Source organism: Streptomyces sp. NPDC040545 (assembly GCF_055595065.1).
This window is the reverse complement of sequence record NZ_JBVIWA010000006.1, coordinates 221,762-279,432: the sequence shown is the minus strand read 5'-3', so window position 1 is coordinate 279,432 and position 57,671 is coordinate 221,762. Positions and strand designations below refer to the sequence as shown.

Below are 57,671 nucleotides of genomic sequence, written 5' to 3'. Positions count from 1 at the left end.
GCATGGGCGAGGTATGGCGCGCCCGGGACGAATCGCTGGGCCGGCAGGTCGCCGTGAAGTGCCTCAAGCCGATCGGCGCCGAGCAGGACGCCCACTTCACCCAGGTGCTCCGTGAGCGGTTCCGGCGCGAGGCGCGCGTGGCCGCGTCCCTCCAGCACCGCGGGGTCACCGTCGTCCACGACTTCGGCGACGACAGCGCCTCGGGCGGCCCGCTCTACCTCGTCATGGAACTCCTCGAAGGCCGCAACCTCAGCCAGCTCCTGGAGGACAACGACGCGCGCCCGCTCCCCGTCGACGTGGTCGTCGACATCGCCGAGCAGATGGCCGCCGCCCTCGGCTACACCCACGACCAGGGCGTCGTCCACCGCGACCTGAAGCCCGCCAACATCATGCGGCTCACCGACGGCACCGTGAAGATCTGCGACTTCGGTATCGCCCGCCTCGCCCACGACATCGGCTTCACCGCCAAGCTCACCGGCGGCGGCATGGCCATGGGCACCCCGCACTACATGTCGCCCGAGCAGATCGCGGGCGGCGAGGTCGACCACCGCAGCGACCTCTACTCCTTCGGCTGCGTCCTGTACGAGATCGCCACCGGCGCCCCGCCCTTCGACCTCGGCGACTCCTGGTCGGTGCTGGTCGGCCACCGCGACAACGCGCCCGTACCGCTGCGCGAGCACCGCCCCGAGCTGCCCGGATACTTCGACGAGGTGGTCCTGGACCTGCTCGCCAAGCGCCCCGAGGACCGGCCGGGAGACGCCCGCCACGTGCACCGCCGGCTCGTCGAGGCACGGCTGGGACCGGGCGGGCTGCCCGGCGCCCAGGCCCCGCTCCCGCCCTGGGCGCGCGGCATGACCGCAGGCCGCAAGGCCGGGATCGACGCCCGGCCGGCGAGCGGCGAATGGGCCGTGCTCACCGGAGCCTGGACGGCCGCCCGCCCCGCGGGCGGGCCGCCGGTGCCGCGCCCGCGCGGCGCGTACCCCCCGGTCCACCCCGGCACCACCACCATCGTCCGCCCCGCGCCCGCCGAGGACCCGCGGCTCACCGCCGCGTACGGATTCCCGCGTCCCGCCGGCCCGCGGGGCAGCGGCCCCGACGCGCTCGCCGCCGGCCACGCGCGCGCGTACGCCCTCAGCCGCGCGGGCCGGCCCGAGGAGGCGCTCGCCGGGTACACGGCCGTGGCCGAGGGGCGCACGCGGGTACTCGGTGCGGACCACGCCGACACCCTCGCGGCGCGCCAGGAGACCGCCTACGAGCTGGGCCGGCTCGGGCGGCACCAGGAGGCGCACGACGTCTACCGCGCGGTGCTCGTCGCCCGCGAGCGGACCATGGGCCCGCTCCACCCCGACACCCTGCGCTGCCGGCACAACCTGGCCTGTGCGCTGGGTGCGCTGGGCCGGTACGCGGACGCCCACGCCACGGCCGCCGAGGTCGCCGCCGACCGGGCGGCCGTCCTGGGCGCCGAGCACGCGGACACCCTGCTCACCCGCTACGAGGCCGCGTACGCGCTCGGCCGCCTGGAGCGCTGGACGGAAGCCCTGGTCGCCTTCCACGAGGTCGCCGTCGTACGGGAGCGGGTGCTCGGCCGCGACCACCCCGACACCCTGGCCGCCCGCTACGAGGTCGGCATCGCGCTCGGCCGCACCGGCAACAGCCAACAGGCCCTCGACCTGTTCCGGGGCCTGGTCCGCGACCGCACCCGCGCCTACGGGGTCACCGACCCCGAGACGCTGCGCGCCCGGCACGTCCTCGGGGTCAACCTGGGCCGCCTGGAGCGCTGGGCGGAAGCGGTGGCGGAGGCGCGCCAGGTGGGCGCCCTGCGCGCCGAGGTGCTCGGGCCCGAGCACCCGGACACCCTGGTCAGCCGCCGGGAACTGGCCGGAGGCCTGGGCCGGCTGGGCCGCTGGGACGAGGCGCTGCCCATCTACCGGGACCTCTCCGGCATCCGCGAACGGGCCCTCGGCGACGACCATCCCGACACGGTCCTGGCCCACGCCGACGAGGCACACTGCCTGGAGCGGCTCGGCCAGGTGTGCTACCAAGAGCCATGACGACCTTCGGGCGGGACGTGTACGACGACGTGATCGTGGGCGGTGGGCACAACGGCCTGGTGGCCGCCGCGTACCTGGCCCGGGCGGGCCGCTCGGTGCTGGTCCTGGAACGGCTGGGGAACACGGGCGGGGCGGCGATCTCCAGCCGTCCCTTCGTGGGCGTCGACGCCAGACTCTCGCGCTACTCGTACCTCGTCTCCCTGCTTCCGTCGAAGATCGTGCGCGACCTGGACCTGCGGTTCGCGGTACGCCGCCGGACCATCTCCTCGTACACGCCCACGGAGCGGGGCGGGCGCCCCGGCGGACTGCTCGTCGGCGGCGGAGAGCAGCGCACCCGGGAGTCCTTCGCGCGGCTGACCGGCTCGGAGCGGGAGTACGAGAGCTGGCGCGCCTTCTACGGGACCACCGGGCGGGTCGCCGAGAAGGTGTTCCCGACCCTGACCGAGCCCCTGCCGACGCGGGAGGAGCTGCGGGCGCGGATCGACGACGAGGACGCCTGGCGGATGCTCTTCGAGGAGCCCCTCGGACAGGCCGTGGAGCGGAACTTCGCCGACGACCTGGTCCGCGGGGTGGTCCTCACGGACGGGCTGATCGGCACCTTCGCGGACGCGCACGACCCCTCCCTCGCGCAGAACCGCTGCTTCCTCTACCACGTCATCGGCGGCGGGACCGGCGACTGGGACGTGCCCGTGGGCGGCATGGGCGCGCTGACGGACGCCCTCGCGGCGGCGGCGACCAAGGCCGGGGCGGAGATCGCCACCGGCCACGAGGTGCTGCGGATCGACACGGACGGGGTCGCCCCGGCCGAAGTGGTGTTCCGCACGGCGACCGGGGAGGGCCGGGTCGTCGGCCGCACGGTCCTGGTGAACGCCTCGCCGCAGGCCCTGGCCGAACTCCTCGGCGAGACCCCGCCAGGGGGCGCGGCCGCGGCCGCGGCACCCGAGGGCGCCCAGCTCAAGGTCAACATGCTGCTACGCCGACTGCCCAGGCTCCGGGACACCTCGGTGGACCCGAGGGAGGCCTTCGCCGGCACCTTCCACATTGCCGAGGGCTACGCCGAGCTCGCCCGGGCCTACGCGGAGGCCGCCTCCGGCGAACTGCCCTCCGTACCGCCCTCGGAGATCTACTGCCACTCGCTGACCGACCCGACGATCCTCGGCCCGGAACTGGTGGAGCAGGGCTACCAGACCCTCACCCTCTTCGGCCTGCACGCTCCGGCCCGGCTCTTCCGACACGACAACCAGCAGGCCCGCGAGGTCCTGCTGACGGCCACCCTCGCGCAGCTCGACGCACACCTGGCCGAACCGCTCACCGACTGCCTCGCCTTCGACGCGGACGGCCGCCCGTGCATCGAGGCGAAGACCCCGCTGGACCTGGAGCGCGAACTGCGGCTGCCCGGCGGCCACATCTTCCACCGGGACCTGTCCTGGCCCTACGCCGACCTGGGCGGCCGGTGGGGCGTGGAGACCGCCCACCGCAACGTCCTGCTGTGCGGGGCGGGCGCGGTCCGCGGCGGCGGCGTCAGCGGGGTCCCCGGGCACAACGCGGCGATGGCGGTACTGGGGCACCAGGCCGTGTCCGCAAAGTAGCGCCGGCCGCCCGGATCGCCGGGCAGGTAGGACGTTGCGGACACGGCTCAGGGGGTGTCCTGCAGGCGTCCGGACTCGGCCGGACGGGTGGATCGTGCGCACCCCGTCCGCCCGCCCGGCCGGGCGCGCCGGCCAGGCCACGCCCAGGAATCGGGGGCGTCCGGCGCCGCGGCGCGCGGTGCGGCACGGGGGCCGAGGAACTTGCCCGGGACGGCAGCGGTTTTGCAGGCTGTCCGGTGCCGGTCCCCTCCGAGGCCAGTCGGCCCGGGGACGGCAGTCAGCCGAGGGAAGGAACCGCCCCGTGTCCGCCGCACTCTCCGACGACCTGAAGAAACTCATCGACGACAGCCCGGTCTTCGCGACCGTGGCCACGATCCAGCCGGACGGCAGCCCGCAGCTGTCGATCACCTGGCTCACCCGGGACGGAGACGACCTGCTCGTCTCCACGACGGTCGGCCGCCGCAAGGAGAAGAACCTGCGCGCGGACCCGCGGGTCACGGTCATGATCAACCCGGCGGACGCGCCCTACACCTACGCCGAGGTCCGGGGCACCGCCGAACTGACCACGGAGGGCGGCCAAGAGCTGATCAACGAGCTGTCGCGCAAGTACACGGGCAAGGAGTACGCGGACTTCAACCCGGCCTCGAAGGAGGACGCCGAGCGCGTCGTCGTCCGCGTCACCCCGCGCAAGGTCGTCGGCTCGATCTGACGTACTCCGGACGGGCCGGCGGGAGGAAGGCTCCCGCCGGCCCGTCGTCATCAGGCGGGTTCGATGACGACGATCGGGATCTCGCGGTCCGTCTTGGTCTGGTACTCGTCGTACGCCGGCCAGTGCCCGACCATCACCGGCCAGTACGCGGCGCGTTCCTCCGGGGTGGCGGTACGGGCCGTGCCCTGCATGATCTTCGGGCCGACCTGGATGCGGACCGTGGGGTGCTCCGAGAGGTTCCGGTACCAGAGCGGGTGCGCGGGCTCTCCGCCCTTGGACGCCACGACCAGGTAGGCACCTTCCGCCTCGCCGTAGATGAGCGGGGTCCGCACGGGCTTGCCGGACACCCGGCCCAGGGTGGTCAGCAGGAGGGTCTGGGTGCCGTTCCAGTACTGGCCCTCGGAGCCGCCCGAGCCCACGTACTGCTTGACGTGGTCCAGCTGCCAGGTCCCCTCCTTGGGGTCGGTCGGGTTGTCCCAGTCGATGTCGGTCGTCATGTGACTCCGCCTGCCTTCGCGTCGAAACAGTCAGCGAAACTCACCAACGAGTGGCAACGCCCGCGGGCACGGCGTCCATTCCGTCCGGGAGCGCGAATCCGTCGAACAGCGCAGTCATCGCCCGGCTCGTGGCCCGGGCCGGGGTGGCGCGGACGGCGAGGTCGCGGACGGCCACGGCGAGGGGGTGGGTGAGGGCGGCGACCCGGCCCGCCCGGCGGGCGCGGACGCGGATGGCATCGGTGCGCGCGCAGCGGGCCGCGCTGTAGGCGGCGAGGGCGGCCGGGACGCCGCCGGTGCCGGTGGCTGCCAGCAGATGGCCGAGGACCGCGGCGTCCTCGACGGCCTGGCAGCCGCCCTGGCCCAGGTTGGGGGTCATGGCGTGGGCGGCGTCGCCGAGCCAGGCCAGGCGCCCCTGGTGGAAGCGGGGGAGCGGGGCGGCCAGGTCGTAAAGGTCGTGCTGGAGCACGGCCGCAGGGTCGATCCGCTCCAGCAGGGCCGGGATCGGGTCGTGCCAGGTGCCGTAGCGGCGCAGGAGTTCGGCGCGGACGTCGGCGGGACGGTGGCCGGCCGGGACGACGGCGGTGGCGTAGAGGTAGATCCGGCCGTCGGCGAGCGGGACCACGCCGAAGCGCTCTCCGCGGCCCCAGGTCTCGGCGGTCACCGCCCCGGCGGGGCTCGCGGCGGCGGGCAGGACCGTGCGCCAGGCGGTCTCCCCGCTGTGGTGGAGGCCGGGGTGGTCCGGGAAGTACTGGCGGCGCAGCGGGCTGTGGATGCCGTCGGCGGCGATGACGAGGTCTGCGCCTTCGAGGTCGCCGGCGTCGGTGCGGACCACCGGGGAGCCGTCGGCGTCGTCCACCGAGGTGACGGCGACGCCGTAGCGGATCGCCGTGGCGGGGAGGGCGGCGGCCAGGGCGTCGGCCAGCGCCGAGCGGTGCAGGGCGAGCGGCGGGCCGCCGAAGCGGGCGGCCAGCGCGGCGGTGTCGGCGCGGCTGAGCCAGCGGCCGTCCGGGCGGCGCAGGCCCATCGCGGCGGGGACGGCGCGGCCCGCGGCGCGGGTGACGTCGAAGCCGATGGTGTCGAAGGCGCGCAGGGCGTTGGGGGCGAGGACGATCCCGGCGCCGGCCGCGGTCGGCCCGGCCGCCCGTTCGCACACGGTGACCCGCCAGCCGTGACGGTGCAGGGCCAGGGCCGCGGTGAGCCCGCCGATCCCCGCGCCTGCCACGACCGCGTGACGCTGACCTGCCGACATGACGAGTCCCCCGCTTCCTCTTCCTCGTACTCCTCCGGCCGGATCCTCTACATGTGTAGAGTCCGATGCCGTCACTCTACAGCTGTAGAGTGGGGCGATGTCCACCCCTCGCAAGAGCCCGCCCGCGGTAGACCGCAGAACGCTGATCGCCGACACCGCGATCGACCTCGTCGCCGCCGCCGGGCTCCGGGGCCTGACCCACCGCGCGGTCGACGGCGCGGCGGAGCTGCCGGCCGGGAGCACCTCGTACTACTTCCGTACGAGGACGGCGCTGATCGGGGCCTGCTACCAGCGGCTGGCCGAGCTGGACCTGGGCGACGTCGGTGCCCTGGGTGCCCCGGGCGGCCCGGTTGCCCTCGGCGGAGTCAGCGGCGTCGGGGACGTCGGGGACGTCGGGGGTCCTCGCGCGTCCGAGGGGCCGCCCGCGCCCCCGACGGCGGACCGGGAGGCGGCCGCGGCCGCGCTGGCCGGGCTGCTGCACCGCTGGCTGACGGTGGGCCGCGCGCGCCAGCTGGCCCGCTTCGAGCTCAGCCTCGAAGCGGCCCGCAATCCCGAACTGGAGGCGGATTTCCACCGGGCGGGACTAGGGGCCCGGGCCCGCGCCTCCGGCATCCTCGCCGCCCTCGGCGCGCCGCGGCCCGAGGAGGCCGCGGAACTGCTGGTCGCCTGGACGGACGGGCTCCTCTACGACCGGCTGGCCGGCGCCCTCGCCCGCTCCCGCCCGGCGCCGGACCTCGCCGAACTGACCTCCGTCACGCGGCTGATGCTCGACGCGGTCCTCGGTCACCCGGCCTGACCCGAAGGGCGCCGGCGGTCCTCCGGGCCGCCGCACCGCCGTACGAAGCCGTGGTGGGCACCTGCGCAGTGGGGGAGGGGCAGGTGCCCACGGGGGCGGCCGCGGGCCGCTCGCCGGTTCGGCCGCCGCTTTTCAGCGTAGAACGTTCCGGGCCGGGAGGGGATGGTGAGCCCCGTGCCGCGGTCCGGCAGGGGCCGGATCCGGGTCCGGGTCCGGGGTCGGGTAGGGGTCCGGGTCAGGGGCCGGGAACCCCCCGGGGTGGTTGACCGTTCATCCATGCGTGGGTGCGGTGGAGGGGCTGATGTCCCCGCCCCTCCCGCTACGCCCCGGCCGGCCTCCCCCCGGCCTGCCGGGGCCCGCCCCGACCGGCCTTCCCCCCTGGCCGGTCGGGGCCCCGCTTCCCCCGACCGGCGCAAGGCGGGCGGCGTCCAGAGGTCCGCGCCGACAGGCCGGGACGCAAGACCGTGACCTGCCGGTTCGCGGACCGGTCGGGGACGGGCCGGGTGCCCGCCGCCGTCCGCGCCGGACGGGACGGGAGGTCGCCGCGCCGCGCCGGGGCTAAGTTCCGATGGCATGAACCGCATATCCGGTGATCGGCACCCTGACCCCACCCGTCGTGCCCTGCTCACCGCCGGGGCGGGTGCCGCCCTCCTGGCGGGCTGCACCCGCGGCGGCGCCCCCGGCGCTCCGGCGGCAGCGACCAGCAGCGGCTCCGCCCCACCCACCGCGGCAGCGGGCGGCCTCACCCCGGGCGCGATGACCCTGTTCAAGGACCCGGCGTACAACTTCAACGGCCTCCTCGCGCTCGGTGCCTCGGGCGCCGGCGCCGCCGAGGTCGGCGAGGTCCTCACGGCGGTGAACGCGATCAACGGCGCCGGTGTGACCGCGCAGACGTACGTGCGGACCTTCCGCGCACTCGGAGACCAGCTCCTGGAGGCACCCCCGGGAGCCCCGGCCGACGCCCGGACCAAGCGGTTCCGGGCGCTGCGCGCCGCCCAGTACTACGGTCAGGCGCTGTTCTTCGTCCTCGGCTCGGACGACCCCGGCAGCGAGGAACAGCTGTACAAGGCGGGGCGCGGGGCCTGGGACACCTTCTGCGGCCTGTGCGAGCCCGCCCCGGTGAAGGCGAACGTGCCCTACGGAGCCACGCCGCTGCCGGTGTGGTTCTTCCGTCCCGACACCTCCCGCACCCCGCGCCCGACGGTGATCCTGACCAACGGCAGCGACGGCCAGAACGTGGACATGTGGACCTACGGGGTCCCCGCCGCGCTGGACCGGGGCTGGAACGCGCTCGTCTACGACGGGCCGGGCCAGGGGCAGCTCCTCTTCGTGGACCAGGTGGTCTTCACGCCCACCTGGGAGAAGGTCGTCACGCCCCTCGTCGACTGGCTCTCGGCCCGCGCCGACGTGGACCCGGACAAGATCGCCCTGACGGGTCTGAGCATGGCGGGGGACCTCGCCCCGAGGGCGGCGGCGTTCGAGACCCGGATCGCCGCGCTGGTGGCCATGCCGGGCTGCGTGGAGCCGTGGCTGGGGTTCCCGCCCGAGATCCGGAAGATCCTCACCCCCGACAAGGAGGAGACGAACGACATCTGGAACAAGGAGGTCGTTCCCGAACTGCCTCCGGACGCTGCCGACGTGATGAAGAAGCGCTTCGAGCCGTTCTCCATCCCCGCCATGCTCGAAGCCCGTCAGGGAAAGCTGTTCACCGACTTCTACACCCCCGCCACCCGGATCCAGGCGTTGACCATCACCGATGTCGTCGGACGGATCAAGGCACCCACCCTGGTGCTGGACTACGAGGGCGAGCAGTTCTACCCGGGCCAGCCACGCCGTATGTACGACGCGCTCACCTCGCCCAAGGACTACCTGAAACTGACGGCGGCCCAGGGCGCACAACTGCACTGTTCCCCCATGGCCCCGCAACTGCACTGCGAGGTCGTCTTCGACTGGCTCCAGAAGACGCTCCTGGACCGCTGACGGACGGCCCCGCGCCCGACCAGAGCCAGTGGCCGGGGCCGTCCCGGCTCTGCGCGACGGGGAGGTCGCCGCCCGGCGGCCTCGATGCCGATCCCACGATGCGGAGCAGCGCTGCCATGGCGACCATCGCGGTGACGGGCCGTGCGAACCTCACCGGGGCGAGCCTTCCCCTGGTCGCAGACGCTCTGGTCCCGCTGCTCGTCCGCTACCCGGCCGCGGAGCTCACCGGAATGTCCTGTCTGGCCGCCGGCGCGGACACGGTCTTCGCGGATGCCGTCCTCGCGCCGGGCGGGCGGCCGGTGGCCGTTCTGGCACGGCCTAGGATTCGATCATGATCGCTGAACTGCAATGCGTGGTCCTGGACTGTCCTGACCCGCAGACGCTCGCCGAGTTCTACCGGTCCCTGCTGGGCGGGAACGTCAACCAGCCGGACAGGCGCTGGTCGCTCGACGGGACCTGGGCGACGCTCCACACCCCGTCCGGTCCGGTCCTCGCCTTCCAGCAGGCCCGGGACCACGTGCCGCCGAGCTGGCCCGACCCCACCCGGCCGCAGCAGGAGGCCAGCCGGAATACGCCGGAAACGTGCCGTAGGCCGTCTGCGGTGGTGATCTGAAGCTCGCTGGCCCACCGGCGGATCACCCGTTCGTGGGTTCTTCTGATGATTCGCGGCGGGGTGGCTGGGGCTTCTTCCCTGGTCATGTGCTTGTGGTGTCTGTGATCGACTCGGCTGCGTGTGCTTCGTATGAGTGAGCGGCCGGGATCATGCGGCGCATGGCTTCGGTGGAACGTACCGCGTATCCGCGGTTCAAGCGCACGATCTCCTCTCGCGAGTTGCACGAGGCGTTCACCCCCGGCACGGCCGAGGTGGCGTGGGCGCGAGGCAAGGCGCGCTCGCCGGAGCATCTGCTGGCGCTGGTAGTGCTGCTGAAGAGCTACCAGAAGCTGGGCTATTTCCCGGATCTGGGCGAGGTGCCGGAGTTGGTGGTCGGGCATGTGCGCGGTCTGCTGGAGCAGGACGAGAGCGTGTCACCGAGGCACGACTCGGTGCGTACGGCTGCGCGGCAGCGGGACTTCATCCGTGAACGGATCGGCGTGGTCTACGACGTGGAGAAGGCCCGGGAGGTCGCTGCAGTGGCGATTCGGGAGGCCGTGCAGACCAAGGACAACCCGGCCGACCTGATCAACGTGGCGCTGGAGAAGCTGGTCAAGGCGAGGATGGAGCTGCCCGGCTACAGCACGCTGGATGAGATGACCTCGGCGATCAGGACCGAGGCGAACGAGGACTTCTTCGCAGCGATCGTGTCGCGGATGGACGAGGTCTACCGCGCCCGGTTGCTGGGACTGCTGCGGGTGCCTGCGGGCGGTCGCAGCAGGTTCGACGAGCTGAAGCGCCCGGCGAAGGCGCCGACGGTCTCCCACCTGCGCGAGCACCTTGCCCACCTGGACAGGCTGGAAGCGATGGGGGCGACGGCGACATGGCTTCAGGGGGTTCCGCCGGGGAAGGTGGAGCACTTCGCTGGGCAGGCGAAGGTGCTGGACGCCGCCGAGATGTCCAAGGTCGGCATGGTGAAGCGGTGTGCGCTGCTGGCGAGTCTGCTGCACATGGCGAAGGTGCGGGCCCGGGACGAGCTGGTGACGATGCTGTGCAAGCGCATGGGGTCGATCACGAAGAAGGCAAAGGAGGATCTGGAGAAGATCCGTGAGCGGCACCGGGCGGAGTCCGAGCGGCTGATCGCGGTGCTGGGTGAGGTGCTGGAGGCGGCCAAGGACGCGGTCGGCTTCGACGGGGAGTCGGTCACCATCCCCACCAGTGCCCGCAAGCAGAACGCGGTGCACGCCGAGTGCGGCAAGGCGGTGCTGGAGCGGCTGGAAAAGGCCGGCGGGCTGGCCAAGCTCTCGGAGGACCACGAACTGGTCTCCGCCCACCACGGCGACAACTACGCGCCGCTGATGCGGCGGCACTTCCGCAGCCACCGTAAGGTTCTGCTCGACCTGACCGAGACCTTGTCGATGGTCGCCACCTCCACCGACGACACGGTGCTCCAGGCGGTGGGGTTCTGCCAGGCCATGCGGCACCGCGGCAGCCAGTGGGTGCCGGTGACCTACACAGTCGCCCAGGAGGACGGCACTGAGAAGACGAAGACGGTCTCGGCCGACTTCGCCTCGCAGATGTGGCAGCGCATTCTGTTCGACAAGCACAAGCCGGGGAAGATCAACCGGCGGCACTTCGAGGTGTGCACGCTCTTCTACCTCACCCAGGAGCTGCGGACCGGAGACGTGGCGGTCATCGGCTCGGAGTCGTACGCCAACCTGCACGACCAGCTGCTGTCCTGGCAGGCGTGCGAGCCGCTGGTTGCCGACTACTGCGAGCAGGCTGGGCTGCCCGCCACCGCCCCGGCGTTCACCGCGGCGCTGAAGCAGAAGCTCACCGCCACAGCCGCGAAGGTGGACGCCGGGTACCCAGACAACGCGGACCTGACCATCGACACCGCATCGGGGAAGATCGTGCTCACCCCGCGCAAGGGCAAAGACCGCCGTAAGTCCGCGCAGGCCCTGGAGGCGGAGATCCTGCGCCGGCTGCCGGAGTGGAGCCTGCTGGACGTGCTCGCCCGCACGGCGTACTGGATCCAGTGGTGGCGGCACTTCGGCCCGGCCTCCGGAAGCGATCCGAAGATCCGCGACAAGCTCGCCCGCTATGTCCTGACGGTCTTCTGCTACGGGACGAACGCGGGGCCCGCGCAGGTCGCCCGGCACATGCGGCAGAAGGTCTCGGTGCACGAGCTGTCACTGGCGGGCAACCAGCACATCACCGCGGAAAAGCTGAACGCCGCCTCGGCGGACGTGATCGACATGTTCATTCAGCTCGACCTGGCGCACGTGTGGGGCGATGTCGGCAAGGCCGGGATCGACGGCTCCCAGTACGACACCTGGGAGAACAACATGCTGGCCGAGTCCCACATCCGGTATGGGGGATTTGGCGGCATCTCGATGAGGCACGTGTCCGATACCTATATCGCGCTCTTCAGCCACTTCATCCCGTGTGGCGTGTGGGAGGCGGTGTATCTGTTCGAGGGCCTGTTGAAGAACCAGTCCGAGGTGACCGTGGACATCGTCCACGGAGACACGCAAGGCCAGTCGCTGCCTGTCTTCGGGCTCGCGCACATGCTCGGGGTGGAGCTGCTGCCGCGCATCCGCAACTGGAAGGACCTGACCTTCTACCGGCCCAGCGCCACGATGAAGTACCAGCACATCGACCCGCTGTTCGGCGACCCGCAGAAGGACGTCATCAACTGGCGGCTGATCGAGAACCACTGGCAGGACCTCATGCGCGTGGTGCTGTCGATCCGCGAGGGGCGGCTGTCCTCGGCCGCGCTGCTGCGCAGGCTGGGCAACGAGTCCAGGCGCAACCGCATCTACCAGGCGTACCGCGAGCTCGGCCGGGCCATGAGGACGATCGTGCTCCTCAGGTTCTTGTCGGAACCGGAGCTGCGCGAGTCGATCCAGGCGATGACGAACAAGGTCGAGGCGTTCCACAAGTTCAGCAACTGGCTGATGTTCGCCTCCGACGTGCTCCAGGACAACGACCCGGACCACCAGGAGAAGACCATCAAGTTCAACGAGCTGCTGGCGAACTGCCTCATTTTTCATACCGCGGTGGACATTACGAAGGTGGCCAATGACCTCATCGACGAGGGGTGGGAGGTGGACCCGGTGGACCTGGCCACCGTCACCCCGTACATCACCAGCAAGACCCGCCGCTTCGGTACCTGGCACCTGGACATGGAGCCGCCCGAGAACGAAGCGGTAGGGCGGCTACGGATGGCCGCGTGACGGTGTGGTCATGCCATGAACTGCGCCAGTGCAGCCGAAAGGGGCACCCGAGCTCCAATGGCGCGCTCTGCAACCACCTTGTCGAAGACGGCCCGCAGCTTCGGCTCACTGTCGGCAGCTGCTTGTCGAAGACCCTATTGCCGGCCGGGGTGAGTCCGTGGCCATGGTGAGCGGTCTTGCTGACGTCCATCCCGAGGAAGACGCACACGTCGCCGATGTCGACATCGCGCTCCCAACTGCTTCGGTGTGGTACTGGCAGGGAGCTGGAGACAGCTCTGGTGGCGAACTCCCGGCCATGGATGCACTCGGTCTTGATCAGCATGATCGCGGTCGGGACGGCCGTCCGGCCTTGGCGAAGTGCGCAGGCCGGTGATCACGCCTAGCGTGGAATGGGCGAATAGTGCAAGAGGCCCCAAACGGTGTTGGGTTGTGTGCCCTGCCGAAGGGAACCGACCTTCGCCCCCGAGGTCGGGTGCTCGCGCTTCGGCCGCGCTCACGCCGACCCGTCCGACCGACGAAGTCTCGACGGCAGGGACGTTCCGATGGACATCGAAAACATGAAAGCCGCACAGCACATCAATGCCGGCCAGGCGGTCCGCACCACAGGATCAGGCACCGTCACCCCTGCTATCGAGACGGAGAAGTTGCATACCAGTCCGTTCTTCGGGGTTGCGATGGAAACGGTGGATCCCCCACCCAATGTCAAAGTCAAAGTCAAAGTTCAAATAAGTGGTGTTTTCACCCTTCGCAGCCTGGGCCCCGAGGTAGGTTCGGTCCCTAGGTGCGGCGCGGTTGGCATCAACAGTTCGGGACAGCTCGTCCGCGCTACAAGTGACAAGTGCGTGAGCGCTCCGAACTGGATCGGCGACTGCGATGCTTCAGGCACGGTGACAATCCGCCCCCGCCGCGACACGCGCCTGAACGTGCTCGACTTCGGAGCAGTGGGAAACGGCAAAACCGACGAACACGCCGACGACACAGACGCGATCCAAAGCGCCCTGGACTGCGCGATGCGATTCGACACTACTGACGGCAGCGTCGTCTACCTCCCTCCGGGAGACTATCGTATTAAGAAGCCTCTCCGTATCTCGAACGGTTGCATTCTGGAGGGTGCCGGCCTTGCTTATCATGACGAAACCAGCCGCATACTCGCAGATGTCAAATCCGGAAATTTCAACCTCTCTGTCTCGACTAAAATCGGTGAAGTCGGCGGGGGGACAGCGCGGGAGACCGTTTATTGTGCAATTGCCCTGGTGGGCTATGGGACCGGATTGGCCATGAGGCCCCCTCGGGGGCGGGCGGACTATGCCGTGCTTCGTCAGCTCGCCCTCCATTCGATCCCCGCTCAAGGGATGCCTGCCGCCACCCTCCAGGCCCCGCAGATGGATGGCATACGAGTTATGGCGACCGGCGCATGCATCGAGAGAATGAGCGTCGTCAGTTTCAGGCGCAACGGAATAGAGATATCCTCAAGTGAGGTCGCACCGGTGGTTAACGCCAGCCTCGTGCAGATACGTGATTGCCGCCTTACCAGCAATGGCCAAAATGGGCTCGACATCGGCAGCCTGGGCAACGACAACGCCAGTACCATACTAGTTATGAACGTCGATGCCACATCAAATGGGCGTGATGGAATTTGCGACAATTCACGATTTGGCTCCACCTTCGTTTCGTGTCACACTGCAGCAAACCGACGCCGAAACTATAGCTGTGACGGCAAATCGAGGCCCTCCGTGTACGTCGGCTGCTACGCCGAAGCCGATGCACCATCGGTATTCAAGAGTAGGAATACCGCTGTCATTGGAGGCGATATAGACACTACCTCCGACTCAGTGTTTTGGGGCTTCAACTCTCTCGGCAAGGGACCTTCTGCACTCCGCGTGGTAAATGACTATTCCAAAGTGCACAAGTATTGGATCGCCGATGCGGGGGTCGATATCGAGGAAGGCGAGGAGCAGACGCCCCAGAAGGGACCCGGGAACGGATACGTATATCGAGCAATTCGCGCCGGGCATACTCGTGGAGTGAACGGCCTACCTCCCGAAAAGAAGGGCATGCCTGACTTCCCGCCGGTGGTCGGTGCAGAGCTGGAAGAGCTCGATGGTTTGGTGTGGAAATGTGTGAGAAAAAATGAGCCTCAGGTCACAACGTCCAACACCCTCGGCAGCTATGGTGAGGATCCCACGATCATTCATGATTTTCAGATCGTGACGGTGGACGGCAAGTTGCAACTCGCGGGGGACTCCCTCTTCCGCACCCAAGTCCAGACAGCGCCCGCGGCTATCAAGGGCAGGGTTGCACTGTCCCTTATTAGTGGGGTGTCTTTCCCTCCGACGTACTATCAAACCGCGTACGAAAACGGTCCGTTTCCCGGCGCGCTGATGCTTCCGGAAGCCTGGATTGGAAACTACAACTACGGCGAGCGGCGAATCTGCGTCGTGACTGGCGGAAATCCCTACAATGCCCGTGTGGGTAGCTGCAACTTCTACCGTCCGGGTGATCTGCTTGTCAACGCCGTCAGAGGTCAAACGGACCCAGACGAGATTGGGTGGACGGTAAAGGCTGCGTGTGGAAGGGGGGCAGCGGCTTCTTCCTGGGCTAGCGGGAAGCACTATCAGATTGGAGATATCGTCAAGCCGACGCCCGTCAATGGCTTCGTGTATCTGCTGCACGCGTACAAACCCGGTGACCCGTTGGACCCGCACAACAAGGTCTCCGGTCCAAGTCAGCCGCTGTCCTGGAACCGGGACGTGCCCCAGCATGTTGAAGCGTTGACTGACGACAATCACCTAGAGTGGATGACACTCTATGACTTGGATGAAAACAAATGGTGCATTGTACCGCTTCCACAGCGCGCGGAAAAACAGACGAAGTCGAATGCGACTAGCATTGACCAGCTGAAGAATGATTTCAACGCACTTCTTGACAAGATGAGAAAGGCGAACCTGTTGGAATAGGCGGAGGCGCGGACGGAACTGATATCGGGGATGCCGCATCTCATCGAATCCGACAGTGGGTCAACTGAGCGTGGTGAACGTTGACGACACAGCGGGCCGGTGGCGCTTCGAAGGCGGCGAGCGTTCCAGGATGAATCCCGTGTCGCCAACGCCACGCCAACCATTCATGCGAGCACACACACGTCGTGACGGTATGACACCGTGCCGGGAACGCATGAGCGGCGGTTCTGCTTACCGGACCTCCCGCACCTGTTGGCTCGTCAGGGTGGGGTCGCAGTAAATACCGGATTTACTGCGGCAAGGCCTCTACCGTGATCACCACGACCTGCGGCGGGGTGTTCCGGCCACCGGGGTGAGGTGTACGCATTTACTGCGGCAGCGCTGAGTGGGGCGGGGCGGGCGTGACGATCGAACCAGTGACCAAACTCGGGGCCGGGGGCGCGCTTCGGTTGCCGCGCGCCCGAGTGATGCCGCTGTCCGCCCCGGCGGCGTCGTACACCGCGGCGGTCGAGCGGTATCTCACCGGCGCGGGCATCGCGAAGTCCTCCGCGCGGATCTACCGGATCTCGCTGACGACGTGGGGGTGGATGCTCACCGGCGAACCCGCGCCGACCGGACCCGCCCGCCGGGGCGCGAAGCCGCCCGTCTTCCTCGTCGCGGCGATCGACGACCCGGCGCTGCCGGAGGTGCTGGCCGAACTGGCGGCGGCGCGGGCGGACGAGATGGACGCCGACACCGTCAACCGCGAGCTGTCCATCGCGCGCAAGGCGATCGGCTGGTGGCACCGCCAGGGCTGGATCGAAGGCGATCCCACGATCGGCATCGAGCGGCGGCCGGCGCCGCCGGACCGCACCAAGGCCCTAGCGGAGAATCAGATCGCTGCCCTGTGGCGCCTGGACGTCTCACTGCGTGAGAAGACGTTCTGGAAGATGCTCTACGAGTCCGCCGCACGGGCCGACGAGGTCCTGTGCCTGAACGTGGAAGACCTGTACCCGCAGGACAAGCGCGGCAAGATCACCGCCAAGGGCGGCGCGACCGAGTGGATCCACTGGCAGTCCGGCACCGCCCAGCTCCTGCCCCGCCTGATCGCCGGCCGCACCCGCGGGCCCCTGTTCCTGACCGGTCGCAAGGCCCCAGCCGGAACCGCGACGCTGGACGTGTGCGAGGAGACCAGCCGGGCCCGGCTCTCCTACCGCCGGGGGGAGGAGATCTTCGAGGAGTCCACCCGGCTGCTGGCGAACCCGCTTGCCCGGCCCGAGGACGTCGAGGACCTGGCGGGATGGACATTGCACCGGCTCAGGCACAGTGCGTTGACGCACGACGCGGAGAACGGCACGTCCACGCCGATGCTGCTGGCCCGCTCCCGCCACGCCTCCGTACGGTCCCTGGAACGCTACGCTCGCCCCGGCGTCGACGCGGTCGCCCGGCACGTCGCTGAGCGCGACCCCGCCGCCCGCCGTCGGGGTTGATCCCTACGGCACGTTTCTGGCGTATTCCGGCTGCCCTCCCAGCAGTTCCACCTGGACCTCGGCGTCCCGGACCTGGACCGGGCGCAGGAGGAGGTGCTGGCGGCCGGCGGGACGCTGCTCGACGGCTCCGACGGGCGCGGCTGGCGCGTCTACGCGGACCCGGCGGGGCATCCCTTCTGCCTCGTCCGGCAGTAGGTCCTGTCGTCAAAGTGGCGTCGGTAAGGCCCGCGACGCCCGGCACCGCACCTCGCTGCGTTGTCGGAGCGCCCGAGTACGTCCAGTACACGGGCGCCCCTCCGCCTTGCGACGCCCGGCACCGCACCTCGCTGCGTTGTCGGAGCGCCCGAGTACGTCCAGTACACGGGCGCCCCTCCGCCTTGCGATGCACGGCACCGGACGCCGCGGGCCTTACCGACGCCACTTTGACGACAGGACCTGGGCCGGGTGTAGCCGCGGGGGCGCTCGGCGGGGTCAGTCCGCCGACCGGGTCCAGCCGATGGCCTCGATGCGGTCGGCGTCGGCGGGGCGGTCCTCCGCGAAGAGCAGGCGGCCCGGTTCCGCCACGCGGACCACGTCCACGTAGGCCCCGCGTCCTACGTAGCGTCCGGTCGCCGTGTGGCGGAAGCGCAGCCGTACCTCGCGTCCCGCCCAGGCGGCCGTGAGGGGGGCTTCGAGACGGTGCCAGACGCGGCCCGACCAGCCGCTCACGGAGCCCCGAGGCCACTGCTCGGGTGCGCCGCCGGTGGACCGCAGCGTGCTGAAGGGCAGCGCCTCCCAGTGCTCCCCGTCGGCGGAGGCCTCCAGGTGCAGGGCACCCTCGCCGGGCACGGTGTCCCACCACACGGCGCAGCGCAGCCGGGCGGCGGCCGTGGCCGGGCGGAGCGGCGGCAGCGTGAGGGTGCCCGAGGCGCCCGCCTGGATGCCGGAGAACCAGGCCGCGCCGCCGTGCCGGGTACGGACCGGGACGGCGCGGGCGAAGCGGTTGCCGACCGCGACCCGTGGTGCGCTGCCGGCCCGCCAGGTCCGCACGGGGTGGACGGAGTTGCCGAGCAGGATCAGGAACGAGTCGGTGGAGGGGTCGAGGACCAGGGAGGTGCCGGTGAAGCCGGTGTGCCCGGCGGAGTGCGGGGTGGCCATGGCGCCCATGTACCAGTGCTGGTAGAGCTCGAAGCCGAGACCGTGGTCGTCGCCGGGGAAGGCCGTGTTGTAGTCGGTGAACAGCAGCTCGACGGAGGCGGGGCGCAGGATGCGCCTGCCCGCGTAGACCCCGCCGTCGAGGAGGGCGCGGGCGAGGACGGCCAGATCCCAGGCGGTGCCGAAGACCCCGGCGTGGCCCGCGACGCCGCCGAGCGCGCAGGCGTTCTCGTCGTGGACCTCGCCCCACACCAGCCCGCGGTCCAGGCCGGACCAGGGCGGGCGCTGCACCTCGGTGGCGGCCGTGACCCGGCGCCAGGAGAGCGGTGGGTTGTAACGAGTGCGGTGCATCCCGAGCGGAGCGGTGATCTCGTCGCGGAGCAGGACATCCAGAGTGCGACCGGTGATCCGTTCCAGGAGCAGTTGCAGCGCGATGAGATTGAGGTCGGAATAGCGGTAGACGGTCCCTGGGGTCTCCTGCGGCCGCACCGACCACAGCAGCCTCAGCTGCCCCTCCCGCGTGGACTCCTGGTAGAAGGGCGCCCAGGAGCGCAACCCCGAGGTGTGCGTGAGCAGCTGACGGACCGTGACGATCTCCTTGCCGCCGCCGGTGAACTCCGGCAGGTACCGGCACACCGGAGCCTCCAGCTCCAGGCGCCCGCGCTCCATCTGCTGCACCGCCAGGACAGAGGTGAACAGCTTGGTCAGCGAGGCCAGGTCGAAGACGGTGTCCTCGGCCATCGCGATCCGTTCGGCCGCCGGGAACTCCCGGACCCGGTCGGTCCGTCCGTCGTAGTCCGCGTACCGCACCGCGTACCCCATGGCACGGTGCAGGGCGATGGTGCGGCCCCGGCCGGCGAGGACCACCGCCCCCGCGTAGTAGGGGTGTTCGGGGGAGGGGCCCAGGAAGCGCCGGGCCTCGTCCGCCACCCCCTCCAGGTGTTTCTCCAGCAACCCGGCCTGGCGGGCGGATCCGTACCGCAGCCGCAGGCCCTGGAGCGCGCGCCGCTCGGCCGGGTCGCCCGCGGCGCCCGCAGAGCCCGGAAGTGCGGCGTGCAGGACGAGCACCCCGCCGAGCGCCAGCAGCCGCCCCCCGAGCCTTCGCCGCGTCAACGGGCCACCGGCTGTCGCGGGCCGGCCGCTCGTCTTCCCGGGCCCGACCGTTGCGGCCCGTCCGGGCCGCGCTTCTCCGCTCGTCCGGCCGAAGGCCCCCGTGCGTACCGTCATGTCCGCCCTCCTGTCCGCTGTCCACCTGCGGCCTCGTCTCCCAGGGCTCCGCCCCGGACCCCGCGCCTCGAACTCCCCCGGCTACCGCTGGGAGGTGCCCCCTGGCGGGGGCGGGACGCCCGGGGCCCGGAACCGCTGAGCGGGCCGCAGGCGAACACCGGACCGGAGCCCGTACCCGCCGAGCGCGCCGCAGGCGATCCGCACGGTAGTGGGTATCTGCCCGCCCACCGGGCACCCTCCGCACCGACCGGCCCGTAAAGAATCTGACACTGCATCAGAAAATCTCTTCCCTCGACCGCCGGGCTGCGGCATCCTGCCGCCCATGGAGACGGAGCTGAGCAAGAAACTGGGAGTCGAGCACGCCATCTTCGGCTTCACGCCCTTCCCGGCGGTCGCTGCTGCCATCACCCGCGCGGGCGGTTTCGGGGTGCTCGGCGCGGTCCGATACACGGCCCCCGACGACCTGAAACGCGACCTCGACTGGATGCAGGCGCACACCGACGGCAAGCCCTACGGCCTCGACGTCGTCATGCCCGCCAAGAAGGCCGTCGACGGCATCAGCGAGGCCGACATCGAGGCGATGATCCCGGCCGCGCACCGCGCCTTCGTCCGCGACACCCTCGCCAAGCACCACGTGCCCGAACTCGCCGAAGGCGAAGCCTCCGGCTGGCGGATCACCGGCTGGATGGAGCAGGTCGCCCGCAACCAGCTCGACGTCGCCTTCGACTACCCCATCAAACTCCTGGCGAACGCGCTCGGTTCCCCGCCCGCCGACGTCATCGCGCGCGCCCACGACCACGGCGTCCTCGTCGCCGCCCTCGCCGGCAGCGCCAAGCACGCCCGCCGCCACGCCGAAGCCGGCATCGACATCGTCGTTGCCCAGGGCTACGAGGCCGGCGGCCACACCGGCGACATCGCCACCATGGTCCTGGTCCCCGAGATCGTCGAGGCCGTCGCCCCCCTCCCGGTCCTCGCCGCCGGCGGCATCGGCAGCGGCGAGCAGATCGCCGCCGGCCTCGCCCTCGGCGCCCAGGGCGCCTGGCTCGGCTCGCTCTGGCTGACCACCACCGAGGCCGACCTCCACTCGCGCGCCCTCACCGGGAAACTGCTCGCCGCCGGCTCCGGCGACACCGTCCGCTCCCGCGCCCTCACCGGCAAACCCGCCCGCCAGCTGCGCACCGAGTGGACCGACGCCTGGGACGACCCGGCGGGCCCCGGTGCGCTCCCCATGCCGCTCCAGGGCCTGCTCGTCGCCGAAGCCGTCTCACGGATCCAGAAGTACGAGATCCAGCCGCTGCTCGGCACCCCCGTCGGCCAGATCGTCGGCCGGATGACCGAGGAACGCAGCGTCCAGGCCGTCTTCGACGACCTGACCAGCGGGTTCGAGCGGGCGATCGACCGCATCAACCGCATCGCCGGCCGAGTCCGAGAGGCGTGAGTGCCATGACCGCGACGACGTCCACCACCCCCACCGCCGACCGGCAGCCGCCCAACGGCTTCTGGGCCCAGGCCGCCGCCGACCCGGGGCGCGCCGTGCTGGTGACCCCCGAGGGCGAGGAATGGAGCGCGGGCCGGCTGCACGCCGACGTCAACCGCCTCGTCCACGGCCTGCGCGCCGCAGGCCTGGAGAAGGGCGACGTCTTCGCCGTCGTCCTCCCCAACGGCGTCGAGTTCCTCACCGCCTACCTGGCCGCCTCCCAGGCGGGCCTCTACCTCGTCCCCGTCAACCACCACCTCGTCGGCCCCGAGATCGCCTGGATCGTCTCCGACTCCGGCGCCAAGGTCCTCATCGCCCATGAGCGCTTCGCCGAGGCCGCCACGGCCGCCGCCGACGAGGCCGGCCTGCCCGCGAGCCACCGCTACGCGGTCGGAGCGGTCGCGGGCTTCCGGCCGTACGCGCAGCTCCTCGACGGGCAGCCCGCGACCGCCCCCGAGGGCCGCACGCTGGGCTGGGTCATGAACTACACCTCCGGGACCACCGGCCGCCCCCGCGGCATCCGCCGCCCGCTGCCCGGCAAGCTCCCGGAGGAGACGTACCTGGGCGGCTTCCTCGGCATCTTCGGCATCCGGCCCTTCGACGGCAACGTCCACCTGGTCTGCTCGCCGCTCTACCACACGGCCGTCCTCCAATTCGCGGGCGCCGCCCTGCACATCGGGCACCCGCTGGTCCTGATGGACAAGTGGACCCCGCAGGAGATGCTCCGCCTGATCGACGTCCACGCCTGCACGCACACCCACATGGTGCCGACCCAGTTCCACCGGCTCCTCGCCCTCCCGCAGGAGACGAAGGACGCGTACGACGTCTCCTCGATGCGGCACGCCATCCACGGCGCCGCGCCCTGCCCCGACCACGTCAAACGGGCGATGATCGACTGGTGGGGCCGCTGCGTGGAGGAGTACTACGCGGCCAGCGAGGGCGGCGGTGCCTTCGCGACGGCCGAGGACTGGCTGAAGAAGCCGGGAACCGTCGGCAAGGCCTGGCCGATCAGCGAACTCGCCATCTTCGACGACGACGGCAACCGGCTGCCCTCCGGCGAACTGGGCACCGTCTACCTCAAGATGAACACCGGCGGCTTCAGCTACCACAAGGACGAGGGCAAGACGAGGAAGAACCGGATCGGCGACTTCTTCACGGTCGGCGATCTCGGGCTGATGGACGAGGAGGGCTACCTCTTCCTCCGCGACCGCAAGATCGACATGATCATCTCGGGTGGCGTCAACATCTACCCGGCCGAGATCGAATCGGCCCTGCTCACCCACCCGGCCGTCGCGGACGCCGCCGCCTTCGGCATCCCCCACGCCGACTGGGGCGAGCAGGTCAAGGCGGTCGTCGAACCGGCCGAGGGCTTCGTCGCGGGCGACGCCCTGGCCGCGGAGATCCTGCACCACTGCGAACGGCAGCTCGCCGGCTACAAACGCCCCAAGACGGTCGATTTCATCGAGACGATGCCCCGCGACCCGAACGGCAAGCTCTACAAGCGGCGGCTGCGCGACCCGTACTGGGAGGGGCACGACCGCCCGCTGTGACGCCGGCCGCGGCGTCGCTGCGGCCGCGCGCCCCGGGCCCGCCACGTCGAGCGATGCCGTGAGAAAAGCCACGTCACGGCCCCGGAGGCGCGCCTTGCGCCGCACTGGCGGGACACTTCTGGCAACTTGGCTGATATGAGTACGACTGCGCGCAGATCTCCCCTGACCGACTGGACCGTGGTGGTCCCCGTGGTGGCGCTGGTCGCGCTCGTCTTCAGCTGGGGGCGGGACCTACCCGGCTTCGCGGTGGCGCTCGTCGCGCTCTGCCTCGCGGGCGCGGTGCTGGCGGCCGTCCACCACGCCGAGGTCGTCGCCCACCGGGTCGGGGAGCCCTTCGGCTCCCTGGTCCTCGCCGTGGCGGTCACCGTGATCGAAGTGGCGCTCATCGTCACCCTGATGGCCGACGGCGGCGACAAGACCGCCTCCCTGGCCCGGGACACGGTCTTCGCCGCCGTCATGATCACCTGCAACGGCATCGTCGGCATCTCGCTGCTGGTCGGCGCCCTGCGCAACCGGGTCGCCGTGTTCAACCCCGAGGGATCCGGTGCGGCCCTCGCCACCGTCGCGACCCTGGCCACCCTCAGCCTCGTCCTGCCGACCTTCACCACCAGCAAGCCGGGCCCGGAGTTCTCCACCGCGCAGCTCACCTTCGCCGCCGTCGCCTCGCTCGCCCTGTACGGGCTCTTCGTGGCCGTCCAGACGGTCCGTCACCGCAGCTACTTCCTGCCCGTGGACACCGGACAGGGGCCCGGCGGCGGCGAGGACCACGCGGAAGCGCCCACCGCCCGCGCCGCGCTCATCAGCCTCGCCCTGCTGCTGGTCGCGCTCGTCGCCGTGGTCGGCGACGCCAAGGCCGTCTCCCCGACCATCGAGCGGGCCGTCGCGGCCGCCGGCCTGCCCCAGGCGGTCGTCGGTGTGATCATCGCCCTGCTCGTCCTGCTCCCCGAGACCCTCGCCGCCGTCCGGGCCGCCCGCCGCGACCGTGTGCAGACCAGTCTCAACCTCGCCTACGGATCCGCCATCGCCAGCATCGGCCTGACCATCCCGGCGATCGCCCTCGCCTCGATCTGGCTCTCCGGCCCGCTCCTGCTCGGCCTCGGCCCGATCCACATGGTGCTGCTCGCCCTCACCATCGTGGTCAGCGCCCTCACCATCGTCCCGGGGCGGGCCACCCTGCTCCAGGGCGGCGTGCACATCGTGCTGCTGGCCGCGTACCTCTTCCTGGCCGTCAGCCCGTGAAGAGCTGTGGCCAGGAAGGGGCACGCAGGGCACGCAGGGCATGCAGGGCATGCAGGGCATGCAGGGGGTGATCACCGCCGTTCGCGCACCAGGACCACCTTCAGCTTCGGCGAGGTGAGGATGTCCTGCTCGCAGAAACGTGCCGTGACCCAGCGCTCCTCGGCGTACATCCGGGTCTGGTCGGCGTAGTGCGGCGAGAGCGGGTTCGAGGACTGGCTGTACGTGAGCAGGGTGCGCGCCACCGGACAGCGGCCGCCGTCCCAGCCGACCGCCTGGATGTGGCTGGACCCGTGCGTGACCTCCGGGTAGCCGCCGGCCGCCGCGTTCCACGGCGCCTCGGTCTTGTTCCAGACGCCGAGCGCTTCAGTACCGCCGCCCACCGGCAGCCTGCGGCCGCCCCGGACCACGAACTGGTGCTCACCCAGCGGGGCGTCCAGCGCGATGCCGGCCGCCTTCAGCTCCGCCACCGCGTCCGCGAACGCCCGCCCGATGCCGGGCGCCGTCCGGTTGAGCGTCCGGGGCGTGCGTACGGGGTCGGCCGCCGAGAACGGCACCAGCCACAGGTCCTTGGCCGGGGTCGAGGCCGTCAGCCTGCGCCAGAACCGGTCGAAGAGCAGCGCGCCGCGGCTGGCGCTGTCGGTCGTACGGTCCCAGCCCGCCAGCACCCCGCAGGCCGCCGAGACGTCCACCGCGCCGCCGTCGCTCGCCGTCGCCGTCCCGCCCGGCAGGGCGGCGCACGCCTTCGCCGCGTCCGCCGCCGCCAGATCACCGGCCGGCACCCGGTTCGCGAACTGCTGCTTCTGCAGGTCGGCCACGGTCAGCCGGCCCCTCGCGGCCATCGCGGCCACGTCCTCGACCGCGCCGCGGGTGCGCAGCGAGCGCGGGGTGGCGACGCTGCCCCAGATCCGCTCGTAGCCCGTCAGCGGCCGGTCGGCGTTGGCCAGCCAGGCGCTGTCGTTGGAGTTCTCGGCGTACGGGGCGTCCCGCAGCGTCGGCGCCTTCCCCGGGCCGAAGACGCCCGGCTGCACCGCGTCCGGATCCGAGCCGATCGCGCAGTCACCGCGCGAGCCGTCCAGCACCGCCAGCCCCGAGGCCGGGTACGTGGCCCGGCCCAGCGGGGTGGAGCAGCGGGCCGCCAGCTCGTCGGTGATCCGGGGGAGCACCTGGGTCTGGGTGAAGAGGGTGCCGCCCGCGGAGTCGGCGGCCACGGTGTTGACCCAGGGCAGGCCCTGGGTGCGCCCGAGGGCGTCCTGGATCCCGGCCACCGAGCGGGCCCTGCCCATCGCGAGGGCGGTGTCGGAACCGCGCAGGTTCATGGCGTTCGGGTCGTTCAGCGCGTACGCCGTCTGCGCGGTCCACGGCAGGGGAAGGCCCGGGCCGAGGTCCGAGACCACCGGTCCGTAGCGGGTCCACCACTGGGTGCGGGTGACCGGGGCGCCGCCCGCCACGGGGACGGTGACGGTCCGCCGGGTCATCCGTTCCGGCGTGCCGTCGACGAGGTAGGCGGTCGGGTCGGCCGGGTCCAGGGCGAGCTGCTGGAGGTTGACGGGGGTGCCGGTGGCGACCGTGTGGCTCCAGGCCACCTTCTCGTTGAAGCCGATGCTGACCACGGCGGTGCCGAGCAGAGAGGCGCCCGAGACGTTCAGCTCGCCCGGGACGGTCTGCTGGAACTGCCAGAAGCGGCGCCCGCCGTGCCAGGGGTAGTGCGGGTTCCCGAGGAGCAGGCCACGGCCGCTCGCCGTGGTGGATCCGGCGAAGGCCACCGCGTTGGAGCCCATGTCGTAGCGGCCGGTGTCGAAGAACTCCCGCGCGGCCTCGGCGGCGGCCGCCGGATCGGCCGCCGGGTCGGCCTGCGGGCGCGCGGTGGGGCCGGTCGGCGAGCCCGCGGTGCCCGGGGGCTGCGCGGCCGTGATGCCGTCGATGCCGCGGCCCTGGCCGCCGAGGACCGAGACCGCGAAGGCGCGGGCGGCCACATCGGCCGTGGTGACCGGGCGGACCCAGCCGGCGCCTTTGCACGCCGGGTCGGTGACCTCGTTCTGGGCCAGCCAGGCGTTGTACCCGGCGGCCCAGCCGCGCATCAGGTCTTTGAGGTTCTGGGTGGGACCGGCCGGGGCGGGGGTCGCCAGCAGCTTCTCCACGGTGCCGGACTCCCGCACCCCCTTGAAGTACAGGTCGCTGGAGAGGTTCTTCGTGGCCGAGGAGAGCGAGAAGTCGGGCGCCGCGTCCGGGCCGAACCAGCGCGAACGCTCACCGGCGACGGTCACGAACCCGTCCGCGAGGACACAGACCTGGTCGGCGGCCTGGGCCCAGCCGGTGCCGAAGCCGAGCCGCGGGTAATCGGGGGCGAGGATGTGCGGGATGCCGTTCTCGGTGTACCGGATGACGGCGGACAGACCGCCGCCGACGGCGCTCCGGCCGTCGGGCGCCGCGGCCGCCGAGGCCTGGGGCACGGCGGCCGTCGCGGCGAGCAGGGCGGCGCCGGTGAGGGCGGCGCGGCGGAGTATCGGACGAGTGCTGAGATGCAACAGTCCTCCCGAGTAGCCCGTGGATGGGCGTGGTTAGCCGTTGGACAGGCGGTACGTCCGTGCCCCCTCACTCATTCAGCCCATCCGATGATCTGTCAACATCCCGTTCGGTATCCGGTTATTGACCTTGGGCGTACGGGAGGACGAGGATCGCGCCATGACGGCAGACCGGGCGGTGCGGGCAGTGCGAGCGGTGCGGGACAACACGGTCGACGGGCTGGTGCACGACAGCGCGCGGCGGGTCCCCGACCGCCCGGCCGTGCGCTACCGCGAACGCACCTGGACGTACGCGGAACTCGACGCGGCCGTCACCACCGGCGCCGCCGTGCTGCGGGAGCGGTACGGGCTGGACGGCGGCGACCGGGTCGCCACCTTCGCCCACAACTCCGACGCCTACCTCCTGGCATTCCTCGCCTGCGCCCGCGCCGGGCTCATCCACGTCCCGGTCAACCAGAACCTCACCGGCGAGGACCTCGCGTACATCCTGGACAACTCCGCGAGCGCCTTGGTCCTCGCCGATCCCGGCCTGGCGGGGCGGATCCCCGACGGGTACCCGGTACGGGCGCTGCGCGACGCCCCCGGTTCCTTCCTGGCGGAGCTGGCCGAGCCGCTGCCCTTTGAGGCCGACCGGGATCCGGGCACGCCGGCGCAGCTCCTCTACACCTCGGGGACCACCGCCCTGCCCAAGGGCGCGATGATGACCCACCGGGCCCTCGCCCACGAGTACGAGAGTGCGATCGAGGCGCTGGACCTGGACGGGGACGACCGGCCCGTGCACTCACTGCCGCTCTACCACTCGGCGCAGATGCACGTCTTCCTGCTGCCCTACCTGGCGGTGGGGGCACGGAACACGATCGTGGACGCACCGGTCGCGGAGCGGATCTTCGACCTGGTCGAGGCCGGGGAGGCGGACAGCCTCTTCGCCCCGCCGACGGTGTGGATCGGCCTCGCCAATCACCCGGAGTTCGCGGTGCGTGAGCTGGGCGCGCTGCGGAAGGCGTACTACGGGGCCTCGATCATGCCGGTCCCGGTCCTGGAACGCCTGCGCGAGCGACTGCCGGGGCTCGGCTTCTACAACTGCTTCGGCCAGAGCGAGATCGGCCCGCTGGCCACGGTGCTCGGACCGGCGGAGCATGAGGGGCGGATGGACTCCTGCGGGCGGCCGGTGCGCCACGTCGAGGCGAAGGTCGTCGACGAGGACGGCAAGGACGTGCCGGACGGAACGGCGGGCGAGGTGGTCTACCGCTCGCCCCAGCTCTGCCTGGGGTACTGGAACGACCCGGTGGCCACGGAGAAGGCCTTCCGGGACGGCTGGTTCCGCTCGGGCGACCTCGCGGTGCGTGACGCGCAGGGGTACTTCACGGTCGTGGACCGGGTGAAGGACGTCATCAACTCCGGCGGGGTCCTGGTCGCCTCACGGCAGGTGGAGGACGTGCTCTACACCCACCCCGGCGTGGCCGAGGCGGCGGTGGTGGGGCTGCCCGACGAGCGATGGATCGAGGCCGTCACCGCGGTGGTGGTGCCGCGCGCAGAGGCGGGGGAGGTGACGGAGGCGGAGCTGATGGCCTACGCGCGGGAGAGGCTCGCCCACTTCAAGGCGCCGAAGCGGGTGGTCTTCGTGGACGCCCTTCCGCGCAACGCCAGCGGCAAGATCCTCAAGCGGGAACTGCGCGACCGCTTCGCGGAGCCCGGCCGCTGATGCCCGGCCCCTGACGCCGGACGGGGGAGCCCGGCGGGGGAGCCCGGTCAGCCGGGGCGCGGAGGGTGTGCGGCGGGGCCCTCGGGAGGGAAGAGCCCGCTGCGCCGCAGCCGCCGCAGGGTCAGGTGTTCGTGCACGAGCCGGCCGACGAGCGCGCCGCCGTAGACCACGAAGCCGACGCCGACCAGCCAGGACTGCACGACGAGCAGGGTGCCGAAGGGGCCGTAGATCACCGCGTTGGAGGCGATGAGCGGGGAGAACACCAGCTGCGAGAAGATCCGCAGCCCCAGCAGCCCGAGGCTGGTGGCGACCGCCCCCGGCACCAGGGCGCGCCAGCGGACCCGCCCGCCGAGCAGCAGGCGCTGCGAGACGATGAAGAACAGGCAGGTGCCGACGAGGTCGCCCAGAGCTCCGAGGACCGTGCCGATGGCGTCGTTCGACGGCGAGGGGATCCCCACGAGCAGGCCGAGGTAGCAGACGAGCAGGGCGAGCCAGACGACGTGCAGCCACATGGTGTGCCAGCGCGCGGTCGGCAGGTCCCACACCTTCTCGTAGCCGGTCTGTACGGCCGAACCGAAGGTCAGGCCGAACACCGCGAGCGCGGCCAGACCGAACGCGGTGGTCCGCTCCAGCGCCAGGTCCGCGGCGCCGAACAGCATCTCCACCCGCACCCGCGAGGCCTCCGTCACCCCGAGGGCCTGGCCGAGCCAGCGGCCGAAGCCCGAGCCGCTCCCGGGTGCAGCGGCCGCCACGACCACCAGCAGCGGCACCAGGGTGAGGAAGCCGAGGGCCGCGAAGCCCATCGCCCGGTGCATCAGCTCCATCTCCCGGCCACGGCTCCAGGCCAGCCCGATCTGGGAGCCCTGGAGCCGGTCGTAGAGCTGTCGGACGGTGGAGATCACACCTCATGCACTACCCCCGAGCGCCGGCCCGCTCCCGGGAGCCACCCCCAAATGGGCCCGAAGGGGTGGTTTCAGCCGCCCGGACGCGTGTCCCTCGCCTCCCCGGCTCCGCGGAGGTCGACCAGTCTCTTGATCTTCCCCACCGAACGCTCCAGCGTCTCCGGGTCGACCACCTCGACCCGGACGGAGACCCCGACCCCCTCCTTGACGGCCCGGACCACGGCGGCGGCCGCTTCCCGCCGCCGCTCGGCGTCCGTCTCCCGACGCGCCTCCACCCGTACCGTCAGGGCGTCCATCCGGCCCTCCCGGCTCAGCCGCAGCTGGAAGTGGGGAGCCAGGCCCGGTGTCCGGAGCAGGACCTCCTCGATCTGTGTCGGGTACACGTTCACCCCGCGCAGGATGATCATGTCGTCGCTGCGCCCCGTGATCTTCTCCATCCGGCGGAAGGCCGGCCGGGCCGTTCCGGGCAGCAGCCGCGTCAGGTCCCGGGTGCGGTAGCGGATGACGGGCATGGCCTCCTTGGTGAGGGAGGTGAACACCAGCTCGCCGGGCTCGCCCTCCGGCAGCACCGCGCCGGTCAGCGGATCGACCACCTCGGGATAGAAGTGGTCCTCCCAGATGTGGAGGCCGTCCTTGGTCTCCGCGAACTCCTGCGCCACGCCCGGTCCGATGACCTCGGACAGGCCGTATATGTCCACCGCGTCGATATCCAGCCGTTCCTCGATCTCCCGGCGCATCTCCTCGGTCCACGGCTCGGCACCGAAGATCCCCGTCCGCAACGAGGTGGCGCGCGGATCGATCCCCTGGCGCTCCATCTCGTCCAGCAGGGTCAGCATGTAGGACGGCGTCACCATGATGACCTCCGGCCGGAAGTCCTCGATGAGCCGGACCTGCCGGTCCGTCATCCCGCCCGACGCGGGCACGACCGTACAGCCGAGGCGCTCGGCGCCGTAGTGCGCGCCCAGGCCACCGGTGAACAGCCCGTACCCGTAGGCGATGTGGATGATCTGGCCGGGCCGTCCGCCCGCCGCCCGTATGGACCGGGCGACGACGTCCGCCCAGGTGGCGAGGTCCCCGTCGGTGTACCCGACGACGGTCGGCCGCCCTGTGGTGCCGCTCGAGGCGTGGATGCGACGCACCTGCGAGCGCGGCACGGCGAACATCCCGAAGGGGTACTGGTCGCGCAGATCGGCCTTGGTGGTCAGGGGGAACAGGGAGAGGTCGGCGAGGGAGCGGCAGTCGTCGGGATGCACACCGGCCTTGTCGAAGGCTTGGCGGTAGAACGGCACCTTCTCGTACGCGCGGTGCAGGGTCGCGCGCAGCCGGGTGAGCTGGAGGGCGGCCAGCTCGTCGCGGCCCAGCCGCTCGCCCGTGTCGTGGAGATCCGTGTACACCGCCATGCCGTCACCTCACCAGGAGAAACCGACCGATCATTCGGTAGATTGCCAGGAATCCGCAGGTTAAATCAATGACTCGAACGAGTGATCGTCTTTTATGTTGGCCGGCATGCCTACCTTCACCACCTACGACGGAACCGAACTCGCCTACCACCTCCAGGGCCACGGTGAGCCGCTGGTCTGCATCCCGGGCGGCGCCATGCGGGCCTCCGCCTACCTGGGAGACCTCGGCGGACTGGCGGAAGGCCGCCTTCTGATCCTCCTCGACCTGCGCGGCACGGGCGACTCCGCGGTACCGGCGGACGAGTCGACGTACCGCGTCGACCACCAGGTCGGCGACGTCGAGGCGCTGCGGGCGCACCTGGGCCTGGAGCGCATGGACCTCCTCGCCCACTCCGCCGGCGGCAACCTCGCCCAGCTCTACGCGGCCGCGCACCCCGAGCGGCTGCGCCGGACCGTCCTGGTCACCCCGACCGCGTGGGCGGTGGACCTCCCGGTCGCCGCGGAGGACCGGCTGGAGGGGGCCCGGCTGCGGGCGGGCGGCGAGCCGTACGACACGGCCATCGCGGCCTACGAGCGGATCCTCGCGGACACCGCCCACGGCGAGGAGGACTGGGAGCTGGCCGCGCCGGTGTTCTACGGGAAATGGGACGCGACGGCCCGGGCGCACTGGGCGGCGAACGCACGGCAGCAGAACGAGAAGGCCGCCGAGGCCTACGCGGGCCCCGGAGCCTTCGACCCGCCCGCCACGCGTGCGGCGCTCCGCCGGGTCGCGGGCGAGGTCCTGGTACTGGCCGCGGAACTGGACGGAAACCCCCGCCCCGCCCTGGCGGCCCGGCTCGCCACGCTGTTCCCGCGGGGCGCGGTCGACGTCCAGCCGCGGGCCGGCCACTTCCCGTGGCTGGACGACGCGGCCTGGTTCGCGGCCCGTGTGGAGCGGTTCCTGGCGGAAGGCGTCTGAGGGCGCGGCGCGGCGGGGGCTCGTCGGGCGGTGGTTCATCAAGATCGGCGGGATGGCAGACTGACCGGCCGTACCGCGAACCGAGAGGACCGACATCATCGTGCGACGGATAGTGGTGCTCACAGCCCTGGCGTCCCTGGCCTTGACGGCGTTGGCGGCGGCCGCCGGCGCGTTTTTGCTGCGGGACCTCGGCCCGCTGCCTCCGCGGTTCTCGGGTCCGCCGCTGCCTCGCGAAACGGTGGTGTCGGAGATGACCTCGATCCTGGCGGCGGAGGGCATCACGGTTGAGCGGGAACCCTCCGGGGTTCTGGGCAAGTGCCACGAACGGCTCTCGGGGCGTCACGCGCCGGAGACGGTGGACGCCGCCATGAAAGCGGCCCTCGCGCGGGCCCGTTCCGAGTACGGCTGGCAGAACGGCCCCGACACCGGCGGGGCGTCGGTGACCCTGACGAAGAACAACTGGACGGCCCTGGCCACCTTTGCGGGTGACCCCGCACCGGGTCTGCAGGCGCCGGTCATCGTCTCGCTGATCTGCGTGGACGGGGACGACGCCTCCACCGCCCCCGCCGCACCTTCCGCCCCGGCCCTCACACCCGCACCCGCGCCGTCCTGAGCGAACGCCGGGCGTACGACCCGTATGCCCCGACCCCGTACGACCCGTACGCCCCGACCCGTACGCCCCGACCCGTACGGCCCGCCGGCCGGTGCCCTTCCGGCGGGCCCCGGCCGCCGACGGGCGCGGACGATCAGGCCGTGTCCGCCTCCGTCGCCACCGCCTTCGCCCAGCGGTAGTCCGCCTTGCCGCTCGGGGACCGCTGGATGGCGGGTGCGATGACCAGCTGCCGCGGGATCTTGTAGCCCGCCAGCCTGGTGCGGCAATGGCTCTGGATCTGGTCCAGGGACGGCGCCTCGGCACCCTCCCGGACCTGGACCACCGCGGCCACATGGCTGCCCCAGGTCGCGTCCGGGACCCCCGCCACCAAGGCGTCGTACACGTCGGGGTGGGACTTCAGGGCCTGTTCGACCTCCTCCGGATACACCTTCTCACCACCCGTGTTGATGCACTGCGAGCCGCGCCCGAGCACCGTGACGATGCCCTGCTCGTCGACGGTCGCCATGTCTCCGAGCAGCACCCAGCGCTCCGTGCCCTTCTGGAAGAAGGTCTCGGCGGTCTTGGCCGGGTCGTTGTAGTAGCCGAGCGGGACGTGCCCGCGCTGGGCGAGGCGACCGGGCTCGCCGACCGCCACCGGCTCGTGCGTCACCGGATCCACCACCTGCGTACGGTCGTTGACCACCAGGCGGAAGCCCTTCTCCGGTCCGGAGTCGTCCGCCGCCCGGCCGTTGGACCCGGATTCGGACGACCCGAAGTTGTTCAGGAGCAGCACGTTCGGCACCAGCCGCTGGAACTCGGCCCGCACCGTCTCCGACATGATCGCCCCGGACGAGGAGACGCTGAACAGCGACGACAGGTCCGTGCCCTTGAGCGGGCCGTTCAGGGCGTCGATCAGCGGCCTCAGCATCGCGTCGCCGACCAGCGACACGCTGGAAACCTTCTCCTTCTCGATCGTACGGAGCACTTCCTCCGGCGCGTACTTCCGGTGGATGACCACCCGCTGGCCGTAGTTGAAGGCGATGAACGAGGTCAGCGTCGACGTGCCGTGCATCAGCGGGGGCGCGGGGAAGAAGGTGAGCCCGGCGCCCCGCGCCGCGACCCGCTCGGCCAGTTCCTCGGGCCGCTTCACCGGCTCGCCCGAGGGCTCGCCGCCGAAGAGTCCGGCGAAGAAGAGGTCCTCGGCCCGCCACATCACGCCCTTGGGCATGCCCGTGGTGCCGCCGGTGTAGATGATGAACAGGTCGTCGGGGCTGCGCGGCGGGAATCCGCGCCCGGGTGATCCGGCCGCCTCGGCGTCCGCGTACGGGACGGGCGCGATCGACGGTTCGGGGGCGCCCTCGGGGGCCTGGCCGACCCGGATCAGGTGCCGGAGCTTCGTCGTCTGCGGCAGCGCGGCCGCGACCCGCTCGGTGAACTCGCCCTCGAATACGAGGGCGGCGAGATCGGCGTCGTTGTAGAGGTAGACGAGTTCCTCCTCCACGTACCGGTAGTTGACGTTCACCGGCACCAGCCGCGCCTTCAAGCAGGCCAGCACCGTCTGCAGGTACTCGATCCCGTTGTAGAGGTGAAGGCCCAGGTGCTCGCCGGCCGTCAAGCCGCTGTCGAGCAGGTGGTGGGCGATCCGGTTCGCCGCCGTGTCGAGCTCCGCGTACGTCAGGCGGCGCTCGGCGCCGGTCCCGGGGTGGTCCACGTACACGAGGGCCTCACGGTCCGGGACCACGTCCACGACCGACTCGAACAGGTCGGCAAGGTTGTACTCCACCGTTCCTCCTGACCCTGGATGTTCCCGGAGTTCCCGACGACCGGCCATGTGGCCGGCCTGCTCCGGCGGTCATTAGAGCGCCGGAGCAGGCAACTGGGAAGGGCAGCATCCAAGAAATCTGACTGGGTGTCAGAAAACTATTGAACTGCACCCTCCCCTACTGCAACCTGTTCTAGGTCTTGAGACGGGAGGACGGCAATGGGTGGGACGGAACACCTGACCGTGGACCGGCACGGCGCCACGCTGGTGCTCACCATGAACAGGCCCGAGGCGAAGAACGCGCTCTCGCTGCCGCTGCTGGTGGGGCTGTACGACGGCTGGCTGGAGGCGGACGCCGACGACGGGATCCGCTCGGTGGTCCTCACCGGCGCGGGCGGGGACTTCTGCGCCGGAATGGACCTCAAGGCCCTGGCCGGGAAGGGCATGGCGGGCGACCTGTACCGGGACCGCCTGAAGGCCGACCCCGACCTGCACTGGAAGGCGATGCTGCGCCACCACCGGCCGCGCAAGCCGGTGATCGCGGCGGTGGAGGGCTACTGCGTGGCCGGCGGGACCGAGATCCTGCAGGGTACGGACATCCGGGTGGCGGCCGAGGGCGCGACCTTCGGGCTGTTCGAGGTCAAGCGCGGACTCTTCCCGATCGGTGGCTCCACGGTGCGGCTGCCGCGCCAGATCCCGCGTACGCACGCCCTGGAGATGCTGCTGACCGGCCGCCCGTACTCCGCCGCCGAGGCCGAGCGGATCGGTCTGGTCGGGCGGGTGGTGCCGGACGGTACGGCGCTGGCGGCGGCCCTGGAGATCGCGGAGCGGATCAACGCGTGCGGGCCGCTGGCGGTGGAGGCGGTCAAGGCGTCGGTCTACGAGACCGCCGAGATGACGGAGCGGGAGGGGCTGGCCTCGGAACTCCTGCGGGGGTGGCCGGTCTTCGACACCGCCGATGCGAAGGAGGGGGCGCGGGCGTTCGCCGAGAAGCGGCCCGCGGTGTATCGGCGCGAGTAGTTCGGCACGCCGTGGCCGTGGCCGTGGCCGTGGCCGTGGCCGTGGCCCTGCCCGGGTGCGGCGCCGTTGCCGGGGGCGCTGCCGCCGGACCCCCGCGCCTCAAACGCCGGCGGGGCTGAAAAGAGCGCCTCAATCGCCGGCGGGGCTGCGAAGGCGCCTCGAACGCCGGCGGGGCTGAAAGTGCCGGCGGGGCTGACAACATCGGAATCGATCGCATCGGAGAATCGCCATGACAGCTCCCTCCCCACCGGAGGTGCTCCGCGCGCCGCTCATCGTCGAGTTCCCCTTCACCCGGTCCCTCGGGCCCGTCCAGAGCGCCTTCCTCACCGGGCTGCGCGAGGGCACCGTCCTCGGGGTGAAGACCTCCGACGGCAAGGTGATGGTCCCGCCCGTCGAGTACGACCCCGTCACCGCCGAGGAGATCCGCGAGCTCGTCGAGGTCGCCGCCACCGGCACCGTCACCACCTGGGCGTGGAACGACCGGCCCCGCCCCCAACAGCCCCTGGACACCCCCTTCGCCTGGGTGCTGGTCAAGCTCGACGGCGCCGACACCGCCCTCCTGCACGCCCTCGACGCGCCCGGCCCCGACGCCGTCCGCACCGGCATGCGCGTCCGCGTCCGCTGGGCCGCCGAGCGCACCGGCGCCATCACCGACATCGCCTGCTTCGAACCGTACGACGGCCCCGCGGGCGGGGACGCCGTCCCGCACGACGGGGGCTTCGCCGACGCCGTCACCGGCATCGTCGCCGAGGCCCGCCTCGACTACGTCTACAGCCCCGGCCGCGCCCAGACCGCGTACATCAACGCCCTCTCCGAGCGGCGGACCGTCGGCGAGCGCTGCCCCTCCTGCCACAAGGTGTACGTCCCGCCGCGCGGCGCCTGCCCCACCTGCGGGGTGGCCACCACCGACCGCGTGGAGGTCGGCCCGGCCGGCACGGTCACCACCTACTGCATCGTCAACATCAAGGCGAAGAATCTCGACATCGAAGTCCCCTACGTCTACGCCCACATCGCCCTCGACGGCGCCGGCCTCGCCCTCCACGGCCGGATCGGCGGCATCCCCTACGACCAGGTCCGCATGGGCCTGCGCGTCGAGCCCGTATGGACCGAGGGCGGCCGCTACCCCGACCACTACCGGCCCACCGGCGAACCGGACGCGGACTACGACGCGTACAAGGAGCTCATCTGATGGCCCGATACGCCCGCGAGGTCGCGGTGGTCGCCTTCGCGCAGAGCGACCACCTGCGCCGCACCGACGAGCTCAGCGAAGTCGAGATGGTCATGCCGGTCCTGCACCAGGTGCTGGCCGCCACCGGCCTGAAGGCCGGCGAGATCGGCTTCACCTGCTCCGGCTCCAGCGACTACCTGGCCGGCCGGGCCTTCTCCTTCACCATGACCCTCGACGGCGTCGGCGCCTGGCCGCCGATCTCCGAGTCGCACGTCGAGATGGACGGGGCCTGGGCCCTCTACGAGGCCTGGGTCAAGATCCAGACCGGCGAGGCCGACACCGCGCTCGTCTACTCGTACGGGAAGTCCTCACCCGGTTCGGTGCGCGACGTGCTGACCCGCCAGCTCGACCCGTACTACGTCGCCCCGCTCTGGCCCGACGCGGTGGCCCTGGCCGCCCTCCAGGCCCAGGCCCTGATCGACGCCGGCGAGACCGACGAGAGCGCCCTGGCCGCCGTCGGAGCACGCAGCCGGGACGCGGCCGCCGCCAACCCGCACGCCCAGCTCCGCGGCCCCGTCCCGCAGGGCGACTACCAGGTCAGGCCGCTGCGCACCGGAGACTGCCCGCCCGTGGGCGACGGTGTGGCCGCCGTCGTCCTGGCCGCCGGCGACCTCGCGCGCCGGCTGTGCGAGCGCCCCGCCTGGATCACCGGCATCGACCACCGCATCGAGGCCCACAGCCTGGGCCTGCGCGACCTCACCGACTCCCCGTCCACCCGGCTCGCCGCCGAACACGCCGGCCTCTTCGAAGCCCCCGTGGACACGGCCGAACTGCACGCTCCGTTCTCCTCCCAGGAGGTCGTGCTCCGCAAGGCCCTCGGACTCGGCGACGACGTGACCGTCAACCCCTCCGGGGGAGCGCTCGCCGCCAATCCGATGATGGCCGCCGGCCTGATCCGCATCGGCGAGGCGGCCGCCCGGATCCACCGCGGCGCATCGCAGCGGGCCGTCGCCCACGCCACCTCCGGCCCCTGCCTCCAGCAGAACCTGGTCGCCGTCCTGGAAGGGGACGCACGGTGAGTAAAGAGCCCGTGGCCATCGTCGGGATCGGCCAGACCAAGCACGTGGCGGCCCGCCACGACGTCTCCATCGCCGGACTGGTCCGCGAGGCGGCGGCGCGCGCCCTCGCGGACGCCGAACTGACCTGGGCGGACATCGACGCGGTCGTCATCGGCAAGGCCCCCGACTTCTTCGAGGGGGTGATGATGCCCGAGCTGTACCTGGCGGACGCCCTCGGCGCGGTCGGCAAGCCCATGCTGCGCGTGCACACGGCCGGTTCGGTCGGCGGGTCCACCGCCCTGGTCGCCTCGAACCTGGTGGCGGCCCGCGTCCACCGCACCGTCCTCACCCTCGCCTTCGAGAAGCAGTCCGAATCCAACGCCATGTGGGGCCTGTCGCTCCCCGTCCCCTTCCAGCAGCCGCTGCTCGCCGGTGCGGGCGGCTTCTTCGCCCCGCACGTGCGCGCGTACATGCGGCGCACCGGTGCGCCGGACACGGTGGGCTCGCTGGTGGCGTACAAGGACCGGCGCAACGCGCTCAAGAACCCGTACGCGCACCTGCACGAGCACGACATCACCCTGGAGAAGGTCCAGGCCTCGCCGATGCTGTGGGACCCGATCCGCTACTCGGAGACCTGCCCCTCCTCGGACGGCGCGTGCGCGATGATCCTCACCGACCGGGCGGGCGCGGCCCGTTCGCCGAAGCCGGCTGCCTGGGTGCAGGGCGGGGCGATGCGCAGCGAGCCCACCCTCTTCGCCGGCAAGGACTTCGTCTCGCCGCAGGCCGGCAAGGACTGCGCGGCCGACGTCTACCGCCAGGCCGGCATCACCGACCCGCGCCGCGAGATCGACGCGGTCGAGATGTACGTACCGTTCTCCTGGTACGAGCCGATGTGGCTGGAGAACCTCGGCTTCGCGGCGGAGGGTGAGGGCTGGAAGCTCACGGAGGCCGGGGTCACCGAACTCGACGGGGACCTTCCGGTCAATCCGTCGGGCGGTGTGCTGTCCACCAACCCGATCGGCGCCTCCGGCATGATCCGCTTCGCGGAGGCGGCCCTCCAGGTCCGCGGTCAGGCCGGGGAACACCAGGTTCCGGGAGCCCGCCGGGCACTGGGGCACGCCTACGGCGGCGGCGCGCAGTTCTTCGCGATGTGGCTGGTGGGGGCACAGGAGCCGACCTCCTGAACACAGGCCCGGCCGACGACGGAGGGGCCGGCCGGGGAGCCGGACCGGCCACGGGTGACTCACCGTGGCCTGTCCGGCACCCGCTGCGGTGGTTAACCTTGCCCCCGGACGACGTACCGGGAGGAGCACGCACGTGGCCGAGAGCATGACTTCACAGCCCCTCGCTGGCTGGGGGAAGCCGGACCTCGATCTCACCGAGGCGGACTGGCAGTCGAGCAGCCGGGGAGCGGGCGACGTCCAGATCGCCTTCGTCGAGGGCTTCATCGCGATGCGCAACAGTGAGCGTCCCGAGAGCCCTTCACTGATCTTCTCGCCGGACGAGTGGCACAAGTTCGTGCTGAACGCGCGGGGCGGTGAGTTCGACCTGACCTGAGCCGACCCGACCCCGACCGGGCGGTCCTTCGCCCGGTCCGGGGGTCTGCGGCCCTCCGCGGAAACGGTGTTGCGCCCGGCGCGGGGGGCGCCGATGCTGAAGGGCCGGAGGTGGTGAAGGTGACCGGCATGGTGTTGGAGCTGTCCGTACGCGACTTGAGGCACGCGGACCTGGCGTCGTGCGGGTGGTCGGGCTCCGAGCACCACCTGGCCGGGGTCGCGCGGCAGTTGGAGCGCGCCCGGCTCGGTGAGGTCGACTACCTCGCGGTCTGTACCGCGACGGACGTTCCCGTGGCCAAGGGCGGCGTCGACTACCAGGCCGAGGAGGGCGTCGGAACGCTGTGGCAGCTGGCCGTCCACCCCGCACTGCAGTCGTGCGGCATCGGCACGTTCCTGATCGGAGCGGCTGAGGCGCGGATCAGGAACCGCGGACTGCTCCACGCCGAGCTGGGCGTGGAGGAGGACAACCCCCGGGCGCGGGCTCTGTACGAGCGGCTGGGCTACGTGGCCCGGGGCCGCCGGCCCGACGCGTGGACCGAGCAGGCCCCGGACGGGACGCTGCGCCGCCACGAGACGATGTGCACCGTGATGCGCAAGCGTCTTGCCTAGTGCTGTGACCCGGTGAACCTTTCCGGTCGCAGCACCAAGCCGTCTCTGCCGCGCGGTGGCCCGCCCCGACGGACCGCCCATAACGGGAGCGAAGCGATGGGTAGGGTGGCCGTATGAGCGGAGAGCACGATCTGCGGAAACTCCTGAGCGGCATGCGGCCCGAGCTGAACGAGGGGCGGTACGTCTTCTGCACCGTCGACGGCACCACCGTCCCCGCCGGGACCGCCCCCGTCGCCACCGTCCTCGAACCCGAGGGCCTCACCCTGGTACTGCGCCAGGAGGACGCCGACGCGGCCGGGCTCGCCTACGACTACACGGCCGGCTGGATCACCCTGCGGATCCACTCCGCCCTCGACGCCGTCGGGCTCACCGCCGCCTTCGCCACCGAACTCGGCGCACACGGCCTGAGCTGCAACGTCATCGCCGGCTACCACCACGACCACCTCTTCGTGGCCGCCGACCGGGCCGCCGAGGCCGTGGCCGTCCTGGAGGACCTCGCGGCCCGTTCCGTACACGACTGACGCCCCCCGGAAAAGAAGATCGGATTCTTTTCCGCACGGGGATCCCACGCGCTGCGCGCGGGCGTACGCTGATCCCCCGAACAGGCCTGGGGGGTACCAGCCATGACGGACCGCCGGACCCGCACACGGCGCGCGATGGTCGAACGCGATGCCGAACTCGCGATCGTCGACGAAGCCCTGGACCAGCTCACCGGCCCCGGGCCGGACGCGGGTGGCGCGCTGCTCGCCTTCTCCGGCCCCGCCGGACTCGGCAAGACCACCCTGCTCGCCGAACTGCGCCGCCGTGCCCTCGCCCGCAACTGCACCGTGCTCGCCGCGCGGGGCGGCGAACAGGAGCAGAGCCAGCCCTTCCACGTCGCCCGCCAGCTCATCCAGCCCCAGCTCGCCGGCACCTCCGAGCAGGAGCTGCGCGCCGCGCTCGGCGGCTGGTACTCCATCGTCGGCCCGGCCCTCGGACTCTGCGCCCCGGAACAGGGCGTCCCGCCCGACCCCCAAGGCCTGCGCGACGGGCTCGACTGGGTGCTCACCCACCTCGTCGTCAAGCGCGCCCCCGTCGTCCTGGTCCTCGACGACGCCCACTGGGCCGACCCCGAGTCCCTCGGCTGGCTCGCCGCCTTCGCCCCGCGCGCCGAACACCTGCCGCTGCTCCTCGTCGTCGCCTACCGCCCCGACGAACTGCCCGCCCACGCCGACGCCTTCCGTACGCTGCCCGGCCGGGCGGGACAGCGCCCGCTGCCCCTGGCCCCGCTCACCCCGGCCGCCGTCGCCACCCTGGTCCGCGAGGCCGTCGGCGCACACGCCGACGACGCCTTCTGCCAGGAGGCCTGGGCCGTCACCACCGGCAACCCCTTCGAGGCCGTCGAACTCACCGCCAAGGTCCGCGGCAAAGGCCTGCCCCCGGTCGAGTCGAACGCCCCGCAGCTGCGCGACCTCGCCGCCGCCCAGCGCGGCAGCGGCCTCGTCGCCCGCCTCGAACGCCTCGGCCCCTCCACCGTCCGCTTCGCCTGGGCCTGCGCCGTCCTCGGCACCGCCATCCCGCAGGACCTCGCCGCCCGGGTCGCCGCCCTCGGCGCCGAGGAAGCCTCGGACGCCACCCGGCGACTGCGTGACGCCCGCATCCTCTCCGCGGCCGCCGCCGAGGAACCCGAGGCCGGCGCCGGGCTGGAGTTCGTCCACCCGCTCATCGCCACCTCCATCTACCGGGCCATCCCCGACGCGCTCCGCGTCGCCCTGCACGGCAAGGCCGCGGCGGCCGTCGTCGACGCCGGACTCGGCTCCTCCGCAGCCGCCCGCCACCTGCTGGAGACCCACCCCGAGAACGACCCCTGGGTCGTACGCATCCTGCGCGAGGCCGCCGGCGAGAACCTGCGGGCCGGCGCCCCCGAAGCCGCCCGCCGCCAGCTCGCCCGCGCGCTGCTCGAACCCCCGGACTTCGACGAACGCGCCGCCGTCCTCTACGAGCTGGGCTGCGCCTCCCTGCTCACCGAGCCCGCCAACACCGTCAACCACCTGCGGGCCGCCCTCGCCGAGCCCTCCGACGACCCGGCCCTGCGCCAGGGCATCGTCATCCGGCTCGCCCAGGTCCTCGCCCACAGCGACCGGCTCGCCGAGGCCTCCGAATCACTCGCGCGGGAGATCCCGTACACCCAGGACGTACGCGCCCGGCTGCGCCTGCAGTCCGAGCAGTTCATGTGGGACGCCTTCAACGCCGCCGAGACCGACTCCCCGGCCCGCTCCCGCCGGCTCGCCCGCCTCGCCGACCGGCTGACCGGGCGCGACCTCACCGAGCGGTACATCATCGGGCTGCGCGCCTGGGACGCCTGCCTGCGGGGCGAGCCGGTCGACGTGGTGCTGCACCACGCCGGACGGGTCCTGGAGCGGCCCTTCAGCTGGGCCCACGAGGACCGCGGCTTCGAGGTCCCGGTCCTGGTCGCGATGGCCCACATGTACACCGACCGGCCCGGACGCGCCGAGGAGCTGTTCGAGGCGGGCACCGCCGAGTTCGAGCACCACGGCTGGCGCGGGGCGCACCTCTCCTTCGCCTACAGTCTGCGGGCCTACGTCCGCTACCGGCGCGGGCGGCTCGTGGAGGCCGAGGAACTGGCCCGGGCCGGGCTGCGGCTCGCCGAACGCGTGGGCCGCCGCACCCCCGTGCACTGGTACGCCATAGCCATCCTCCTCACCACCCTGCTCGCCCGGGGCCGGCCCGAGGAAGCCTGGGAGCTGGCCCGCGAGCACGAGTACGGAAGCCCCTTCCCGGCAGCCGTGGTCTTCCCCGACTCGCAGACCGTGTACGCCGAACTGCTCCTGTCCCGGGGCGAGGTGCAGGCGGCGATCGTCGAACTGGAGGCGGTCGACCGGCGGCTGACCCCGCGCGGCATCCAGAATCCGGCCTGGTGCCCGTGGCAGCTGCACCTGGCCCGGGCGGTCGCCACCGACGATCCGCAGCGGGCCCGCGCCCTCGCCGGCGACGCCGTCCGGCGGGCCCGCGCCTTCGGCGCCGCCTCGGGCATCGGCCAGGCCCTGCGGGTGGCGGCGCAGGTCGCCGCCCCCGAGGAGCGGGCCGGGCTCCTCCAGGAGGCGGTCGCCCTGCTCTCGGCCTCACCGGCGGGCTACGAACTGGGCTGCGCCCTGGCCGCGCTCGGTACCGAGCTGCGGGACGCGGACCTGCTGATGCAGGCCGTGGTGACGGCGCGCGAATGCGGCGCGGACGGGCTGGCCGCGGAGACCACCGACACCCTGCTGGGCCTGGGCGGCGCCCTGCCATGCGGGCTGGCATGGGAGGACGGGCTCACGGAGGAGGAGCGGCAGGCGGCGGACCTCGCCGTGCGCGCCGAGAAGGAGCCCGCGCCGGAGACCGTGGTGCTGCCCGCGCCGGACTGGGCACTGTCGGCGGCCTGCCGCAAGCTGGGCACCGACCGGACCGGGCTCAGGGACGCACTGGAGTCGTTCGCCCGTAGCTCAACGTGATCGGATCCGCCGCCCGGCGGGCAGGGTGGATCCCATGGATCATGACGAGAGGCTCGCCCCCTTCCGGACCGAGGCGGCAGCGTTCGAGAAGGCGGTGCGCCGGGCGTTCGACCTCGGAGAGCCGGTGCCCGCGGTGCCCGCGTGCCCCGGCTGGACGGTCACCGACCTCGTCCGGCACCTGGGCGGTGTCCACCGCTACCTCGCGCACGTGCTGCGCGAACGGCTCACGGTCCCGCCCGACCCCGCCGGCCTCACCCTCCCCGAGGTCCCCGGCGACCCGGACGCGCTGACCGACTGGTTCGCGCAGGGCGCCCGGGAGCTGGCGGAGCTCTTCCACGGGATGGGGCCGGACACGGCGGTCTGGACCTGGTCGGCGGAGCAGAGCACGGGATTCTGGCTCCGGATGCAGCTGATCGAGCTGGCCGTGCACCGCTGGGACGCCGAATCCGCGACCGGTACCCCGGGGCGCCTCGACCCGGCCGTGGCCGCGGACGCCGTGACCCAGACGATCGAGGTGATGGCCCCGGCCCGACGCGGCTGGCAGCAGGCACCGCCGGGCACGGGGGAGAGGTACCGCTTCCGGCGCACCGACGGTCCGGAATCCTGGACCGTCGTCTTCTCGGGGGACCAGGTCCTGCTGGAGCCCGGTGCCACCGCCCCGGCGGACGTCGAGGCCTCCGGGACCGCCTCCGACCTCGCCCTGTTCCTCTGGCGCCGCCTCCCGCCCACCGCCCTGCGCGTCACCGGCGACGCCGCCCTGCTCCCGCACTGGTTCACGCTCGTCCCCCCGGTCTGACGGCCGGGCCGGCGGGCCCGGCCCGGACAGGTCCCCGGATGCGGGCCCCCGGGCCGGAAAACTCGCGCGGCCACGTACCATGGCGGCATGTCCTTCCTCCGCCGCCACCGCGCCGCCACACCCGCCGGCCCGGACTTCGATGTCCTGGCCATGGACCCGGGGGACTGGCCGGGCAATCTCGGGGCCGGGCTGCTGCCCGCGCCCGACGGCAGCTGCCAGGGTGTCTTCCTCCGCTACGACCTGTTCGGCGGACGCGGCCCCGCGATGATCATCGGTAACCTCCCGGAGGGTTCCCCGGCCCGGGACCTCACCGACGGCCAGATCCCCTTCGAGGTGGCCCAGCTCCTCGACGCACTGGAGAACGACGAGGACGTCGAGGTCACCGGCGTCGAGGACTGCCCCGTCATGCAGGGCGACAACCTCCTCATCGTCCGGAAGATCAAGCTGTCGGAGTCCCGCATCTCCTGCGTCCAGTTCGACCGCAGTGACAACGTGCTGGTCACCATCGCCAGCTGGGACCGCCCGATCACCGATGACCTCTACGCCCTCCTGAAGCCGCTCCCCGCCGAGCTCTTCCAGCAGGGCTGAGCGTCCACATCCCCCGGCGCGGGCGTCACGCGTCCGCGATGGCGTTCGCCGCCACGTAGCCGAAGGTCATCGCGGGGCCGATCGTCGATCCGGCCCCCGCGTAGCTGTGGCCCATCACCGCCGCGCTCGCGTTGCCGGCCGCGTACAGTCCCGGGATCACCGAGCCGTCCGGGCGCAGGGCCCGCGCCCGGGCGTCCGTGACGATGCCGCCCTTCGTACCGAGATCCCCCGGCACGATCTTGAACGCGTAGAACGGCGGGACCCAGACGGGTGCCAGACACGAGTTCGGGTGCACGTTCGGGTCCGTGTAGTAGTGGTCGTACGCCGTGCCGCCCCGGTGGAAGTCGGCGTCGTCGCCGCTCCACGCCTGCGCGTTGAACCGCCCCAGCGTCGCGCGCAGCGCCGCCGCCGGGACCCCGATCTGACCGGCCAGCGCGTCCCAGGTCCACGCCTTCTTCGCAACCCCCGCCTGGTACCACGAGTCCGGGAAGGGGAGCGTCGGCAGGATGTCCTTGAACAGGTACCTGTTGCGGTAGTTCTGATCCACGATCAGCCACGCCGGGATGTGCGAGCCGGCCGCGCCCCGGTCCTTCTCGTACATCACGTGCACCACATCGCTGTACGGCGCCGCCTCGTTGACGAACCGCGCGCCGTTCGCGTTCACGATCAGGCCGCCCGGCAGGGTCCGTTCGGCGAGACAGAAGTACGGCTCCCCGGGCAGCGGGATCGACGGCCCCCACCACGCGTCCTCCATCAGCGCCAGCGAGGCTCCCGCCCGCTGCCCCGCCCGGATCCCGTCGCCGGTGTTCTCCTTCGCGCCCACCGACCACTGGGTGCCGATCGGCTGCTGCTGGTACCGCGCCCGCATCGCCGCGTCGTGCTCGAACCCGCCCGAACCGATGACCACCCCGCGCCGGGCCCGTACGGTGCCCCGTGCGCCGCCCTGCTCCACCACCACGCCGGTGACCGAGGTGCCCTCCACGACCAGGTCCACCAGCGGGCTGTTCAACCAGACGGGAACCCCGGCCCGCTGGAGCCCGGCGCGCAGCCCGGCCGCCAGGGCCTGGCCCATCGTCAGCGGCTTCTCGCCGCGAAGCGCCGCCTTCGTGCCGCGCGCCAGGCACTCGGTGGACACCGCGAGCCCCCTGGCGCTCACCGCTGCCAGGTTCAGCCACTTGTAGTCCTGGCTGAAGACCACCATCCCGGCCGGAACCGGCATGTACGCCGGGTTCAGGCGGGCCAGTTCGGGGCCCAGGATGTTGCCGTCGATCTGGTCCGGCTCGATGGAGCGGCCGTTCGGCAGTCCGCCCGGCAGGTCGGGGTAGTAGTCGCTGTAGCCCTCCATGAAGCGGAACCTCAGCGGGCTGCTGGCCATCACGAAGTCCAGCATCCGCGGCCCGTTGGCGAGGAATGCGGCCTGCCGGTCGGCCGGCACCTCGGGCCCGACGACGGCCGCGAGGTACGCCTGGGCCTTCTGCGGGGTGTCCGGCACCCCCGCACCCAGGATCACCGAATTGTTGGGCAGCCAGATACCGGCTCCGGACCGGGCGGCCGATCCGCCGAAGGTCGGGGCCTTCTCCACCACCAGCACACTCAGCCCCCGCTTGGCGGCGGTGAGCGCGGCGGTCATCCCGGCGGCCCCGGACCCGACCACGACGACGTCGTACTCGCCGAGCGGGGGTCCGTCCTGGGCGCCGTCGGCCCGGGCGGTGGCCGATGGCAGCACGGTGGCGGCGAGCACCCCGGCCCCCGTTCCGGCGAGGACCCCGCGTCTGGACGGGTGGGGGGCGGGGTCGGTGCGTGAAGCGCTTGCGGACATGGGCGGGCTCCAGCGGTGTGGGGAGGAGGGGAAGTGCCTCCAGCATTTCTGATGCTGAGTCAGAAAAGGTGTTCGGGGGATCATGTGATGTCAAGGCATCCGGCGCCGCCGCCTCCAGTAGGCCCCCGTCACCACGCCGAGCAGCGGACCCCACAGGAGGAGCGGGGCGTAGCAGACGTAGAACCACAGCGCGGTCCAGCCACCCGCCTCACTGGGGAAGTTCGCAGGTACCGGATCTCCCTGGATGGTGGTCCCGGCCACCTGGGTCATCGCCGCGAGGACCGTCCACAGAGCGGTCAGCGCGACGGCGCCGAGCGCCGCCGGGATGGCGGCCGCCGCCACCGGGATCCGCCGGCCGCCCAGCACCGGGATCCACCGGGGGACCACCTCGCCCCACGCGGCCACCAGCCCGACCGCCGTGAACGCCAGCAGCTCGGACACGACCGAGAGGACGACGACGTACACCTCCAGCGGCAGCCAGTCCGGCAGCTGCCCGCTGTCCGCCGCGGAATGGTCGACGAAGAGGAGGCCCAACCGCCAGATGCCGGACGGCAGAACGGTGAGCGGGACGGCGTACGCGGCGACCCGCGCCCAGCGCGGAACCCCCGCCACCGGGGCGTGCGCGGCCTTCCAGGCGGCACCGAAGCGCCCGCCCGCCGGGCGGACAGCGGGATGTACGGACACGGCTTCCTCCGGACTCGCGGGCAGCCCTTGCCCGCTCCGCTCCGAAGATCGCAGCTGCCCGGCAGCGCGCGGATCGCCCGCCGGGCGGATCCGGCTCCCCCGGACGGGGGACACCCGCCCCCTCCCCGTACCCCTGTCCGCACCCGTGAACGGCGAAGTCCCGTGGCGGTGGGGGCCACGGGACTTCGCGTATCGGGGGACGGTCAGCGCGTGCCGACCGCCGCGCGGACCGCTCGGCGCGCCATCCCTGCGTCGTCGTGCAGGCGGCGCAGCAGCAGCCGCTGCTCCTCGCCGGAGGACAGGGCGCCCACCGGCAGCGGCTGGGACGGGGCGGTCGCCAGCATCGAGCGCTGCACCGCCGTCTCGGACATCCGGATCTCCCGGGTCAGGACCAGCATCAGATTGACCAGGAAGGCGTCCCGCGCGGCCGGACCGGCCGACTGGGCGAGCCGGCTGATCTGCGCGCGGGCGGCCGGGGCGTCGCCCAGTACCGTCCACAGCGTGGCCAGGTCGTACCCCGGCAGGTACCAGCCCGCGTGCTCCCAGTCGAGCAGGACCGGACCGGCCGGCGACAGCAGCAGGTTCGACAGCAGGGCGTCACCGTGGTTGAACTGCAGCGCGGTGCCCGACATCTTCACGCCGTGCAGCAGCTTCTGCAGGTCACCGAGGTCCCGGTCGGTCAGCAGCCCCAGCTCGTAGTCGCGGGCGATCCGCCGCGCGTAGTTCATCGGGGTGCCGAACAACTCCGTCGGCGGCCGCCACTGGTTGACCCGGCACACCGCGCCCAGGGCCGCCCGGAGGTCCACCCGCGGCGGCGGCTCCACCGGGTGCCGCTGCAGCGCCGCGACCCGGCCCGCCATCCGCTCCACCACCAGCGTGCAGTTCTCGGGGTCGGCGGCGATCAGCCGCGGTACCCGGACCGGCGGGCGGTGCCGGACGAAGGCCCGGTATGCCGCTATTTCGTGCCGGTAGCGCTCACGCCACTCGGGCGAGTGATCCAGTAAAACCTTCGCGACGGCGGTCATCCGTCCGGTGGTGCCGACCAGGAGGACCGAACGGCCGCTGCGCCGCAGTACCTGCACCGGGGCGAACTCCGGACAGATCCGCTGCACCGAGGCGAGCGCGGTGCGCAGCTGCGCCCCCTGCGGCCCGGAGAGGTCGATTCTTCCGCTGACGGGGAGTGATCCGGTACCCGGCATCCGCCGCGCCCGGACGGCGCCCTGAGCCGGGGCCGACGGGCGGCCGGGTTCGAGGTAGGGGCCGCCGCCAGCCGGGAGCGTGCGGTGCGACCGGACCGGTGCGGACACGGAGGACGTTGCTGCGTACATGGTGATACGGATCCCTTCGTGCGCCGACGAGTTGCGTACGCCGCCCCGCCGGATCCCGTACTTCACCCTGGGGAGTTCCGCCGGTGAACCGGGTCGGGGAGGCGCATTCCTACCTGACACCGAGCGCAAGGTGGCGAACCATCGGGCGTGCCCTGGCGAAGCCTGGCGAATAGTCGCTGGGCATCTGACGGCGGGCTACTGTCAACTCAGCCGAGAACCTGGGGGCTTGACGTGAGCAAAGGTCCAAACACCCGCTTGAACGACCTGTTCGGCCTGGCCGGCTGGTCGAAGGGCGAACTGGCGAGGATGGTGAACAGGCAGGCGGCGGCCATGGGCCACCCCCAACTGGCCACCGACACCTCGCGGGTGCGGCGCTGGATCGACATGGGGGAGGCCCCCCGCGAACCGGTGCCCACGGTACTGGCAGCACTGTTCACCGAGCGGCTCGGTCGTGTCGTGACCATCGAGGACCTCGGGTTCGTACGGCAGCGGCGCACCTCCAGACGGCAGCCGGACGGGGCTCGTGAGAACCCCGACGGGATGCCCTGGGCGCCCGAACGCACAGCCGCGGTCCTCACCGAATTCACGGGAATGGACCTCATGCTCAACCGTCGCGGTCTGATGGGCGCGGGAGCGGTGCTCACCGCCGGCTCCGCCCTCAGCAACGCCATGTACGACTGGCTGCACACCGACCCCGCCCGGGCCGGGGAGACCCGGAACTTCGGGGAATCCTTCCAGGCCGACCCAGCGGGCTACGACCGCTACGAGGCCGCTCCGATCGGTTCCCAGGAGATCGGGGCCCTGGAGCGCTCCGTGGAGGTGTTCCGTGCCTGGGACGCCTCCAGGGGCGGTGGACTCCAGCGCAAGGCCGTCGTCGGCCAGCTCAACGAGGTCGGCGGCATGCTCGCCTACCACCACCCCGACCACCTCCAGCGGCGGCTGTGGGGGGTGGCGGCCAACCTGGCGGTCCTCGCCGGCTGGATGTCCCACGACGTCGGGCTCGAACCCACGGCGCAGAAGTACTTCGTCATCGCCGCGCACGCGGCCCGCGAGGGCGGCGACCGGCCGCGGGCGGGAGAGGCGCTGTCCCGAGCCGCCCGGCAGATGGTCCACCTGGGCAAGCCGAACGAAGCGCTGGACTTGATGAAGCTCGCCCAGTCCGGATCCGGCGAGCAGACCCTCCCGCGCACGCGCGCCATGCTGCACACCATCGAGGCCTGGGCGCAGGCGGCCATGGGCAAGGGCCAGGCCATGCGTCGCACCCTGGGCGAGGCGGAGGAGCTGTTCGTCTCCGACAAGGGCGACGTGCCGCCGCCGAGTTGGATGCAGCACTTCGACGAGGCCGACCTGCACGGCATGCAGGCCCTCGCCTACCGGACCCTCGCGGACCACGACGCCGCCGCGGCGCCGATCGCCGCGCGCCATGCCAAGGAGGCCCTGCGGCTGCGCGGTGAGGGCTACCAGCGCTCGCAGATCTTCGACTACATCTCCATGGCCTCGGCCTGCTTCATCGCCGACGAGCCGGAGCAGGCCGACCGGTACGCCCGCCTCGCCCTGGTCTCGATGAACGAGACCTCCTCGCACCGGACCTGGGACCGGCTGCGGGAGATGTACCGGCTCACCGCCCAGTACTCCGGGTACGCGCGCATCGAGGACCTGCGCCAGGAGATCAAGCTGGCCCTCCCCGACACCCCGGCGCCGCGCGGCGCGCGCGGTACGGGGGTGTAGTCCCACGCCGGCCCCCGCTCGGTTCGCCGCACGCCTTGTACGAAGCCCCGTACGGAGACGAGAAAGGCCGCGCCTTCCGGCGCGGCCCTGAAGCCCTTACAGCTTTGGCCCTGCAGCCCTGCAGCCTTGCGGTCCGGAGCCCGTTACCCGCCGACCCGGGCGACGAGCATGCAGGCGTCGTCCTCGCGCTCGCTCTCGCCGAACTCCTCGATCACGATCCGCACGCACTCCTGCGCCGACCGCGCCGCCGAGAACCGCGGCGCGAGCGCCAGCAGCCGCTCGGTCCCGTCCGCCCGGCTGAACTCGATGCTGCGCGGGGTGAGTCCGTCCGTGTGCAGGACCAGCAGGTCGCCCACTTCGAGGCGTTCCTCGGCCTGCCCGTACGAGGCTCCGGAGGTCGCGCCCAGCAGGACGCCCTCCGGCGGCAGCAGGGAGCGCCCCGACCCGCGGCGGAACAGCAGGGGTGCCGGGTGGCCGGCCTGCGCCCAGGAGAGGACCCGGCGCGCGGGATCGTAGCGGCAGCACACGGCCGATCCGAGCGCCGGCTGGACGGAGGTCTCCAGGAGCTGGTTGAGCCAGCCCATCAGCGGGCCGGGCTCGATGCCCGCCATGGCCATGCCGCGCAGGGCACCCAGCATCATCGCCATCCCGGAGGTGGCGGTCACCCCATGACCGGTGAGGTCGCCGACCGTCAGCATCGAGCAGCCGTCGGGGAGTTCGAGCGCGTCGTACCAGTCGCCGCCGATCAGCGCGCTGGTCGCGGAGGGCAGGTAGTGCGCGGCCACGTCCAGCGTGCCCGCGCTGCCGTACGGGAACCGCAGGGAGCCGCGCCACGGGGGGAGCACGGCTTCCTGCAGCTCGACCGCCAGCCGGCGCTCGGTCTGCGCGATCTCCCGCTGGCGCTGCAGCGAGTCACGTGACTCGCGCACCGCGCGCTGGCTCCGGCGCAGTTCACTCACGTCCCGCAGGACGGCCCACATCGAGGCCGTGCAGCCGTCGGAGTCGAGTACCGGCTCGCCCCTCATGTGCAAGGTCCGGACCCGGCCGTCGGCCCGGACGATGCGGAACTCGCCGTCGATCGGTTTGCCGTCCACCAGGCAGGCGGTGACCCACGCGGTGAGGAGCGGCTGGTCCTCGGAGAAGAGGGTCGAGCCCAGTTCGTCGAGGGGGAGCGCGCCGGACTCGGGCGAACGGCCGAAGATCTGGAACAGCTCGTCGGACCAACTCACCTCGTCGGTCAGCAGGTTCCACTCGGCGCTGCCGACGCGGGTCTGGGCCTCGGGGCCGGTCTCGGGCGCCGCCTGTGGCGCTCCGGCGGTCTCGGGCGCCGCATGTGGCTGTCCAGCGGTCTCGGGCGCCGGCGGCAGGCCCTCCTTGAGCTGGTCGAGGTGCTCGCGGAGGTCGTCGAGGTGGTGGACGGCGAGATCGCACAGTGCGCGCTGCCAGCGGCCCTGGGCGTCGTCGTCGTCGACGACGGTGTCGCGGCGGACCGCGTCCACTTCCCCCCGCAGCCGCCGGGTCTGCGAGATCAGCGCGTCCACCGACCCGGGCTCGGGCGGCTGCGCGGGACGGTCCGCGAACAGGTGGGACGGCATGAGAACTCCGATACAGGCGCGGCACGGCCAAGTCTGAAGGAAGGACCGGTAACGACTGTTGCACAGGGCGCGACGGTGTGTAAGGCGTTTGGCAACATCCGCTACGTTCTTGCTTCTGGTATATGCCGTAGGCCTTCCGACCTGTCCGCGGCGTGCGAACGAATCCGGTCAGGCGAACTCCGGGGCGCCGCAACGGCATCAGCCGGTGGGGGTCGTTCCGCCGCGGGAACGGCGGCCGGAATCAGGCCATCCGGTGGCCGTCGCTCGATCGTACGGCCGAGATGTACGAGTCCTGCCCGCCGCGGGAATTGCGTAAGGAACGGATCAAGGCGGGCCCCCGGGATGCCCCCGAACGAGTGATGTCGCCGTACATGACGCGGCGTGATCGGGGCTTCCCATCGCCCTGCCGGGTCGCTACCCTACGTGCCGGTAATAAACCGGGGGAGGTCTGCGCGGGCGGACCCGCGCAGCGTGGGGACTCACAACGACATGACCGGGCAGCACGACGCCACGGGGCAGAGCCGCCGTTCCTTCCTCACCTACCTCGTGGCCGCGCCGACCCTGGCCCTGGTCACCCGGGCCGGCGCCGACGCGCTGGCCCCCCAGCCCGCCCGTGCCGCGGTGCCCTCCCTGCCGGCCATCGCCGACCTGGTCGACCTGGGAGACCTGTTCATCCTGGCGGGCGCACCCACCTCGGCCCTGCTGGCGCTCGCCGTCGAGGCGGACGGCACCATCCGCTTCCGGCTGCCGCGCGAGGAGGTCGGCCAGGGCCTCACCACCGCCGTGGCCATGCTGGTCGCGGAGGAACTCGACGCGCCGCTGGCCGACGTACGCGTGGAGCTGGACGATGCCCGCCCCGAGCTCCTTTTCAACCAGCTCACCGGATCCTCCAACTCCATCCGCTCCCTCTACGGGCCGGTCCGCCAGTGCGCCGCCACCGCCCGGGCCCGCCTCGTCGCGGCCGCCGCCCGCCGCTGGAGCCTGGCCCCGGCCTCGCTGACCACCTCCGGCGGCACCGTCCGCGCCCCCGACGGCCGCACCGCCGGCTACGGCGACCTCGCCGCGGCCGCCGCCGACCCCGGACTGACCGTCCTCGGCGCCACCCCCAAGAAGCGGGCCGAGCACACCCTCGTGGGCAGGCCGACCGGCCGCGTCGACGCCCGCGCCATGGTCACCGGCACCCTGCAGTACACCCTCGACCTCGACGTGCCCGGCGCCAAACCCTGCGTCGTGCGCCGCCCGCCCACCCTCGGCGGCACCGTCCGCACCGTCACCAACCTCGCCGCCGTCCGGGCCATGCCCGGTGTCCTGCACGTGGTGACCGTCCCGACCGGGGTCGCCGTCGTCGCCGAGACCTTCGGGCAGGCCATCGACGCCAAGGCGGCCCTCCAGGTCACCTGGGGCCCCGGACCCGCCGACCAGCTGTCCGACGACGGGATCCGCGCCAAGCTGCGCGCCGCCACCCCGCCGTTGCTGGTCCCGCCGCTGCTGACCCCGTACGTCGACGCCGAGTTCGACTTCGCCTTCGTCAGCCACGCCCCGATGGAGACCAACTGCGCCATCGCCGACGTGCGCGAGGACCGGGCCGAGATCTGGTCCGGCCTCAAGTCCCCGATCGTGGCGCGCGAGACCATCGCCGCCGATCTCGGCCTGCCGCTGTCCAAGGTCACGGTGCACGTGGTCCAGGCCGGCGGCTCCTTCGGCCGGCGGCTCTTCTTCGACGCGGCCCTGGAGGCCGCCCGTATATCCAAGGCCTGCCGCCGGCCGGTCCGGCTCATGTGGACCCGCGTGGACGACACCCGGCACGGCCGGATGCGCCCCGCGACCCACCACAAGATCCGCGCCACCCACCTGCTGGGCGAGGTCCTCAGCTTCGAGCACCGCGTCGCCGCCGCCGAGACCGACTTCCGGCACGGCCTGGGCGAGATCATCACCGCCACCGCGGCCCGTCTGCCGCTGGGCATCGGCAACGCCACCCTCGCCCAGACCCTCTTCCTGACCACGGTGAAGTCCCCGTACCACTTCGGACTCACCACCCAGGCCCTCACCGAGGTGCCCACCGGGATCCCCACCGCCTCATGGCGCTCGGTCTACTCCGCCAACACGCGCGGAGCCGAGGAGATCGTGGTCGACGAACTCGCCGCCCGGACGGGCCGGGACCCGTACCGTTTCCGGCGCACCTTCCTGAAGACCGACGCCCAGCGCGCCGTACTCGACAAGGTGGCCCAGGAGGGCAACTGGGGGCGGCCGATGGAGGCCGGTCGCGCGCAGGGCATCGCCTTCCACGAGGAGTACAAGTCCCGCACCGCGTGCCTCGTCGAGATCGACACCCGGGACCCCGGCCACGTCCGCGTCACCAAGGCCGTCATCGCCGTGGACGTGGGACTGCCGGTCAATCCGCGCGGACTGGAGGCCCAGATGATCGGCGGCCTCACCGACGCGATCTCCACCACCCTGCGCGCCGGGCTGCACCTCGACAAGGGGCTTCCGCTGGAGGGCAGCTACAGCCAGTTCCACTGGGCCAGGCAGCGCGACACCCCGCTCGACGTACGGGTCTTCGTGCTGCCGGCCACCGGCGAGGAGCCGGGTGGCGCGGGCGAGCTCGGCGTGCCCGCCGCCGTCGGCGCGATCGCCAACGCCTGGGCCAGGGCCACCGGTTCCCAACCCCGCAGCTTCCCCCTCGACTTCGACGTCGACTTCACCCCCTACCCCCGGTAGTCCCGGATCCAGGAGTACGCAGTGCCCTCGCACACCTTCACCGTCAACGGGCGGAGCGTCACCGTGGACGCGCCCGACGACCTGCCCCTGCTGTGGGTGCTCCGCGACATGCTGGGCGTCCGCGGCCCCAAGTACGGCTGCGGGGTGGACGTCTGCAAGGCCTGCACCAGCCACCTGGACGGCGCCGACATCCGTCCCTGCGTGGTGCCCGTCTCCGCGTGCGCCGGCCGCACGGTGACCACCATCGAGGGCCTGGCGAACGGGGACGACCTGCACCCCGTGCAGGAGGCCTGGCTCGAACAGGACGTCGCCCAGTGCGGCTTCTGCCAGCCCGGCCAGATCATGGCCGCCGTCGCCCTGCTGAAGCGCACGAGCGAGCCCACGGACGAGGACATCGACGCCATCGCCAACATCTGCCGCTGCGGCACCTACTTCCGCATCCGGGAGGCCATCCGCAGCGCGGCGCGCAAGATGTGAGGTGCGGTGCGATCCCGGGACCTCTCCCGGCGCCCGTTCGCCGCAGCCGCCGGGATCGGATGACACAAGCCTCAAGAAGGGTGATTCATTGATCAAATGCACGATCATGCACGAATGAGGCGTATCAATGTGAAACGCGTGCTGGTCGGCGAGCCCCTCGACACCTCCCGCCTGGGCGAGACCCTGCTGCCCAAAAGACTCGCCCTGCCGATCTTCTGCAGCGACCCGCTCTCCTCCGTGGCCTACGCCACCGAGGAGATCCTGCTGATCCTCGCCCTCGGCGGCGTCGCCCTGCTGCACCTCACCTGGTACGCGGCCGCCGCCATCGTCTTCCTGCTCATCGTCGTCGTCGCCTCGTACCGGCAGACCTGCCACGCCTACCCGGGCGGGGGCGGCGCCTACGTCGTCAGCTCGGAGAACCTCGGGCAGACCGCCGCGCTCACCGCCGCCAGCGCCCTGCTCGTCGACTATGTGATGACCGTCGCGGTCTCCATCGTCTCCGGCGTCTCCGCCATCACCTCGGCCGTTCCCTCGCTCAGCGACCACGAAGTGGTCCTGTCCGTCGCCTTCGTGGTCCTGCTGACCCTCATGAACCTGCGCGGCGTACGGGAATCGGGCCGCGTCTTCGCCATCCCCACCTACGGCTTCGTCCTCGTCATCTACCTCATGTTCGCCGTCGCCGCCGTACGGCTCGGGACCGGCGACACCATCCGCGCCGAGTCCGCCGACCTCCCGATCACCCCGGTCGGCACCTACACCGGACTCGCCCTGGTGTTCCTCACGATGCGCGCCTTCGCCTCCGGATGCACCGCCCTCACCGGCGTCGAGGCCATCAGCAATGGCGTTCCCGCCTTCCGCAAGCCCAAGGCGAAGAACGCCGCGAGCACGCTCGCCGCGATGGGCGTGCTCTCCGTGACGATGTTCGCCGGCATCACCGCCCTGGCCATGTCGTACCAGGTGCACGTCGCCGCCGACCCCACCGAACTGGGCCTGCCCCCGGGCGCCGCGACCTCCACCGCCCTCGCCCAGATCGGCCGCGCCACCTTCGGCAGCTGGCACTTCCTCTTCTACCTGCTCCAGGCCGTCACCGCGGGCGTCCTGATCCTCGCCGCGAACACCGCCTTCAACGGCTTCCCGATGCTCGCCTCGATCCTGGCCAAGGACCGGTACGCGCCCCGCCAGCTCTTCAACCGCGGCGACCGGCTGGTCTACTCCAACGGCGTCGTACTCCTCGCACTCGCCGCCATCGCCCTCATCGTGGCCTTCGACGCCGAACTGACCCGCCTCATCCAGCTCTACATCATCGGCGTCTTCGTCTCCTTCACCCTCTCCCAGTCGGGCATGGTCCGGCACTGGAGGAAGGCCCTCGCCTCACCCGCCACCCCGCGCGAGGAGCGGATCCACATCCACCGCAGGCTCGCCATCAACGCCGTCGGCGCCACCCTGACCGCCCTGGTCCTGGTCATCGTCCTGCTCACCAAGTTCACCCACGGCGCCTGGCTGGTGGTCATCGCCATGCCGCTGCTCTTCCTCGGCATGAAGGGCGTCCGCCGCCACTACGACCAGGTCGCGCGCCAGGTCGCCATCGCTCCCGACGCCATCCCGCGCAGGCCCGCCCGCCATCACGTCCTGGTCCTGGTCGCCGCCGTGCACGCCCCGACGCTCAAGGCCATCGGCTACGCGCAGGGGCTGCGCCCGGACACCCTGACGGCGGTCACGGTCGCGGCGGACGAGAAGGAGGCGGCCGGGCTGCGCGAGGCGTGGGCCGAGCACGACACCGGCCTGCCGCTGAAGATCCTGCACTCGCCGTACCGGGAGGTGGTGGGCCCGATCCTGGCCCACGTCGAGGAACTGGCCGCCGACTCGGGCACGGACATGCTGTCCGTGGTGATCCCCGAGTACGTGGTGGGCCACTGGTGGGAGCAGCCCCTGCACAACCAGAACGCCCTGCGGCTGAAGGCGCGGCTGTTCTTCACGCCGGGCGTCGCGGTGATCGACGTGCCGTACCTCCTGGAGTCCGCGAGGCCCGCGGATCCGGCGCGTCGCGGCGGCTAGCGGGCTCCGCCTCGACGCGCTGCAGCACCGCCGAGTGCGCCAGCGCCAGCTCCACCACCTGCCGGGGGTCGGACAGGGAGCGGCCGGTGAGCTGCTCCAGACGCCGCAGCCGGTTGGAGACGGTGTTGCGGTGGCAGTACAGGCGCTGCGCGGCGTCCGTGGTCGAGCCCCGGCAGGCCAGCCAGGTGCCCAGGGTGGTCAGGAGCGTCCGCCGGTCCTCCGCGGACAGCGCGAGCACCGGACCGAGCACCACCTGGCGCAGCCGGCCGGCGAGCTCGGCCTGGGCCGCGACCAGCGCCGCCGGCAGCCGTTCGTCCAGCAGCGCGGTGCGCGGGCCCTCGGACTCGGGGGCGGTGCGCAGTGCGAGGGCGGCCAGCCGGCGCGCCCGAGCCAGCTCGGCCGGTGCCTCGACGACCGGGCCGACCCCGGCCCGCACCCCGAGGGGCGCGAGCAGGTCCCGTACGGACTCCAGCGGGTGGTGGCCCAGGTCCACCAGGCCGATCTGCTCGTCGGCGCGGATGCGCCACAGCACACGCGGAGCGGAGGCGGCTCCGGGCCCCCCGGGCGGCGCGGCCGGCGCGACGGGGGCGACCGGGGTGCCGGACGCGCCGGGGGCCAGCACGACCACCGTGAAACGGCCCGGCGCCGGCAGCCCCAGCTGCGCGGCGGCGGCTTCGGCGGCTTCGGCGGCTCCGGTGGCTTCGGCGGACGAGGCCGGCGGCCCGCCCGCGCCGTCGAGCAGCACGTCCAGCAGGGCCGCCCGGCGCTCCCGGTCCCGGTCGGCGTGCGCGGCCTCCGTCCGGCGGTACGACTCGGTCACCGCGTCCGTCATCTGGTCCAGTACGTCCCACAATGCGGCCGCTCCGGGCAGCAGCCGGGGCAGCGCCGCCCGGTCGTGCGCGGTCACGGCCTCTATGAGGCTCTGCCAGAGCAGCCGGCCGCCACGGCGGTAGGTGCGCAGCAGGGATGCGAGCGGCAGCCCCTGCTCGGCCCGGAGCGTGCCGACGGCCCGGGCGTCGGCGAGCTCCACCGGCAGGCCCCGGGAGCTGCGCAGCAGCCCCTCGACGGCCTGGCGGAGGGTGTGGTGGATCCGCTCGCGCAGCTCGGCCCGGCCCAGCAGGGCTGCGTAGGCGGGGTCCTCGGCCAGCGTCCGGTCGGCGAGCCGGTCCGCCGCCACGGCGATCCGGCGGGACAGGTCCTCGCGTATCTCCTCGATGATCCGCTCCATGACGCGCAGCCTGACACGGGGGAGGGGGCGGTGGGGAGGGTCCGGACCGGGCACGTCCGCGACCGTGTGCGCATCACTGCACCTGCAGTGCTCACCCGATGTGTCCCACCGATACCCGGGGACCCGCCCATGCGCCAGAACCCGCAGCGCCGCGCCGCAC

41 protein-coding genes and 4 pseudogenes (2 of these 45 running past the window's edge) are annotated in these 57,671 nt (G+C 72.0%); 32 read left to right on the top strand and 13 right to left on the bottom strand.

Annotation, left to right across the window (positions count from 1 at the left end):
* From ACZ573_RS15405 to ACZ573_RS15395, 3 genes are all read left to right on the top strand, one after another.
* Positions 1–2,051, top strand: the 3' portion of a protein-coding gene (locus ACZ573_RS15405; protein WP_471303848.1) for a serine/threonine-protein kinase. Its footprint begins 61 nt before the window's first position; the window shows 2,051 of its 2,112 coding nt (coding positions 62–2,112); its start codon lies beyond the left edge, outside the window; it ends in the stop codon at positions 2,049–2,051.
* Positions 2,048–3,640: a phytoene desaturase family protein gene (locus ACZ573_RS15400; RefSeq protein ID WP_471303845.1), complete on the top strand. Its 1,593-nt coding sequence runs from the start codon at positions 2,048–2,050 to the stop codon at positions 3,638–3,640. Before ACZ573_RS15405 ends, ACZ573_RS15400 begins: the two co-directional genes overlap by 4 nt.
* A 301-nt stretch (positions 3,641–3,941) precedes the next feature.
* On the top strand, positions 3,942–4,349 hold the full coding sequence (locus tag ACZ573_RS15395; RefSeq protein WP_471303843.1) for a PPOX class F420-dependent oxidoreductase: 408 nt from the start codon (positions 3,942–3,944) through the stop codon (positions 4,347–4,349).
* A gap of 50 nt (positions 4,350–4,399) precedes the next feature.
* On the opposite strand, the gene ACZ573_RS15390 is transcribed toward ACZ573_RS15395, so the two are convergent.
* Entirely contained in the window at positions 4,400–4,846 is a 447-nt protein-coding gene (locus ACZ573_RS15390) for a nitroreductase family deazaflavin-dependent oxidoreductase (protein WP_471303841.1), read from the bottom strand.
* Positions 4,847–4,886: 40 nt separating this feature from the next.
* A complete protein-coding gene (locus tag ACZ573_RS15385; RefSeq protein WP_471303839.1) occupies positions 4,887–6,095 on the bottom strand; it encodes an FAD-dependent monooxygenase in 1,209 nt (402 codons plus the stop codon).
* A 97-nt stretch (positions 6,096–6,192) separates the two neighbouring features.
* Between ACZ573_RS15385 and ACZ573_RS15380 the strand changes: the two genes are divergently transcribed.
* From ACZ573_RS15380 to ACZ573_RS15360, 5 genes and pseudogenes are all read left to right on the top strand, one after another.
* Positions 6,193–6,891, top strand: coding sequence for a TetR/AcrR family transcriptional regulator (locus ACZ573_RS15380; protein WP_471303836.1), 699 nt, complete (start codon positions 6,193–6,195; stop codon positions 6,889–6,891).
* 573 nt (positions 6,892–7,464) lie between these two features.
* On the top strand, positions 7,465–8,871 hold the full coding sequence (locus tag ACZ573_RS15375; protein WP_471303834.1) for an alpha/beta hydrolase family protein: 1,407 nt from the start codon (positions 7,465–7,467) through the stop codon (positions 8,869–8,871).
* Between the two features lie 116 nt (positions 8,872–8,987).
* The gene (locus ACZ573_RS15370) at positions 8,988–9,206 is read left to right on the top strand and encodes a hypothetical protein (RefSeq protein WP_471303832.1); all 219 of its coding nucleotides are present in this window, start codon (positions 8,988–8,990) and stop codon (positions 9,204–9,206) included.
* Positions 9,203–9,427: pseudogene (locus ACZ573_RS15365) on the top strand (VOC family protein); the annotation flags it as partial. The gene ACZ573_RS15370 and the pseudogene ACZ573_RS15365, both read left to right, overlap by 4 nt.
* A gap of 215 nt (positions 9,428–9,642) precedes the next feature.
* Positions 9,643–12,702, top strand: a complete 3,060-nt coding sequence (locus tag ACZ573_RS15360) for a Tn3 family transposase (protein WP_471303829.1) — start codon at positions 9,643–9,645, stop codon at positions 12,700–12,702.
* Between the two features lie 65 nt (positions 12,703–12,767).
* Here the strand turns inward: ACZ573_RS15360 and ACZ573_RS15355 are convergent.
* Positions 12,768–12,892, bottom strand: a pseudogene (locus tag ACZ573_RS15355) (IS110 family transposase); the annotation flags it as partial.
* A 352-nt stretch (positions 12,893–13,244) separates the two neighbouring features.
* On the opposite strand from ACZ573_RS15355, the gene ACZ573_RS15350 reads away from it, so the two are divergent.
* From ACZ573_RS15350 to ACZ573_RS15340, 3 genes and pseudogenes are all read left to right on the top strand, one after another.
* Positions 13,245–15,659 carry a glycosyl hydrolase family 28-related protein gene (locus ACZ573_RS15350; protein WP_471303827.1) on the top strand — a complete coding sequence of 805 codons (2,415 nt, stop codon included), beginning with the start codon at positions 13,245–13,247 and terminating at the stop codon, positions 15,657–15,659.
* Between the two features lie 416 nt (positions 15,660–16,075).
* The gene (locus ACZ573_RS15345; RefSeq protein WP_471303825.1) at positions 16,076–17,128 is read left to right on the top strand and encodes a tyrosine-type recombinase/integrase; all 1,053 of its coding nucleotides are present in this window, start codon (positions 16,076–16,078) and stop codon (positions 17,126–17,128) included.
* A 39-nt stretch (positions 17,129–17,167) separates the two neighbouring features.
* Positions 17,168–17,323, top strand: a pseudogene (locus ACZ573_RS15340) (VOC family protein); the annotation flags it as partial.
* A gap of 276 nt (positions 17,324–17,599) precedes the next feature.
* Here ACZ573_RS15340 and ACZ573_RS15335 read toward each other — a convergent pair.
* A complete protein-coding gene (locus tag ACZ573_RS15335) occupies positions 17,600–19,489 on the bottom strand; it encodes a serine hydrolase domain-containing protein (RefSeq protein WP_471303823.1) in 1,890 nt (629 codons plus the stop codon).
* A 322-nt stretch (positions 19,490–19,811) separates the two neighbouring features.
* Here ACZ573_RS15335 and ACZ573_RS15330 point away from each other — a divergent pair, with 322 nt between their 5' ends.
* The 3 genes from ACZ573_RS15330 (at position 19,812) to ACZ573_RS15320 (ending at position 23,755) form a co-directional block, all read left to right on the top strand.
* Positions 19,812–20,927, top strand: a complete 1,116-nt coding sequence (locus tag ACZ573_RS15330; RefSeq protein WP_471303821.1) for a nitronate monooxygenase — start codon at positions 19,812–19,814, stop codon at positions 20,925–20,927.
* Positions 20,928–20,932: 5 nt separating this feature from the next.
* The gene (locus ACZ573_RS15325) at positions 20,933–22,516 is read left to right on the top strand and encodes an acyl-CoA synthetase (protein ID WP_471303818.1); all 1,584 of its coding nucleotides are present in this window, start codon (positions 20,933–20,935) and stop codon (positions 22,514–22,516) included.
* A gap of 135 nt (positions 22,517–22,651) precedes the next feature.
* A complete protein-coding gene (locus tag ACZ573_RS15320) occupies positions 22,652–23,755 on the top strand; it encodes a calcium:cation antiporter (RefSeq protein ID WP_471303816.1) in 1,104 nt (367 codons plus the stop codon).
* A gap of 71 nt (positions 23,756–23,826) precedes the next feature.
* Here the strand turns inward: ACZ573_RS15320 and ACZ573_RS15315 are convergent, their stop codons facing one another.
* A complete protein-coding gene (locus ACZ573_RS15315; protein WP_471303813.1) occupies positions 23,827–26,280 on the bottom strand; it encodes a penicillin acylase family protein in 2,454 nt (817 codons plus the stop codon).
* Between the two features lie 157 nt (positions 26,281–26,437).
* On the opposite strand from ACZ573_RS15315, the gene ACZ573_RS15310 reads away from it, so the two are divergent.
* Positions 26,438–27,979 (top strand): fatty acyl-CoA synthetase, encoded by a 1,542-nt coding sequence (locus ACZ573_RS15310; RefSeq protein ID WP_471303811.1) that lies wholly within the window; start codon positions 26,438–26,440, stop codon positions 27,977–27,979.
* Positions 27,980–28,026: 47 nt separating this feature from the next.
* Here the strand turns inward: ACZ573_RS15310 and ACZ573_RS15305 are convergent, their stop codons facing one another.
* Positions 28,027–28,881, bottom strand: coding sequence for a YhjD/YihY/BrkB family envelope integrity protein (locus ACZ573_RS15305; protein ID WP_471303809.1), 855 nt, complete (start codon positions 28,879–28,881; stop codon positions 28,027–28,029).
* Between the two features lie 71 nt (positions 28,882–28,952).
* Positions 28,953–30,281, bottom strand: coding sequence for a phenylacetate--CoA ligase PaaK (gene paaK / locus ACZ573_RS15300; protein ID WP_471303807.1), 1,329 nt, complete (start codon positions 30,279–30,281; stop codon positions 28,953–28,955).
* A 106-nt stretch (positions 30,282–30,387) separates the two neighbouring features.
* Between paaK and ACZ573_RS15295 the strand changes: the two genes are divergently transcribed.
* On the top strand, positions 30,388–31,239 hold the full coding sequence (locus ACZ573_RS15295; RefSeq protein ID WP_471303804.1) for an alpha/beta fold hydrolase: 852 nt from the start codon (positions 30,388–30,390) through the stop codon (positions 31,237–31,239).
* 100 nt (positions 31,240–31,339) lie between these two features.
* Positions 31,340–31,852: a hypothetical protein gene (locus ACZ573_RS15290; RefSeq protein ID WP_471303802.1), complete on the top strand. Its 513-nt coding sequence runs from the start codon at positions 31,340–31,342 to the stop codon at positions 31,850–31,852.
* Between the two features lie 133 nt (positions 31,853–31,985).
* On the opposite strand, the gene ACZ573_RS15285 is transcribed toward ACZ573_RS15290, so the two are convergent.
* Positions 31,986–33,614 carry an acyl-CoA synthetase gene (locus ACZ573_RS15285; RefSeq protein ID WP_471303800.1) on the bottom strand — a complete coding sequence of 543 codons (1,629 nt, stop codon included), beginning with the start codon at positions 33,612–33,614 and terminating at the stop codon, positions 31,986–31,988.
* Positions 33,615–33,812: 198 nt separating this feature from the next.
* Here ACZ573_RS15285 and ACZ573_RS15280 point away from each other — a divergent pair, with 198 nt between their 5' ends.
* The 10 genes from ACZ573_RS15280 to ACZ573_RS15235 all read left to right on the top strand — a co-directional run bounded on the left by ACZ573_RS15280 (position 33,813) and on the right by ACZ573_RS15235 (position 43,879).
* Positions 33,813–34,613, top strand: coding sequence for a crotonase/enoyl-CoA hydratase family protein (locus ACZ573_RS15280; protein WP_471303797.1), 801 nt, complete (start codon positions 33,813–33,815; stop codon positions 34,611–34,613).
* A gap of 229 nt (positions 34,614–34,842) precedes the next feature.
* Complete coding sequence (locus ACZ573_RS15275) at positions 34,843–35,802, top strand: Zn-ribbon domain-containing OB-fold protein (RefSeq protein ID WP_471303795.1); 960 nt, start codon at positions 34,843–34,845, stop codon at positions 35,800–35,802.
* Positions 35,802–36,860 (top strand): thiolase domain-containing protein, encoded by a 1,059-nt coding sequence (locus ACZ573_RS15270; protein ID WP_471303793.1) that lies wholly within the window; start codon positions 35,802–35,804, stop codon positions 36,858–36,860. The genes ACZ573_RS15275 and ACZ573_RS15270 overlap by 1 nt, the downstream gene beginning before the upstream one ends.
* Positions 36,857–38,023, top strand: a complete 1,167-nt coding sequence (locus ACZ573_RS15265) for a thiolase domain-containing protein (RefSeq protein WP_471303791.1) — start codon at positions 36,857–36,859, stop codon at positions 38,021–38,023. Before ACZ573_RS15270 ends, ACZ573_RS15265 begins: the two co-directional genes overlap by 4 nt.
* 145 nt (positions 38,024–38,168) lie before the next feature.
* A complete protein-coding gene (locus ACZ573_RS15260) occupies positions 38,169–38,396 on the top strand; it encodes a DUF397 domain-containing protein (protein WP_370466718.1) in 228 nt (75 codons plus the stop codon).
* 128 nt (positions 38,397–38,524) lie between these two features.
* A complete protein-coding gene (locus tag ACZ573_RS15255; protein ID WP_471304112.1) occupies positions 38,525–39,004 on the top strand; it encodes a GNAT family N-acetyltransferase in 480 nt (159 codons plus the stop codon).
* A gap of 113 nt (positions 39,005–39,117) precedes the next feature.
* Positions 39,118–39,525: an ACT domain-containing protein gene (locus ACZ573_RS15250; RefSeq protein WP_373042493.1), complete on the top strand. Its 408-nt coding sequence runs from the start codon at positions 39,118–39,120 to the stop codon at positions 39,523–39,525.
* Between the two features lie 102 nt (positions 39,526–39,627).
* The gene (locus ACZ573_RS15245; RefSeq protein WP_471303788.1) at positions 39,628–42,495 is read left to right on the top strand and encodes an ATP-binding protein; all 2,868 of its coding nucleotides are present in this window, start codon (positions 39,628–39,630) and stop codon (positions 42,493–42,495) included.
* A 34-nt stretch (positions 42,496–42,529) separates the two neighbouring features.
* The gene (locus ACZ573_RS15240) at positions 42,530–43,291 is read left to right on the top strand and encodes a maleylpyruvate isomerase family mycothiol-dependent enzyme (protein ID WP_471303786.1); all 762 of its coding nucleotides are present in this window, start codon (positions 42,530–42,532) and stop codon (positions 43,289–43,291) included.
* Positions 43,292–43,378: 87 nt separating this feature from the next.
* Complete coding sequence (locus ACZ573_RS15235; RefSeq protein WP_030723069.1) at positions 43,379–43,879, top strand: hypothetical protein; 501 nt, start codon at positions 43,379–43,381, stop codon at positions 43,877–43,879.
* Between the two features lie 25 nt (positions 43,880–43,904).
* On the opposite strand, the gene kstD is transcribed toward ACZ573_RS15235, so the two are convergent.
* The 3 genes from kstD to ACZ573_RS15220 all read right to left on the bottom strand — a co-directional run bounded on the left by kstD (position 43,905) and on the right by ACZ573_RS15220 (position 47,710).
* Positions 43,905–45,698, bottom strand: coding sequence for a 3-oxosteroid 1-dehydrogenase (gene kstD, locus ACZ573_RS15230; protein WP_471303783.1), 1,794 nt, complete (start codon positions 45,696–45,698; stop codon positions 43,905–43,907).
* A gap of 90 nt (positions 45,699–45,788) precedes the next feature.
* Entirely contained in the window at positions 45,789–46,382 is a 594-nt protein-coding gene (locus tag ACZ573_RS15225) for a hypothetical protein (RefSeq protein ID WP_471303781.1), read from the bottom strand.
* A 203-nt stretch (positions 46,383–46,585) separates the two neighbouring features.
* Complete coding sequence (locus ACZ573_RS15220; protein ID WP_471303780.1) at positions 46,586–47,710, bottom strand: aminoglycoside phosphotransferase family protein; 1,125 nt, start codon at positions 47,708–47,710, stop codon at positions 46,586–46,588.
* Between the two features lie 231 nt (positions 47,711–47,941).
* On the opposite strand from ACZ573_RS15220, the gene ACZ573_RS15215 reads away from it, so the two are divergent.
* Positions 47,942–49,438 carry a DNA-binding protein NsdB gene (locus ACZ573_RS15215; protein ID WP_471303778.1) on the top strand — a complete coding sequence of 499 codons (1,497 nt, stop codon included), beginning with the start codon at positions 47,942–47,944 and terminating at the stop codon, positions 49,436–49,438.
* A gap of 143 nt (positions 49,439–49,581) precedes the next feature.
* On the opposite strand, the gene ACZ573_RS15210 is transcribed toward ACZ573_RS15215, so the two are convergent.
* Positions 49,582–51,033 (bottom strand): PP2C family protein-serine/threonine phosphatase, encoded by a 1,452-nt coding sequence (locus tag ACZ573_RS15210; RefSeq protein WP_471303776.1) that lies wholly within the window; start codon positions 51,031–51,033, stop codon positions 49,582–49,584.
* Positions 51,034–51,522: 489 nt separating this feature from the next.
* Between ACZ573_RS15210 and ACZ573_RS15205 the strand changes: the two genes are divergently transcribed.
* The 3 genes from ACZ573_RS15205 to ACZ573_RS15195 all read left to right on the top strand — a co-directional run bounded on the left by ACZ573_RS15205 (position 51,523) and on the right by ACZ573_RS15195 (position 56,283).
* Positions 51,523–53,751 carry a xanthine dehydrogenase family protein molybdopterin-binding subunit gene (locus ACZ573_RS15205; protein WP_471303774.1) on the top strand — a complete coding sequence of 743 codons (2,229 nt, stop codon included), beginning with the start codon at positions 51,523–51,525 and terminating at the stop codon, positions 53,749–53,751.
* A 21-nt stretch (positions 53,752–53,772) separates the two neighbouring features.
* Positions 53,773–54,228 carry a (2Fe-2S)-binding protein gene (locus tag ACZ573_RS15200; RefSeq protein ID WP_327733902.1) on the top strand — a complete coding sequence of 152 codons (456 nt, stop codon included), beginning with the start codon at positions 53,773–53,775 and terminating at the stop codon, positions 54,226–54,228.
* Positions 54,229–54,342: 114 nt separating this feature from the next.
* Complete coding sequence (locus ACZ573_RS15195) at positions 54,343–56,283, top strand: APC family permease (RefSeq protein ID WP_471303771.1); 1,941 nt, start codon at positions 54,343–54,345, stop codon at positions 56,281–56,283.
* Here ACZ573_RS15195 and ACZ573_RS15190 read toward each other — a convergent pair.
* Positions 56,201–57,511, bottom strand: a complete 1,311-nt coding sequence (locus ACZ573_RS15190) for a helix-turn-helix domain-containing protein (RefSeq protein WP_471303769.1) — start codon at positions 57,509–57,511, stop codon at positions 56,201–56,203. The genes ACZ573_RS15195 and ACZ573_RS15190 overlap by 83 nt on opposite strands.
* 129 nt (positions 57,512–57,640) lie before the next feature.
* Between ACZ573_RS15190 and ACZ573_RS15185 the strand changes: the two are divergent.
* Positions 57,641–57,671, top strand: a pseudogene (locus tag ACZ573_RS15185) (TetR/AcrR family transcriptional regulator) (its annotated part continues 104 nt past the right edge of the window); the annotation flags it as partial.

Excerpts from the sequence above, each read along its gene's own strand:
- ACZ573_RS15400 (WP_471303845.1), top strand. The coding sequence starts at position 2,048 with ATGACGACCTTCGGGCGGGACGTGTACGACGACGTGATCGTGGGCGGT.
- ACZ573_RS15390 (WP_471303841.1), bottom strand. The coding sequence starts at position 4,846 with ATGACGACCGACATCGACTGGGACAACCCGACCGACCCCAAGGAGGGG.
- ACZ573_RS15385 (WP_471303839.1), bottom strand. The coding sequence starts at position 6,095 with ATGTCGGCAGGTCAGCGTCACGCGGTCGTGGCAGGCGCGGGGATCGGC.
- ACZ573_RS15380 (WP_471303836.1), top strand. The coding sequence starts at position 6,193 with ATGTCCACCCCTCGCAAGAGCCCGCCCGCGGTAGACCGCAGAACGCTG.
- ACZ573_RS15375 (WP_471303834.1), top strand. The coding sequence starts at position 7,465 with ATGAACCGCATATCCGGTGATCGGCACCCTGACCCCACCCGTCGTGCC.
- ACZ573_RS15370 (WP_471303832.1), top strand. The coding sequence starts at position 8,988 with ATGGCGACCATCGCGGTGACGGGCCGTGCGAACCTCACCGGGGCGAGC.
- ACZ573_RS15360 (WP_471303829.1), top strand. The coding sequence starts at position 9,643 with ATGGCTTCGGTGGAACGTACCGCGTATCCGCGGTTCAAGCGCACGATC.
- ACZ573_RS15350 (WP_471303827.1), top strand. The coding sequence starts at position 13,245 with ATGGACATCGAAAACATGAAAGCCGCACAGCACATCAATGCCGGCCAG.
- ACZ573_RS15335 (WP_471303823.1), bottom strand. The coding sequence starts at position 19,489 with ATGACGGTACGCACGGGGGCCTTCGGCCGGACGAGCGGAGAAGCGCGG.
- ACZ573_RS15330 (WP_471303821.1), top strand. The coding sequence starts at position 19,812 with ATGGAGACGGAGCTGAGCAAGAAACTGGGAGTCGAGCACGCCATCTTC.
- ACZ573_RS15325 (WP_471303818.1), top strand. The coding sequence starts at position 20,933 with ATGACCGCGACGACGTCCACCACCCCCACCGCCGACCGGCAGCCGCCC.
- ACZ573_RS15320 (WP_471303816.1), top strand. The coding sequence starts at position 22,652 with ATGAGTACGACTGCGCGCAGATCTCCCCTGACCGACTGGACCGTGGTG.
- ACZ573_RS15310 (WP_471303811.1), top strand. The coding sequence starts at position 26,438 with ATGACGGCAGACCGGGCGGTGCGGGCAGTGCGAGCGGTGCGGGACAAC.
- paaK (WP_471303807.1), bottom strand. The coding sequence starts at position 30,281 with ATGGCGGTGTACACGGATCTCCACGACACGGGCGAGCGGCTGGGCCGC.
- ACZ573_RS15295 (WP_471303804.1), top strand. The coding sequence starts at position 30,388 with ATGCCTACCTTCACCACCTACGACGGAACCGAACTCGCCTACCACCTC.
- ACZ573_RS15280 (WP_471303797.1), top strand. The coding sequence starts at position 33,813 with ATGGGTGGGACGGAACACCTGACCGTGGACCGGCACGGCGCCACGCTG.
- ACZ573_RS15275 (WP_471303795.1), top strand. The coding sequence starts at position 34,843 with ATGACAGCTCCCTCCCCACCGGAGGTGCTCCGCGCGCCGCTCATCGTC.
- ACZ573_RS15270 (WP_471303793.1), top strand. The coding sequence starts at position 35,802 with ATGGCCCGATACGCCCGCGAGGTCGCGGTGGTCGCCTTCGCGCAGAGC.
- ACZ573_RS15260 (WP_370466718.1), top strand. The coding sequence starts at position 38,169 with ATGACTTCACAGCCCCTCGCTGGCTGGGGGAAGCCGGACCTCGATCTC.
- ACZ573_RS15255 (WP_471304112.1), top strand. The coding sequence starts at position 38,525 with ATGGTGTTGGAGCTGTCCGTACGCGACTTGAGGCACGCGGACCTGGCG.
- ACZ573_RS15250 (WP_373042493.1), top strand. The coding sequence starts at position 39,118 with ATGAGCGGAGAGCACGATCTGCGGAAACTCCTGAGCGGCATGCGGCCC.
- ACZ573_RS15245 (WP_471303788.1), top strand. The coding sequence starts at position 39,628 with ATGACGGACCGCCGGACCCGCACACGGCGCGCGATGGTCGAACGCGAT.
- ACZ573_RS15240 (WP_471303786.1), top strand. The coding sequence starts at position 42,530 with ATGGATCATGACGAGAGGCTCGCCCCCTTCCGGACCGAGGCGGCAGCG.
- ACZ573_RS15235 (WP_030723069.1), top strand. The coding sequence starts at position 43,379 with ATGTCCTTCCTCCGCCGCCACCGCGCCGCCACACCCGCCGGCCCGGAC.
- kstD (WP_471303783.1), bottom strand. The coding sequence starts at position 45,698 with ATGTCCGCAAGCGCTTCACGCACCGACCCCGCCCCCCACCCGTCCAGA.
- ACZ573_RS15220 (WP_471303780.1), bottom strand. The coding sequence starts at position 47,710 with ATGTACGCAGCAACGTCCTCCGTGTCCGCACCGGTCCGGTCGCACCGC.
- ACZ573_RS15210 (WP_471303776.1), bottom strand. The coding sequence starts at position 51,033 with ATGCCGTCCCACCTGTTCGCGGACCGTCCCGCGCAGCCGCCCGAGCCC.
- ACZ573_RS15205 (WP_471303774.1), top strand. The coding sequence starts at position 51,523 with ATGACCGGGCAGCACGACGCCACGGGGCAGAGCCGCCGTTCCTTCCTC.
- ACZ573_RS15195 (WP_471303771.1), top strand. The coding sequence starts at position 54,343 with ATGAGGCGTATCAATGTGAAACGCGTGCTGGTCGGCGAGCCCCTCGAC.
- ACZ573_RS15190 (WP_471303769.1), bottom strand. The coding sequence starts at position 57,511 with ATGGAGCGGATCATCGAGGAGATACGCGAGGACCTGTCCCGCCGGATC.